This is a genomic window from Streptomyces sp. NPDC104307 (genome assembly GCF_055584045.1).
This window is the reverse complement of sequence record NZ_JBVJMU010000004.1, coordinates 1-45,690: the sequence shown is the minus strand read 5'-3', so window position 1 is coordinate 45,690 and position 45,690 is coordinate 1. Positions and strand designations below refer to the sequence as shown.

Here is a 45,690-nt window from a genome sequence, read left to right as displayed (position 1 = left end):
GATGGTGGAGAGGTCGGCGGGTCGGTCGTGGCCGGTGCCGGTGCGGTGTGGGGGGATGGGGGCGCTGGTGCTGCTGGACGAACTTGCGCCGATGGGCGGGACGTTGACGGTGGTGGGTTGGCCGTCGATGTCGATGCGGGCTGCGGGCGGGGTGCCGAGGGTGTTACCCGTGCCGGGGAAGGACTTGTTCGGCTGCCCGCCAGAGGAGGCGACCGGCGAAGTCCGTCCCGGGCTGGTGGTCCCGGCAGGGCCGGCGGAGGAGGGGCGTGCCGGGCCGGTGGTTCCGGAGGTGGATTGGGCCGGGCCTGCGGTTTCCGTGGAGGCGGTCGCCGTGGTGCGCCCCGGGCCGGGGGTTTCCGTAGAGCCGGTGGGGGTGGCCCGTGCCGGGCCGGCGGTTTCGGCGGGTGCTGCGGAAGTGGGCTGAGCCGGGCCCGCGGTTCCGGCAGGGCTGGCTGAGGTGGTGCGCCCCGGACCGGAGGTTCCGGCAGGGGCGGTCGACGTGGTCCGAATCAGGCCCGCCGATTCGGCAGGGGTGGCCGGGGCGGCCGGAGTGGCGCGTCCCGGGCCTGGGGTCCCGGCGGGGCCCGCGGAGGTGGGCCGGGCTGGACCCGCGGACTCGGCCGGGGCAGCCGGGCTGGTGCGGCCCGGGTCGGCGGTCCCCGTAGGGCCGGATGCCGTAGGTCGGGTCGGGCCTGCGGATTCGGCCGGGGCAGCCGGGGTCGCGCGTCCCGGGGCGCCCGTCCCCGTGGGCCCGGACGACGTAGGCCCCGCCGACTCGGCCGGAGCAGCCGGGGCAGCGCGTCCCGGCCCTGGCGTCGTCGAAGGACCCGTCGTCGAGGGCGCCGCTTCCGACGACGGGCCGGACAGGTGGGGCTGTGGGCCCCCGCCCGGGGTCACAGGCGTCGGGTTGGACGTGCCCGTTTCGGCCGGGCCGGCCGAGGTCGTCGTGACCGGGTCGGCGGGCGCGGGCCGGTTCTGCGTGCCCGTCAGGCCCGTCTCGGTTCCGGTCGACCGGGACGGAGGACCGTACGGCGGGAGCGTCAGGGCCTTGGTCAGGAAGTCCGGCAGCGGCACCTTCGTCCCGGAGAGGGGGAGCATCACCGTGGGCTTCGGGGTGCTGGCCGGGGTCGAACCGGTTGGCGTCCCCTTCGGCACCGGCGTAGGGGACGACTTCGCGGCGCCCGCCCGTTTCGGCTGAGGAATCCAGTGGTCGCCGACGACCGAGTCCTGGGCGCCGAGGACCATGCTGATGGCCTCGCTCTCCCAGTCCATCGTGAACTTCTCGTGCGCGGCCGCGTCGGCGAGCACCTGCGTGATGACGTCGAGGCCGAGGTTCGTGGCCGCACCGACCACGGCGTCCGTCACAAACTCGCCCACGGCCCCCGTCTTCGCCAGGGCGGCCGCGAGTCTGGCGAACCAGGGCGCCATGTTCGCCAGAATGTTGCGGACCGCGGAGAGCAGCGCGCCTATCAAGGGCCCCAGCTCGAACAGCAACCCGCCCAGGACCAGGCCGAAGATGTTGGCCAGGGCCGCGACCAGCCGCTGTTTGTTGATCTCGTGGATCGTCTTCTGCAGCTCCTCGGCGTAGACGTGCAGCGACTCGCCGATCTTCCACGCCGCGTCCGCCGAGGTGCTGAGCGACTTGAAGACACCCCGGTCCCCGTCGTGCCAGGCGGCGCGCGCCGCCGTACCCGCCGCGCCCGTCCACCCCACGGCGTTCATGGCGCCGTCCATCGCCTGGGCCCTCTCGTAGAGGGCGTCGCCGAGACGGATCCAGTTGTCACCCAGGTTCACGATGGGAGCCACGTTGAACTGGACCATGCGGGGACCGGCCTTTCAGGAGCGGTGCGCCGCCCGGCACTTCGGTGCCGGGCCGCGACGGCGGGAACGGGAGGGACAGGGGCGTCAGGCGGCCGGGTCGGGGTCCGCGTCCGCCGGATCGTGGACGGTCTGGACGACGACGGCGCCGCTCCTGCGGGAGACGAGCGTGCCGCGGCCGGGCGCCCGCCGTGCCGCCCGCTGGTCACCGAGCAGGACGCCCTCGCGGGGATCGCCGGACAGGATCAGCCCGCCGGCGCCCAGCTCCCGCAGCCGGCCCACGAACGGGTCGGACATCGCCAAGCGCGTCGACCCGCCGATCCGCCGGCCGAGCACCAGATGGAAGCCGATGTCCGCGGCCTGGGCGAGCGAGTCGACGAGCGGGGTGAGCGGGTTGCGGCCGCCGAGACCGGCCCCGGCCACCAGGTCGTAGTCGTCGACGACGAGATAGAGCTCCGGCCCCGACCACCAGCTGCGCTCGCGCAGTTCACGGACGCTGATCCCCGGCGGCGGCATCCGCTCCTGGAGCTTCTCGGCGAGTTGCTCCAGATAGAACGCCGCGGCCTGCGACTCCCCGGCCTGCGCCCCGAGATACTCCTCGGGCACCGCTTCGAGCAGCCCCCTACGGTAGTCGAGGACCATGAAGCGCACGTCCCACGACGAGCGGCGCCGCACCATCGCGCGCATCCACGTCCGCAGGAACTCCGTCTTCCCCGAGCCGGAGTCGCCGAGCACCAGGAAGTGCGGGCCGTCCGCCTCCAGGTTCAGCACGGCGGGCCCGAGATCGGTCTCGCGCAGGCCCACGGGCACGTCGGCGGCGGCCAGACCGGCGCCGTCCGGATAGGTCTGTGCGCAGGCGTGCGCCAGTTCCGCCGGTGTGACGAGTTCACCGAGGACCCGCAGCGGTTCGGCCTCCCGGCCCTTCCAGCCCGTCCACAGATCGTTGACGAGCCGCTGCTGCGCCTTGGCGAGCCCGTCGACGGACGCGAGCCCGTCGGCCCGGGGCAGCGCCGCGTGGAAGGTCAGGCCCGGGGCGATGAGTCCGCGGCCCGGCAGGACGGCCTTGAGCGCGCGGGCGGCGGGCCGGGAGATCTCCGACTCGCCGGGCTCGTTGAGCCGCAGCTCCAGGCGGCCGGTGATGTTGTCGCGCAGGTTGGCCCGGATCTCGTTCCAGCGGTTGGCGCTGAGGAGGAGGTGGATGCCCACGCCCAGGCCGCGGGTGGCGATCTCCAACAGCGTCTCGTCGGCCTCCTCCACGGCACCGCGCAGCGCGCCCCAGTTGTCGACGACCAGGACGATGTCCGCGCCGTTGACACCCTCGGGCAGGGCGCCCTCGGCCCGCATCCGGCGGAAGTCCTCGGCCGTGTCGGCCTTGAGCTCCCGGAACAGCCGCTCGCGCTCCTCCACGTGCCCGCGCACCAGCGACAGGGCCCGGCGCACGTGTGCCTCGTCGTGGCGGGACGCGACCCCGGACACGTGGGGCGCGCCCTCGACCCCCGACAGGCTGCCGCCGCCGAAGTCGACGCAGACGAACTGGAGTTCCTCGGGTGTGTGCACAAGTGTGGCGCTCAGCACGGCCGTACGCAGCAGAGTGCTCTTGCCGGACTGGGGCGCGCCCACCACCGCGATGTGCCCGTGGGCGCCGGCCAGGTCCAGGTGAAGGACCCGCTGTTCCTGCTGGGCGGGCAGGTCGACGACGCCGACCGGGACGGTGAGGCCGCCGCCGTCGGGCCACACCTCGGAGCGCAACCCGCGCCCGGCGTCGATGGCGAGCGGACCCAGGACCGAGTCCAGCTCCACCGCCGGCGGCAGCGGCGGCAGCCACACCTGGTGCACCGGATCGCCGTAGGACATCATCCGCTCCACGGCGACCTGCATCTCCGAGCGCCGGCCCGCCTCGGGCAGCGCGACGGTGGCGGGTGTCTCGATGCCGGTCTCGTCCTCCTCGGACCGGACGTCCTGGGCCGTACGGAAGCCGAAGGGGACGGGGGAGGCCTCCACCGGCCGCGCCGAGGGTGTCTCGGAGGCGTCGTGGTGGGTGCCCGACACATGGGCGACGCGGAAGCGTTCGTACACCGACTCGTCGACCTTGAGATAGGCGGAGCCAGGGATCGACGGCAGCCGGTAGGCGTCGGTCGTGCCGATCACCGCGCGGCTTTCCGCGGCGCTGAACGTCCGCAGGCAGATCCGGTACGACAGATGTGACTCCAGGCCGCGCAGCCGGCCCTCGTCCAGGCGCTGGGTGGCGAGCAGCAGATGCATGCCCAGGCTGCGTCCGACGCGGCCGATCTGGACGAATAGTTCGATGAAGTCCGGTCGCTGGGAGAGGAGTTCACCGAACTCGTCCACCATGATCATGAGGTAGGGCATGGGTTCCAGCGGGCGCCCGTCGGCGTCCGTCGCGCCCTGGGCCTGGAGGATCTGGTACTCGCGGACCGAGTCCACGTTGCCGGCGGCGCGCAGCATCTGCTGGCGGCGTGTCTGTTCACCCTGCAGGGCAGCGCGGACGCGGTCCACCAGGGCCAGGTCGTCGGAGAGGTTGGTGATGAGACCGGCGACGTGGGGCAGTTCGGTGATCCCGGCGAAGGTGGCGCCGCCCTTGAAGTCGACCAGGACGAAGGTGAGTTGCTCGGGGGAGTGGGTCAGCGTCAGCCCCGTCACCAGGGTGCGCAGGAGTTCGCTCTTGCCCGAGCCGGTCGCGCCGACCACCAGGCCGTGCGGGCCGACGCCGCCCAGCGCGGACTCCTTGAGGTCGAGCGTCAGCTGTTCGCCCTCGCCGGTTACGCCGATCGGCAGCCGCAGCAGCGTCTCGTCGTCCGGGGCCCGCCACAGCGAGGGCGGCTCCACCTCCTCCAGGCGTTGAAGACCCAGCATGTCGGGCAGCGAGACGGTGCGGGAGAGCACCTGCTCCCGCTCCCCGGCGAGGCGCAGCGGCGCCAGTGCGCGCGCCGTCTGCTCGCCCAGGCCGGGCGGGCAGACGTCCGCCGTCGCGTCGGTCACGGAGCTGGTCAGGGCCGGTGCGCGGCTCTCCAGCGCGAGCGAGCCGGCCGCGTCGATCCGGGCCCGGACGTCGACCCGGCCGGGCTCCTCGCTCTCCTTGGTGACCGTGACGACGACGTGCAGGCCCGTGGCCGGGCCGGCTTCCGTCAGCAGGTCGGTGACGAGGGGCAGGTTCGCCCAGGGCGCGTCGGGCCGGAAGCCGTCCAGGACGACGACGAGGTGCCGTTCGGCCGCCACCTCACGGCGCAGGATGCTGGAGGCGTGCTCGACGCGTTCGGCGCGGGCCCGTTCGATCCGGGCGGTCAGGACGTCCTCGATGCCCTCGATGTCCCGCGCGATGACCGGGCGGGCGGCGCGGGGGTCCGCGTGCCGGGTGTGCGGCAGCCACTTCACCCAGGACCACGGGGCGTCCTCGGCGGTCAGCGCGACGATCTCCACGTCGTCCGGCGCGTGCAGCACGCCGAGTTGCAGCAGCAGGGCGCCGACGAGCGGGCCGGCGCGCTCGGCGGGACCGTGCACGCTGAGCACCCCGGTCGCCGCGAGGTCGACCCACGCGGGTTCGTGGCCAACCTGGGCGTGGTCGCGCAGCAGCCGGTCCGCGGCGCGCTGCGACTGCGTCTCGAACTCCGCCGTCGGATCGCCCCGCTTGCCGGAGGCGAGCCGCAGCGCGGGCACGCCCTGGCCCTGGCCGAGCCGGAGCCGCAGGAAGTCCTCGTCGGCCGGCCGCCGTTCCCACACCCGGCGCCGCCCGGTGGCCAGCGCCCACAGTCGGCGTGGGCTCGGATGGAGGAAGGCGCTCACGGCCCGCTGCGCCGCGGCGGAGTCACGGGCCTGGGCGCGGATGTCGGTGAGGTACTCGACGTAGCGGTCGCGCTGGCGCAGCCGGGCGACCCGGGTCGACCTCCTGGACTGCGTCCGCACCAGGACGGTCACGGCGACCGACGTGATCACGAAGCCGATCCCGAGGATGATCATCCAGGGGCGGCCGAACGTGACCATGTACGCGGCCATGCTCACGCTGCTGAGCAGCGGCAGCAGCATATAGAGCCAGCTGGACGCCTGCGCCTCCTGGGGTTTCTGGGGCGGCGCGGGCAGGGCGACCTGTTGCTCGGGCACCGAGGGCGGGAAGGTCCGCGCCGGTCGGTGGAAGGCGATCTTGCTCATCAGTTGTAGAAGTCCTCCACGACGGCGGAATCTTGCGGGTCGAGGCCCTCCGGCACGTCCGGTGGCGCCGAGGTGGGCGTCGTCGGGGTGTCGCCCGACAGCGCCTGCGTGGCCTGGTGCTGCAGATCCTTGGCGCCGCCGGAGAGGTTGTCGGCGAAGTCCCGGAACGCCTTCTCCAGGCTGGCCTCGGTCTGGCTGAACGCGGCCGCCACCATGTGCACGGTCCCCGCCATGACGTTGAGGACGCCGTCCTCCGGGTGCTTCTTGCTGCCGAAAAGCTCACCCATCACGCCGTTCCAGCGGTCGATGAACTTCTTCGCCTCCTGCGCGGAGTTGCCCGCCCAGCTCAGCTCCAGGTGGAAGGCGGTGTCGGCGACGGCCTCGATGTGATCGCCCATCCGGTCCGCGAGCGACAGCAACGAGTTGCCGATCTCCTCGACCAGCCGGGGGTCGATCGACAGGACCGACGTGTCGTAGTCGAAGCTCTCAGGCATGGGGTCCTCCCGTCATGCGGTCCCGGAGGCCCGCCTCGGGGTGCGGGACCGTCTCGCCGGTCCGCAGCGAGGCCTCGGGCTGCGCGGCCGTCTGTCCGCCGTGCGGCGCCCCGTCGGTGTGGGTGGCGGGCGGGTGGTCGTTCTGGACGTACCGGGCCTGCGGCGGGTGCCCACCGTGCGAGCCGCCGCCGACGCTGCTGCCACCGCCGCTGTTGTGAAAGTTCTTCTTCTCGGCGTCCAGGTAGTTGTCGTGGGAGACCTGCATGCGGCGCGTCATCTCCTCCAGGAGTTCGTGCAGGTCGGCCGCGGCACGGTCGAACCACTGCATGACCGGTTCGCTGGTGGACTCCGCGGGGCTGCGCCACACACCGGACACCTTCGCGAACTGGGTGCGGATCTGCCCGAGGTCGCCCTCGATGTTCCGGGAGATCCCCCTGACCTTCCGGGTGGCTTCCCCGAGCCTGCCCAGCGCCACCTCGAACTCTCCCTGGCTCATCTTGTGCGAGCCGTCAGCCATTGCCGCCCACCCCATTTCCGTACCGGAGACAAACACGTGTGTTCGCGCTCGGTGTAGACACATGGTTACATGGATCGGAGGGTGTTCTATCGCGACATGTGTGAAGCTCGGCCCGAACACCGGGTGCACGAAGAGGAGCGAGACCGTGGCCATTGGCAAAGGTTCCAAGTACGACCCGCATCCGATGGACGGCGGGGACAATTCGGGGGGTGACAGCACACCGGACCCGGACGCCGGCAAGGATCTGAGCTATCTCATGCCGGACGTCACGGTCGCCTGGGACGCGCCGCCCTCCTTCAACCTGCCGCCCAAGACCGATCAGCCCGAGGGCGCCGCCTCCTCCGAAGTGGTGGACACCGGGCCGCTGTTCGTGGACGCGGGCAGTGTGCGCGCGGCCGAGTCGACCATGCTCGACCTGCTCCGCTCCGCGGCCTTCGACTACCAGATCCTGCGCATCGCGACGCTCGCCATACGCACGGAGGACTTCTTCGGCCCGGCGGAGCGGAAACAGCCGCTCGCCGCGATGAATTCGGGCACCCCCGGCAACAGCAGCGGGGCCAGTTCCATGGCGGACGGGGAGACCGACCCGGAGGGCACCGACGCGGTCGGCGAGATGGGCCGGAAGTTCGGCGAGACCATCAAGCCGGCGATGGAGAAGGCGCTGTGGCAGATGGCCAACTCCCTGACGCTGGCCGGCCAGTACCTCGCCGTCGTCAACCGGGCCGGCCAGATGTACGCGCAGGTCGACCGCAAGGCCACGTTCCCCGAACCGCCGACCGGCCCGGCCAGGGACTGATCCGCACGGCCGCCCGGGCCCGGCTGTGCGCCGGCTCATGAGCGCAGCACCTCCGCCGGCAGGTCCTCGGGCAGGACGAGGGTGAGGTCGTCGGCGTCGGGGGCGGCCAGCTCCGCCACCCGCTGGGCGTGCAGTTCGGTCATCCGCTGGAACACCTGGCGGGCCGTGCGGCCGTTGCCGAACCGCTCGGTCCGCTCCATCGTGTCGAAGCAGGCGGTCAGACCGGTGACGGTGTCCTCCCGCAGGCGGTACTCGTGCAGGTGTGCCTGGTGCTCGACGATGCGCACCAGGTCCGCCGACGCGTAGTCGTCGAAGCTCAGCGTCCGCGTGAAGCGGGACGCGAGGCCCGGGTTCGAGCCGAGAAAGCGGTCCATGTCGTCCGGATAGCCCGCGACGATGACGACGACGTCGTCCCGGTGGTCCTCCATCAGCTTGACCAGCGTGGCCACCGCTTCCTGCCCGAAGTCGGTCGACTGCCCCGGCGGCACCAGCGCGTAGGCCTCGTCGATGAAGAGCACGCCGCCCAGGGCGCGCCGGAAGACGGCCGTCGTGCGCGGCGCGGTGTGCCCGACGTACTCGCCCACGAGCGCCGCGCGGTCGGCCTCGACGAGGCGGCCGTGGGACAGCATGCCGAGCGCGGCCAGGATGCGGCCGTACAGACGGGCCACGGTCGTCTTGCCCGTGCCGGGGTTCCCCGCGAAGACGAGGTGGCGGCTGAGCGGCGGCGGCTGCAGGCCCGCCTCCTGGCGCTGCTTGACCATGCGCATCACCTTGGCGAGGGAGACGACCTCCTGCTTGACGCGCTCCAGGCCCACCAGCTGGTCCAGTTCGGCCAGCAGCTCCGCCAGCGACTCCGCGGCGCCAGGGGCCTCCTCCCGCGTCCGCTCGCCGCAGGGTGCCGCGCCGCTGCCGAGGACGGCGGGCTCCCGCCCGGCGGTGGCTCCGGCGTCCGTCGGCAGCGTCGTGACAGCGACGTTCTCGGTGCGGCAGCGCTCGAACACCGGCTCGCCGTCGGCGTGCGCGGAGAGGTCCTCCTGGGTGTCGCGCACCAGCAGGTCCCGGAAGACCGGTGTCGCCTGCGCCCCCACGTAAACGGCCGGGTACCGGGTGTCGGTGACCGTGCAGCGCTCGAACACCCCGGCCGCCCCGCCATGGGCGTAGACACCGTTCTTGGCGGTGCCGCCGACCTGCGTGGCGAACACCCGGGGCCGCGCCCCGGTCCACACCACCAGGCCACTGCCCTGTACGTCGCTGATCGCGGTGGAGTCGATCCAGCCCTCGCTGTCCTGCTCGAAGGAGATGCCCGAGGTCCCGCACTCCTCGACGACGCACCCCGTCAGGGTCGCGCCGGTGCCCGGGCCGATCTCCACCCCGGTGGTCCGGACCGACCGGATCTCGCAGGTGTCCAGGAGTGGGCGGTGCCGGGTCCGCAGCCGGACGCCGGTGGCGCACGCGGAGACGGTGCAGCGGCGCAGCACCGTGTCGCCGTCCTCGACGTCCACGCCGGACAGTCCGGCCCGCTCGATGCGGGTGTCAAGCGCCGTCAGATGTGCGCCGTGCTCCACCCGGATACCGTGCTGGTCGCTGTCGAGCACGGCACACGTGTGCAGCTCCGCGCGGCCGCCGCCCTGCAGGTGCACCGCGCTGTAGGCGGTGGCGGACAGCTCGCAGTCGATCAGCACGGTGGAGGAACTCGCGCTCCCGTACAGGCCGTTGGCGCCTGCCCGGGTGAAGACACAGCCGCTCGCGCGGACCTCCGCGCGGTCCGCGACGGCCAGCGCCGTGCCCGGCAGGTCGACGGCTCTCACTCGGTCGAGGACGAGGGTGGCACCGTCCGTGACGTGCAGCGCGGCCGCGCCGGTCGCCGTGAGGTGACAGTCGCTCAGCCGGGCCTCGGCCTCCCCGGCCAGGTACACGCCCTCGCGGCCGGTGCGAAGGATCTCGCACCGTTCGAGGCGGATGCGGTGGTCCGCGCGGCCGCCCGCCGATCCGGCCGCGTCGGCCCCGGCCACCGGATCGGCCGCCCGGGCGGGGGCGTCGCCGTGGAGGCCGTGGGTGCCCGCGCCGTGCAGCCGGCAGCCGCGCAGCAGCAACCGCGCCGGGCCGAGGACCCGCACCGCCTCCTCGGCGCACTCGCCCAGGAAACAGTCCTCGGCCGTGACCGCCGACGTCCCCGTCGCCGCCAGGGCGCAGCCGGCCGACCCGGTGACACGTGTGCCGCGCAGTGCGGCCCGGGCCCCGTCGTCGACGTGCACACCGTGCCGGCCGGCCGCTGTGAGCGTGCAGTCGGTGAGCGCGGCCACGGCGGTACCGGTGACCCGGACGCCGTCGCCGGGCACGTCCTGCACGACGCACTCGCGCAGGGCGGCATGCGCGTCGTGCCCGATCTCCACCGCCCCGGCCGTCACCGTGCACGCCTCGACCTGCGCGTCACCGCCCCGGACCAGCAGTGCGGGCCCGCCGCCACCGCCCACGAGGTCGAGGTGGCGCAGGGTCGGTGCCCCGCCGCCGACGGTCACCGCGGCCCCTCGCACAGGCGCGATCCGCACCGTGCCCGGCCCCTTGGCGGCGGTCAGCGTCACGTCGCGGTCAAGCACCAGGGACTCCTGGTAGACCCCGGGTTGCAGGGAGACCACGGCCCCGTCGGCGGCGGCCCGCACAGCGGCGGCAACCGTCCGATGGGTCCCCCATCCCCGCTCGGCGACCCGCACGACACTGTGCTTCACGCCGGACTCCGCCCCGCACCCGTCGCCGCCCCGCTCACAACCCCGCCCCCAGATCCAGCAGATCCCCGAAGAGGCCGAAGACGCCCAGGGCGAGGGGGACGCTGACGATGGACAGGAACAGGCCCAGCGTGCTCATCCAGCCCGGGCGCTCGGTGACGCGGTCGGGGCTGCCGAAGACGCGTGCCAGGCCCAGGCCCAGGGCCGCCAGGGCCGCCAGGACCAGGGCCGCGGGGCCGGACCAGTACGGGGCGCCGAAGGACGCGGGGGCGAGGGCCAGGCACGCGGCGAGGCCGCTCACCCCCGCGGCCACCTGCGGCAGCACGGCGCCCAGCGCGGTGAGCAGCCCGGCGCGCAGCAGCAGCGCCAGGCTCAGGCAGGCGCAGAGCGCCACCGGCCACGCGTCGTCCGCGGCGGCGAGCAGCACCAGCGCCGGGATCTGGACGACGGCGCACAGGACGGTCACCCCGGTCAGCAACCGGCGTGCCTGCCGGGCCAGTTCGGTCACGTCCGCGCTGCGCCCGGCCGCGTCGTCGCCGGCCGCGTCCGGTGTCCCGCCCGCCAGGGCGACGAGGTGGCCGGTGGCGGTGGGCGCCACGGCGAGGAGGCCGAGGAGCAGCACGGCGACGACGGCCGCGCTCTGCGTCAGGTCCGCGTCGGCCAGGCCGAGCCCCGCCGCCGCCGGGAGGAAGAGGCAGGACAGGGCGAGGACGGCCAGGGGCAGCAGGTGCGGCACCGCGAGGCGGGCGACGCCGGAGCCCAGGACGAGGCCCATGCCAGTCGCCACCAGCGCCGTGGACAGGTGCTCGCGCGCCGGCGGCACCGAGAGCGCGGCCGTCGCGTAGAGCGGCACCGCCGACAGCGCCATGGTCAGGCGGACGCCGGCCGGCAGGGTCCACTGCCGCCGGGTGGCGTGCGCGGCCAGCAGCGCCAGACAGGAGCCGGCCAGCAATGCCCCGATGCCACCGGCCGGTTGCGCCGGGCCGTGGGCGATCAGGACCGCGAAACCGGCCGCCAGCGCGGCGACCGCGCCCAGCAGCAGGGTGTGGGCCCGGGACGCGGCGTCCCAGGCCGGCCCCGACCGGCTGACCTCGTCGACCTGTTCCTCCAGGTCACTGACCTGGGCCTCGTCGAACTCCCCCGCGGCGGCGTCCTGGAGGTAGAGGGTCGCGCCGTCCACGACCCCCGCCTCGGCGAGCGTCGACTCCGGCGGGAAGGGCCGGGCCCCCGGCAGCGCGAGGGACCAGACGGGTGGGAACGTGTCGTCGGTGGTCTCCTGGCCGCACGCGCGCAACAACGTCGGGGTGTACTCGGCGATCGTCGCGTACACCGGCACCGACAGGTCGACTCTGCGCCGCGTCCCCACGATCGTGACGTGACAACGGTCGTCTTCCACAGGCGTTTCCTTCTGGTCGACTCGTAGTGGACCGTGCGTCCGGACGGCGGCGCGCGGCCGCCGTCCCTCACAGGTGTTCCGTCAGCCCGGCGAACCGGGCCTGCAGGGCGGCCGCGGCCGCCCCGTGCGCGTCCCGTACGGCGGCCAGGACGCTGTCCGCGAGGGCCTCGGTGTTCTCCGGGTCGGCGGCCACCGGGGAGATCCTCAGGGTGTGCAGCCGGCCGGTCGCGGTCACCGTCGCCCGGACCAGACCGCCGTCGGCGACCCCGGTGAACTTGGTTTCCTGAGGCGCCTGTTGCGCGGCGAGAATGCCTTCCGTCAGCTTTCCGGCCTGCTCCAGGAGCGCCTCGAGGTCCGGCATCCCGTGCTCGTTCTGTCCGTGTGCACCGGTCATGTCAGCCCATGCCCCACTTCTGGTTCGGCGTTCCCGCGCAGGTGTAGAGCTGCAGCCGGGCGCCGTCGGAGGTCCGCTTGTCGCGGACGTCCACGCACTTGCCCACGGGTGTGTTCACGAGGTCGTAGGACTTGTTGAGGGTGAACTTCTGTGCCGCGCTCCCCGTGCAGGAGGCCAGCACGATGGGCGTGCCGTCGGCCGTCGAACCGCCGGAGAGCTGCATGCACTTGCCCAGCGTCCGCACGGTGCCGTCGGAGTAGAACGTCCACTTCTGCCAGCTGTCGTTGGAGCAGTCCCAGATCTGCAGCGGCGTACCGCTCGCGCTGCTGCCGTCCAGGACGTCGATGCACCGGTGCGACTGGAAGCCCGCGATGCGGCCGCTCCTGACCACCTGGAGCTGCGACTTGGCCTTGGCCTTGGGGTGCGGTGCGGCGGTCGGCGCGCTCCCGCTGTGCCCCGAACCGGAGGTGGTCCTGCTGCCGCTGTCGGAGCTGCCCTTGCTCGCGCCGGAGCCGCTTTCGCCGCCGCCTGCGGGGGCGGCGACGGACCCGCCGCCTGGGATGTCCTGCCCTGCCGGGAGCGGGGCCGTGCCGCCGCCCGACGTCACCGACTTCGACCCGTGTTCCGGCGCCGCGGACCCGGGCGTCCTGGGGCGGACGGCATCGGCCTGGGTCTCCGTGTCGCCCTTGCTGGCCTGGGCCGACGCGGCGGTCTGCCGGGCGGCCCGGTGCTCGTCCTTGTCCCCCATCGTGGACATCATGCCGATGCCGACCGTGCCCGCCGCGATGAGCACGACCACGGCCACCACGACGAACAGCCGCGAGAACACGTGCGGTCTGTCCCGCTCACCCACCCTGCGGGCGCTCGCGGCGAAACTGCTCGCGAAACCGGGCAGACCGGGCCCGCGCACCTTCTTGGACTCTGGATCCCCCATGACCGATTCCCTTCGCGCCACCCACATGTGTCAACACGTATGTTTCAATCCTAGCCGCTCCAGCACACCTGTTTTCACCCATCGGGTGTGACAGTCAGGTATCTTTGCCGGGCAGTACCGTGCAAGACACCTAGTGTGTCCTGGGCGCACCTACGACGGAAGGTCTCTCACTGTGTCGGTATCCCGGGACGGAGTCGTCTACCAGCTTCTTCCGTCCGATCTCAACGACGCGGCCCGTTCGTGTTCCACCACCGCGCAGTCCGTCGCCGAACGGCTGGACGCGCTCAGGAAGTACGTGGTGAGCCTGGACGACTTCTGGAAGGGCCCGGCGGCGACGCAGTTCGGGCACCTGATGGCCGACTACGACGCGAACGCCGCCAAGCTCCACCAGGCGCTCACCGCGATCTCCGAAGGTCTGAGCGGTACGCACCACAACTACGTCGACGCGGAGACGGCGGCATCGCACAACGTCTCCAAGATCCAGCTCCCGCCGCCCCGGTGGTAGTGGGGCGCAACGAACGGGAGAGATGACATGCCTGACTTCGAGGGCTCGTCGCTGCTGGTCCACGGCGACCTGCAGGACGCCGGACGCGTGATCAACGAGACGGTGCGGCTGCTCGACGAGGAGCTGGAGGACCTGCGGACGAAGCTCCAGCCGCTGATCCAGACCTGGGCCGCGCAGTCGGCGGACGAGTACCAAACGCACATGCACCACTGGGACCAGGCCGCGGTCGCGCTGTACGGGGACGAGGCCCAGGGCGGGGTGCTCGGCACGATCGCCGCGATGATGCACATCAACTGGACCAACTACGCGGACGCGGAGGCGGCGAACCTGAAGACGTGGACCACGTCCCACTGAGCGTGTTCCACCCCGGCCCCCGCCCCCGCCCCCGCCCGCACCCGGGCGGGGGCATGGAGCGGTCGCCCTCATGTCGGGGAAGATCATGAGGGCGACCGCTCCTGCCTGCGGCCGGACCAGCCAGTGAACACTCCGGTCGCAGGAGGCCCTCTCCAGCACAACGGGATCGGCCCCGCCGCGGGTTCACGCTCCCGGCCGGATCAGCTCCGCGCTCGCGCGGTCCCAGTCGGCCGAGGCGAGTTCCGCACCGGCGGACACGAGCTCGTAGGTGTACTCCAGCCAGTGCGCCAGCGGCGGCACGGGCAGCTCGAACAGGGCGGCCATGTCCCCGGAGGCCAGCTGCAGCCGCGCGATGGCCGCGTCCCGCGCCGCGTACGCCGGCCAGATCTGTACATCGCCGAGACCGCTCGCCGAGTACAGCCCCTGCCGCAGCAGGTCGCGGCCGATCCGCCACGACACCCGGGGGCCGTCCTCGACGAGGAACTCCACGCGGATGGTCAGGGGCGACGCGGGATCGAACCCGAACTCCGCCCTGACCGCCTGCCGGGCCGTGACGCCCAGTACCCGCTCGATGTCCAGGACCAGCTCGGGGCTGCGGTCGTACGGCGCCGTCCTGGGAGCCTGGACACCGGGATGGTTGCCGCTCATGACGAGAGGCCCTTCTGTGGGGCGGAAGCTGACCCGACCCACTCTCGTCGCCGCGCGATCGTCGTACATAAGTAAGTTGACCGTCGTACTGCATCGGCTTCGACGGCGCGTGCGGTCGGCGGCGCCGCGAAACAGGGCTCCCGCCCGCCCCGGACCGCCCTGCGCGCCGGGCCGGCGCCCCTCGTGCGGGCCGGTCGGCCGCCGACATTAAGTCATTCGACTGTCGCCCCTGACCTGCGCCTCGACGATGCTGAGACGGTCGCCCGCGTGCCGGTGCCGAATGAAGGTCGTCATGCCCGGAGGAGCCAACCGTGAACCGTACGCCCGTCGTCTTCATCCATGGTGAGTGGCTGCACGCGCTCTCCTGGGAGTCATGGGCCGAGCGCTTCGCCGGCCGTGGGTTCCTCGTCCTCACCCCCGGCTGGCCGGGGGAGGCGCCCGGCGCCGCGGAGATGCGCCGCTCGCCCGCAGCCTTCGGCGACCTGGGTCTGGACGCGCTGACGGACCACTACGCGGGGATCGTGCGCTCTTTCGACACGGCGCCGGTCCTCGTCGGGCACGCGGTCGGCGGCCTCATCGCCCAGCATTTGATCGGCGTCGACCTCGGCCGGGCCGCCGTGGCCATCGCGCCCGCCCCCGTCAACGGCATCGTGCTCCCCGGCGACCGGCCCGGACCGTGGCCCGGGAAGGAGGACGGCGACGGCCCGAGGGTGCCGCTCTCCCCGGAGCGGTTCCGCGCGCTCTTCGCGAACACCCTCGACGCGGCGCAGGCCGAGCGGCTCTTCGACCGGTACGTGGTGCCCGCCCCTCGCCGTCTCCTCACGGAGCTGGGCGGCACGGGCGCGGGGCGCGGCCCGTCCGCCGAGGCGGACACGGCCAACACCGGCAGGGGACCGCTGCTGCTCGTCTCCGGCCAGGAGGACCTGATCGTCCCGGACTCCGTCACCCGGGCCGCGTACAAAGCCTACGGCGACTCCACGGCCACGACGGAGCTCAAGCAGTTCGCGGACCGCGCGCACTCCCTCGTCGTGGACAACGGCTGGCGCTACGTCGCCGATCATGTGCTCGGCTGGCTCGACGACCACGGCGTGCGGGCCCACCCGCGCGAAGGCTGACCGGCACGGTCACACGTTCTGCTCGCCCGGGACCTTGGCGAGGGCGTCGCGCAGTGCGGCGCGGGAGGTGATGCCGAGCTTGGGGAAGACCCGGTACAGGTGGGAGCTGACGGTGCGGGGCGAGAGGTGCATCCGCTGGCCGATCTCCTTGTTGGTCAGCCCGCCAGCCGCGAGATCGGCGATCCGGCGCTCCTGCCAGGTCAGGGCGGTGAGGTCGGCCGAGGGCGTGAGCGGGGAGGCGCCGGTGGCGAGTAGCTCGGCCCGGGCGCGCTCGGTCCAGGCGGGTGTCCCGAGCCGCTCGAAGGTCTCCGCGGCGAGGGTGAGCGGCAGCCGGGCGGCCTTGCGGCCCCGGGTGTGGCGGAGCCGGATGCCGTGCGCGAGATGGATGCGGGCGAGCTCGTAGGGGTGGTCGGCGGCGTGCGGATGGGTCTCGGCGCGGTGGTACAAGGTCTCGGCCTCGGCGGGGGCGGCGGTGGTCATGGCGAGGGCGCCGTAGGTGATCAGGGCGAGGCGGGGGGACAGGTCGGGGAGGCGGGCCGCATCGGCCGCGAGGGCGTGGGTGCGGGCCACCTCGGCCCGCCCGGTGTGCAGGGCCGCCTCGACGAGGTCGAGGAGGGTGCGCGGGGCCTGATGGGCGTAGGCCTTGAAGGTTCCAGGGGGTGTGATGCCGATCGCGTGCAGGTAGGCGGCCTCGAAGTCGCCCTCGGTGAGGGCCGCGGTGGTGCCGATGGAGTCGGTGATCTGGGTGAGGAAGCCGACGCCGCGCGGGCGGGCCCAGGCGTCGACCATGGCCTGCAGCTCCCGGGCCCGCTCGACGTCGCCCCGCAGCGCGGCGATCTGCCCCAGATAGGCGTGGGTGTGATGGGTGAACAGATCGTGCTGGTGGGCCGCCGTAAGCTTCAGACACCGCTCGCCGGTGCGCTGGGCCTCGTCCCATTCACCGGCCGCGATCTGGCCGAGCATGATCAGGTGCAACATGGTCATGCCGTTGGCCAGGGCACCTGTCTCCACCTCGCGGTCCACGGCGCGCTGTAGTTGAGGCCGGTACCGGCTGAGGGTGTCCACGTGGTAAGCGGCGGATCCCAGCCGGCTGAGCTCCCACGGTTTGCGGTCGGTGAGGCCGGCGAAGGCGCGCTCCACCCGCTCGTGCACACCGGCGCCGCGGAGCACCACGTCGCCCCAGGCGTCCTGGTAGATCCGCGACTGCGGGGGCACCAGGTCGCCCAGGCCATCGAGGAGTTCATGGGTGCGCTGCCAGGCGGCCTCGTCGCTCGCGTACTGGCTGATGGCCAGCAGCAGGTCGACGAGCCGGGTGAGGACGACGTCCGGCTCGCGCACCCCCGCCTCGCGCATGTTCTCGATCGCCGCGCGGACCTGGCGGTGCGAGGAGCGGACGTCGCCGTCCTCGAAGAGCGCGACGTACCCCGAGGTGACCACCGAGCTCGGTGACGCGCCGGGGCCGGAGCCACTGCCCGAGCGGATCAGCTGGCGGGCCTGGTCGAGGCGGCCGGAGTGGCCGGCGGTGTACGCCGCGCTGCCCAGGCGCCGGGAGCGTGCCTCGTGGCTCTCGCTCAGCTCCGCGGCCCGGGTCAGCCAGGCGACGGCGGCCTGCGCGCCGCCCCGCACCGTGGCGGAGTCGGCGGCCGCTTCGAGCACGGCGGCGACCTCCTCGTCGGGGTCGATCGTCGAGGCGGCCAGGTGGGTGGCGCGGCGTTCCAGATCGTCCCGGTGCACCTGCGCGAGCAGGGCGTGGGCCGCCCGCCGTTCGTTGGGCGTCGCCGCCTGGACGACGGTCGAGCGCACCAGGGGGTGCCGGAAGACGAAGTCGCCGGTGAGCGGATCGACGTCCAACAAGCCGCAGTCCGCGGCCTCGTCGGCCCCGGTCATGCGGTAGCGGGTGCCTCGTGCGCGGCCGGCGCTCGCACCGGCACCGTCCAGCGCGCCGCGCAGCAGCTCCGCGCGCACCCCCTTGTCGAGGGCCTGGATCCGGTCGCCGTACACGTGCTGCAGGCGCACGGGGAGCGGGATGCCGGTGTAGCCGAGCAGCTCCTCGGAGGTGTGTCCGGCCCGCCGTACATACGGCGGCAGTTCGAGCAGGGCGAGCGGGTTGCCCTGCGCCTCGTCGAGGACCAGGCGGCGGATGCGGGGGGCGAGGTCCGGGTGGCGGGCGTCGAGGAGCTGCTCGGAGGCCTTCTCCGACAGCGTGGTTACCGGCAGCGCCGGCAGCGCGGCGGTGTCGAAACCCGAGCGCAGGTCGGAGCGGAGCACGACGACGAGCTTCACCGAGCTGCCGGTGAGCCGGCGGCCCACGAAGCCGCACACCTCGGTGCTGGAGGCGTCCATCCACTGGCCGTCGTCGAGGACGAGCAGCAGCGGCTGGGCCGACGCCGCGAGGGAAAGCAGGTCGAGCACGGCGATGCCGAGGGTCATGACCGAGGGGGGCGTTCCCTGGCTCTGGCCGAAGACGACGTCGAAGACGGTGCGGTGCACGTCGTCGAGGCGGTCGATGGAGGACAGCAGCGGATACAGGAACTGGTGCAGTCCGGCGAACGGCAGCGCCGACTCGGCCTCGACCCCGGCGGCCCGGATGACCCGGTACTCCTGGGCCGTTGCGAGGCCTGCCACATGTTCCAGCAGGGCGCTCTTGCCCACACCTGTGTCACCGCGCAGGACGAGGGACCGGCCCCCGCTGTCGGCCACGAACGCCGACAGCACCTCCTGCTCGCTCTCGCGGCCGATCATTGTCCCCCCGAGCGACTCCACAATCCCCACTCCCTTCACCGCCGAAATCAGCCTCTGCCCAGGCGCTTTCGCGTCCGCGCCGAAGGGCCCACCGGGCGTCGAGGCGAGGGCCGTGTGTGCGGTGTGTTTCTTCGCCGGAGGACGGCCGTGCCCGTGACCTGCCCTGCGCGGCCCACCCCACCTCACGCAGCAGACTAAAGGGCGGGGGGTATTTCGTCACCTCGTATGGCCGAAAAAGTTCTGGTTGTGTGAATGGTCCGTGTCACACCTGTAGGTGTTGCGTCTCACATGAACCCCAGTCCCTTGTACACACGTAGATACAAGGACCAGAACCGGGTAACTCATCAAGGAGACACATATGCGCCTTGGCCTGGCCCTGCCGACCTTCGGACCCGACGCCCACCCCGGAGGGCATCCTGACTGTGTCCCGTACCGCCGAGGACATGGGATACGACTCGCTGTGGACGGGTGACCGCGTCCTGGCCCCGCGGGTCCCCTCCGCGCCGTACCCGAGTGCGGACGGCAAGATGCCGCGCACCTACGAGAACCACATGGACCCGCTGGTCGCCCTGACATTCGCCGCGTCCCACACGACCCGGGTCCACCTGGGCACCAGCACCCTGAACGGTGGGGCTGGAGCCGAGCCGGCGCTCCGGGCCGCCCGTGCTGCTCGCCACAGGTATGTCGCATCGATGAGACATGTATGTTGAGTCGAAACCTACTCGGTTCCTCACCTACACGGTTCTTCGCAGCCCGAGCAGAAGGTCTTGACTCACATGTCTCAGGAAACATCCGCTTCGCCCACCGCTTTCGAGGAGCGCACGCCGGCCGTGGAGCGGCGCACGGCGCTGACCCGCGCTCTCGCTGACGATCTGCGCCGGGGCGTCTGGGTACCGGGGCCGCTGGAGCGCACGGTCGCGGACCGGCTGCTCCTGGCCTGCGCCGGGGACGGGCAGTTCACCGCACCCCGCGTGCGCGAGGCGCTGCACGACGGCCACGTCGCGCTGACCTATGCCCAGGAGGGGCGGCTCGCCCGGCTCCTGGGAGAGGTGCTCGCGGTGGTCATGGGCCCCGCGCCGGACGCGGGACCCGCGCTGGCCGAGGCCACGGACCTGCTCGCGCGAGGGGTCACGCGGTCCGCGTAGCCGGCGGTTTCGCGCCGGTGCGGTCCGCGGTCCAGGCGGTGAGGATGCGCAGGGCGTCGTGCGAAGGGCCCCCGGTCTCGGCGGTCAGCACCATCAGGCGCTGACCGGACTCGTCGGAGGCGGCCCAGGTGTCGCAGTCAAGGGTGAGGTCGCCGACCAGCGGGTGGCGGTAGTGCTTGGTGCCGTACGTCGCGTTGATGACGGGGTGCTCGGCCCACCAGGTGCGGAAGTCGGCGTCGCGCAGGGTCAGATCACCGACGAGGCGGGCGAGTTCGGGGTCGTCGGGATCGGTCCCGGCCTCCCTGCTCACGGCGGCGACCGCGTCCCGGGCGTCGTGGGCCCATTCGCGGTGCAGGGCGCGGACCGCCGGGTCGGTGAACAGCAGGCGCAGATAGTTGCGGCGCTGCGCCGGGATCGCGGCGAAGTCCGTGTACAGCGCGACGGCGGAGCGGTTCCACGCCAGGACGTCCAGGCGTCTGCCGAGGACGAGTGCGGGTGTCTCGGTGAGTTGCGCCAGCAGCCGGCGCATGGCGGGCCGTACCTGCTGGGCGGCGCGGCGTGCGCGGCGCGGCCCGTCGTCCGTCCGCCCGGCCACCTCGTAGAGGTAGCTTTGCTGGTCCTCGTCGAGGCGCAGGGCGCGGGACAGGGTGTCCAGGACGGCCGCGGAGGCGCGGACGCGGCCCTGTTCGAGGCGGGTGTAGTAGTCCACGCTGATCGAGGCGAGCTGGGCGACCTCCTCGCGGCGCAGCCCGGCGACCCGGCGGGAGCCCGTCCGCGGCAGGCCGCACGCGTGCGGGTCGAGCTCCGCGCGGCGGGCCTTGAGGAACTCGCCGAGGGTACGGGCGTCGGAGGGTGGGTTCATGGCGTTGCGTCTCCCGCGTTCCGCACACGTGTGAGGTGTGCCGGATGATGTGCTGCGTGCCGCCCGAGGGCGGCGGGGCACCCGGCCCCGCCGCCCTTCGAGGGGGTCAGCGCACGGTGGCGTGCACCGCCCGCTCGATCACGTCGGCCACCAGGCGGGGGTGGGAGACGGCGACCGAGTGGGACGCGGCGACCTCGGTGGTGTGCGAGTGGGCGCGCTTGGTCATGAAGCGCTGCACGGCGACCGGGATGTTGAGGTCCTTGGTGGTGACGACGGCCCAGCTCGGCTTGGTCTTCCAGGCGGCCGTGGTGGCCTTCTCCTCCAGGGCGGCCTGGGAGACAGGGCGCTGCCCGGCGGCCATCAGCGCCGTCTGCTTCGCGGGCACGTCGGCGGCGAACTGGTGGCGGAACTTGTCCTGCTGGATGTAGAGATCGGTGGCCGTGGAGCCGTCGGCCTGCTGGTACGTGACTGGGTCGAGGGCGTCGGGGAGCGTGGAGCCCGGGAACTTGCCGGTGAGCTCAAGGGCGCTCTCGCCGGGCGCGGGCAGGAAGGCGGCGACGTAGACCAGGGCCTTGACGTCGGGATCGTCGGTCGCGGCCTCGCTGATGACGTTGCCGCCGTAGGAGTGGCCGACGACGATCTTCGGTCCCTTGACATGGTCGAGGACCGTGCGCAGGGCTGCCGCGTCGGAGGCGGGGCCGCGCAGCGGGTTGGCGGCGGCGACGACCGGGTAGCCGTCGGCCCGCAAGTCGGCGATGACCCCGTTCCAGCTGGAGCCGTCGGCGAAGGCGCCGTGCTCCAGGACGACGGTCGGTTTGGCGTGTTGGCCGCTGTCGGCGGCCTCGGTGGTCCCGGTCGCGCTGGCGGTGCCGCCGAGGGCGATCGCGCCGAGCGCGATGCCCGCCGCGGCCACCGCGACCGCACCCGTGGTCAGTCGCTTGCGGCGACCCTTGATGCTCACCATGACGAATTCCTTTCAAGCACTTCAGTACGGGGAAGGAGCCGGCCCCACCGACTCGTCACCGCCTTGACCGGTGATCAATGTGTCACGTGCTGCGTCACCCGTCAAGGGGGTGACTCATTGCTTCGCCCAGGGGTCCGCGACGATGATGCCGGCCAGCGCCGCCGCGCAGCCGGCGAGCATCCGCTCGCCCTTCTCCGCGCTCGCGCTCCGGGCGTCGCCCGCGACCCCGGACTCCGTGATCCGGTCGAAGGGCACGGCCATGTACACCGGCTCCGTCGACTCCGCGGGCAGGGTGATGCGGGGCCCGTGCGCCGCCGGCAGTTGGCCGGCGTGGATCAGGTCGGGGTGGGCGGCCATCATCATGGACGTCTCGCCCTCGCAGGCGTGCATGAGACCGTCCTGGGTCTCCAGGGTCCGGCGCACCACCTCCCGGCCGGCGCCGAAGTAGCTGGCGAACGCGATCGGCGTCGCCAGCTCCGTGGTCAGCTCGGTGGTCAGGGCGTTCAGCGCGGTCATGTTCCCGCGGTGCCCGTTGACGATCAGGATGCGGGAGAAACCCACCCGGATCACGGACCGGCAGATGTCGCGCAGCAGTGCGTGCAGCGTCGGCAGGCTGAGCGTGAGGGTGCCGCCGAAGGCCATGTGGTGCTCGGAGAGGCCCGTGGGGATCGAGGGGGTGACCACCACCCCGGTGCGCTCGGCGGCCAGCACCGCCGCCCGGTGGCAGACCTCCGTGGCGAGGAAGTCGTCGACGCCGGTGGGCAGATGGGGCCCGTGCTGCTCGGTGGCCCCGATGGGCACCACCACCACGGCGTCCCGCGCCGCGAGGGCGCGCAGTTCGGCGGCGGTCAGCCGGTTCCACTGGACTTCGCTCATCAGGGGCTCCTCCTGGACGGGCCGGCGCGGCGCGGGGTACCGGGCCGGTGGCGGTGACGGGATCTCAGAGGTGGTCGGCGTCGACCACGGCCTGGGCGAAGGCGGTCGGCGCCTCCTGCGGCAGGTTGTGCCCGATCTCCGTGATCGTGCGGTGCAGGTACGGGCCGGTGAAGTGGTTGCGGTAATTGGAACCGTCGCCGGGCGGCGGGGTGAAGGGGTCGAGCGCGGCGTCGAGGGTGACCGTCGGCACGCCGATGGAGGGCTGGGCCCACAGCCGCTTCTCGTAGCGGTCGTAGCGCGGCTGGCCCTCGACGAGGCCGATGCGCCAGCGGTAGTTGAAGAGCACGACGGCGGCGTAGTCGGGGTTCTTGAAGGCCTCGGCGGTGCGCTCGAAGACGGCGTCCGAGAAGTTCCAGTTCGGGGAGACCAGCGTCCACACGTAACGGCACAGCGCGATGCGCTTCTCCTCGTCCTCCATGGCCGTCTTGCCGCGCTCGCTCGCGAAGTACCACTGGTACCACCAGTTGTGCTCCGCGGCCGGGGCGAGGGGCTCGGCCTGCGCGTTGACGTCGGTGATCAGGTAACCGCTGGTGGAGACCATGGAGGTAACCCGCTCGGGCCACAGGGCGGCGATGATGTCCGCGGTGCGCGAGCCCCAGTCGAAGCCGGCCAGGAGCACCTTCGGGATCTTCAGGGCGTCCATGAAGGCGATGATGTCGAGCGCGACGGCGGACTGCTCGGCCGTGCGCGGGGTGCGGCGGGAGAGGAAAGTGGTGCTGCCGTGGCCGCGCAGGTAGGGGACGAGGACCCGGTAGCCCTGGTCGGCGAGGAGCGGGGCGACGTCCACGTAGGAGTGGATGTCGTACGGCCAGCCGTGCAGGAGCAGGACGACCGGGCCGTGGGCCGGGCCGAGTTCGGCGTAACCGACGTTCAGGACGCCCGCCCTGACGTGCTTGATCTTCGGAAAGCCGGTGTGGGTGCCGGGGGTGATCGTGGGCACGGTCGGGGCCGTGGCGGCAGCGTGGCCGGCCGGCCCGCGCGATGCGGTCGCCGCGGACGAGGAGCCCTGCAGGCCGGCCAGCGAGACGGCGGCCGCCCCGGTGCCCAGGCCGACGGCCTTGCTGAAGGTGCGCCTGTTGATCATGTCAAACCCTCTCGTGTGTGCACGGTGAGCGATGGGCCGTGTCCGAGAGGCGGGCTGCAGGTGTGCGAACTGCCGTTTTCCGGGACCGGGACCAGCGACACATACTCTCGTCTGTCATGAATCCGACTACATCAGTCATCTGACGGTACGAGGGGACGACGATGCCGAACACACCGCGGAACCGTCGCTAAGTCATGCGACTGACGTGTGGGGCGCCGATGCCGTGTAGAAACGTATCGACCGCGAGATCGGCCGCTTCAGCAGGGCTCAGGTGTGCCTGTTGGTGCGACGCGAGGATCAGCAGGTGGGGCAGGAGCACCCGTGCCCAGCCCTCCGCGGGGCCCGGCCACAGCAGGCCTTCGTCACGGGCGCGGGCCAGGAAGGTGTCGACCTCGAAGAGGCAGGCGTCCCGGCGGCGGCGCACGGCGTCGTCGGTGAGCATGAGGGACAGATCGACCGGCCAGGTGCGATTGACGGCGATGATGTTCTCGACGTAGCGGTGCAGGGCGACGACGACGGGCGCTTCGCGCAGCCGGGCGTCCTCGATGGCCGCCTCGATGGCCTCCAGCCGGGCCGTGTGGATGGCGGCGAGGAGTTCCTCGCGGGAGGCGAAACGCCGGTAAACGGTCCGCCGGTCCACGCCTGCCTCGGCGGCGATGCTCGCGATGGTGGCGCCCGGCTCGACGGCGAGTATGCGCGCCCCGGTGGTCAGGACCGCTTCCAGATTGCGTGCTGCGTCGGCTCTCATCTTTCAAAAGTAGCGTGATTGGAAAAATTCTAGAACGTAGAGCCATCTCCACGAGCACTTCACTACATCAAGTGCTACATTAAAGTGACACTTATGGATCTCGTCCCCCACGGACCGACAGCACGGGAAGAGAGAAAGTTCATGATCACCTACGACAAGCTCTACATCGGCGGCTCCTGGGTCGAGCCGAGCGCGAGCGAGCTGCTCGACATCGCCTCGCCGCACGACCAGTCGCTGATCGGCCGCGCGGCCCAGGCGCGCCCCGCGGACATCGACCGCGCGGTGGCCGCGGCCCGCACCTCGTTCGACACGGGGGAGTGGCGGCTGACCCCGCCGGCCGAGCGGATCGCGCTGCTGCGCCGCTTCAACGCACTGCGCGAGGAGAACACGGAGCAGGTCGCCCGCCTGATCACCCTGGAGAACGGCTCGGCGGCCTGGTTCACCAGGGCCGGGCAGCCCGGCCTGACCCGGCAGGCGAACGCCTACCTCAAGGCGGCCGAGGAGTTCGGCTGGGAGGAGACGCTCGTCCCCTCGGACCCGTCCTCCCCGGTGCGCAGCGTGGTGCGCCGCGAGCCGATCGGCGTCGTGGCCGCGGTGATCCCGTGGAACTCCCCCTTCTCCTCGGCCACTTCGAAGATCATCCCCGCGCTGCTCGCGGGCAACTCCGTGGTGCTCAAGGTGTCGCCGGAGAACTCGCTCAGCATGGGCTTCCTGGCCGAGTTGCTGGAGCGGACGGGGCTGCCCGAGGGCGTCGTCAGCGTGCTGCCCGCGGACCGGGAGACCAGCGAGTACCTGGTGTCGCACGCGGACGTGGACAAGATCGCCTTCACCGGCTCGACGCGGGCCGGCCGCCGGATCGCCTCGATCGCCGGTGAGCAGCTCAAGCGGGTCAGCCTGGAGCTGGGCGGCAAGTCGGCGGCCGTCATCCTCCCCGACGCCGACATCGACAAGGCCGTCGCGGGCCTGAAGTTCGCCTCCCTGCTCAACAACGGCGAGTCGTGCATCGCCCAGACCCGCATCCTTGCCCCGCGCGAGAAGTACGAGGAGGTCGTGGCGGCCCTGAAGGAGCTGGTCGGCTCACTGAAGGTCGGCGACCCGAACGACCCCGACACGTTCATCGGCCCGATGATCCGCCCCGACCAGCAACAGCGGGTACGCGACTACATCCAGCTCGGCATCGAGGAGGGCGCCCGCCTGGTCGTCGGCGGACCGGACGTCCCCGAGGGCCTGGAGAAGGGCAACTACGTGACGCCCACCGTCTTCGCCGACGCCGACAACTCCATGCGCATCGCGCAGGAGGAGATCTTCGGCCCGGTCCTGGTCGTCATCGCCTACGAGGACGAGGACGATGCCGTCCGGATCGCCAACGACTGCGAGTACGGCCTGTCCGGCGGCGTCTGGTCCGCCGACGAGGAGCACGCCCTCGCGCTCGCCCGCCGCATCCGCACCGGCACCGTCACCGTCAACGGCGCCTCCGTCGGCTTCGACGGCCCGTTCGGCGGCTTCAAGGCCAGCGGCACCGGCCGCGAGTACGGCGCGGTCGGCCTCGGCACATACACCGAGTACAAGACCATCACCGTCTGACCACAGCGAACCCGCCGAGGACACGTATCTGATACGTACTATCGTGGATTCGCACATGTGTGAGGTGGGGCGGCGCATCCGCTCCACGACACACCTGTGACAGAGAAACTCTGAAGGAGCCGTGCGCCATGGATCTTCTACTCAAGGGACTGCGAGCCGTCGTCACCGGAGGCAGCCGCGGTATCGGCCTCGCCGCCGGGCGCACCCTCGCGCAGGAGGGGGCGTCCGTCGCCCTGGTCTCCAGGACCGCCGCGTCCGTCGAGGAACAGGCGGCGGCGCTCAGCGCGGAGACCGGCGCCGAGGTCATCGGCGTCGCGGCCGACACCGGGGACGACGCCTCGGTGGCGGAGATGGCCCGAATGGTGCGCGAGCGGCTCGACGGCGTGGACATCCTGGTGAACAACGCCGCCGCCACCAACCCCGGCTCCATCTCCGAGGACGACCTGGAGGCCGAGATCAATGTGAAGGTCCGCGGCTATCTGCGGTGTGCCCGCGCCTTCGCCCCGGACATGACGGAGCGCGGCTGGGGCCGGATCATCAACATCGGCGGACTGGCGGCCCGCCAGAGCGGCTCGGTGGTCGGCTCGATCCGCAACGTCGCGGTGACCGCCCTGTCGAAGAACCTGGCCGACGAACTCGGCCCGAGCGGCGTCAACGTCGTCTCCGTGCACCCCGCGGGCACCCGGACCGACACCTTCACCGGCATCCTCGGCCGCCGGGCCGAGGCTCTGGGGACCAGCCCGCACGAGCTGAAGCGGCAGTTCGCCGCGTCCGTCTCCATCGGCCGGATCGTGGAACCCCACGAGGTGGCCGCGGTCGTCGCCTTCCTGGCGAGCCCGCTCAGTGTGGCGCTCAACGGCGACCCCGTCTTCGCGAGCGGCGGCGCGAAGGGCCCGATCCACTACTGAGACCGCGGACCGGAAGCAGATATGACACACCATCACCTTTGCTTGCGGCCAGTGGGGTTGGCCGTGATCGTCCTGCTCCTCGTGGCTGGGGTGCTGGGCGCCCCGCCCCTGCTGCGGCTCTTCGGCGGCGGGCCCGGGGCCCCGCCGTCCGACGGCTCCGGTGCGTCCGGTGACAAGGACACGGACGGGTTCGTCACGGGGAAGATGTCCGCCCCGTCCGTCGGCTCCGGCACGATCCGGCGCTTCAAGGTCCGGGTCGAGGGCGGCATCGGGCTCTCCGCCGACGGGGCCGCACGCGAGGTGTACGAGGTGCTGGCGGACCCCAGATCCTGGACGGCGGACGGCCACGACGGTTTCCGGCTGGTGTCGGAGGGCGCGCGGGATTTCGTGGTCGTCATCGCCTCTCCGGCCACCGTGGACCGGATCTGCGGGGCCGCGGGGCTGAAGACGCACGGCGAGGTGAACTGCGACGTGGGCTCCCGGGTCATCGTCAACCTGAAGCGCTGGAACACCGGATCGCCGCAGTTCTCCGGCTCGTTGGCCGACTACCGGGCCCTGATCATCAACCACGAGGTCGGACACCGCCTCGGGCACGGCCACGAGGCCTGCCCCGGCCCCGGCAGGCCGGCCCCGGCCATGATGCAGCAGATCGACGGACTGCACGGCTGTGAGCCCAACGCGTGGCCGTACGACACCCACGGGACATACCTCGGCGGCCCCGAGGTGCCGTGACCCATCCCCAAAGAGTGACTGTCTTGACGGGTGATGAACGCATGGGTCAATCTTGTGTCACCGCCCCGACCGGTGACCCGAAACACGTCCGGTGCGGGGACAGACGATCTCTTTGACCCAGATGGGGAGCATCAGCCATGGCAGTCAGCTACACCGCCGTTGTCGACGTCGACGGAGAAGGCCGCAACGGCGGTCACGTCCGCTCCTCCGACGGCCTGCTGGAGACCAGCCTCGCCCTCCCCAAGGAGCTCGGCGGCGCCGGTGACGCGACCAACCCGGAGCAGCTGCTCGCCGCCGGCTGGGCCGCCTGCTTCCTCGGCGCCCTGCGCCGCGCCGCCGCCGCCCGCAAGATCCGGCTGACCAGCACCGCCATCACCGCCGAGATCACCCTCACGCACGGCGACGACGGCGAGTTCTCCCTCTCCGCAGTCCTGCGCCCGGTCCTCGGCGGTGTCGACCGGGCCACGGCCCAGGAACTCGCCCAGGCCGCTCACCAGATCTGCCCGTACTCCAAGGCCCTGCGCGGCAACATCCCCGTCACCATCGACGCCGACGCCGACGCCGACGCCGACGCCGCCGCCTGACCCGCCCCCTGACCCCGGGCCCCGTGTCCCTCCCCCCCAGCACCCCCGCACGGGGCCCGGTCCTCACTCCAGGACACGCCCCAGACCTGACCCCGTGACGGGGCCGCCGAAAGCGAGACCCCAGCCATGGCCATGAAGCTCGAAGTCGTCATCCTGCCCGTCTCCGACGTGGACCGTGCCAAGGACTTCTACGTGGAGGACCTCGGCTGGCGCCTCGACGCCGACTTCCCGATCGAGGCCGGCTACCGGATCGTGCAGGTCACCCCGCCCGGCTCCGAGGCCTCGGTCATCTTCGGCAACGGCCTCACCCGGAAGGAAACGAGTGGTTCCGCCAAGAGGTCACCGAGCGGGCCCCCGGCCGCTGACCCGGTCCCGGCGCGGCTGACCCCTCGCCGCGCCGGGACCGCCATGCCCCCCGCACCACTCGACCGGCCTCAAGGAGGTGCGGCCCTGGACGAGCCGGGAGGCGACCAGTGCGAAGCGGGCGCCGGGCCGGCTGGTGGTCGTCGGCGCCGGAGTGGTGGGCGTCGAGATGGCCACCGCCTGGCAGGCACTGGGTAGCCAGGTCACGTTGCTCGCCCGAGGGGACGGGCTGCTCCCCAGGATGGAGCCGTTCGCGGGGGAGCTGGTCACCGAGCGCCTGCGGGAGACCGGAGCGGACGTCCGCTTCGACACCTCCGTCGAGGGTGTGCGCCGGGTGGCCGGCGAGGTCCACGTCACGCTGCCGCACGGCACTGACGTCGTCGCCGACGAGATCCTCTTCGCCACCGGCCGCGCCCCGCGCACCGAGGACATCGGCCTTGACACGCTGGGGCTGGCCCCGGGGGAGTGGCTCACCGCGGACGACAGCCTGACCGTCACGGCCGTCCCCGGAAGCTGGCTGTACGCCGTCGGCGACGTCAACCGCCGGGCCCTCTTCACCCACCAGGGCAAGTACCAGGCACGTATCGCAGGAGCGGGCATCACCGCGCGGGCGCGCGGCGAGCGGCTCGACTCTCGCCGTTGGGGCGCGCACAGCAGCACCGCCGACATCGAGGCCGTCCCGGGCGTCGTCTTCACCGATCCCGAGGTCGCCACCGTGGGCCTGACCGTCGCGGACGCCGAGCGCACCGGCCGCGACGTCGAGGTCGTCGACCACGAGATCGGCCACCTCGCGGGCGCCCTGCAGTACCGGCCCGACTACAAGGGCCGGGCCCGCATCCTGATCGACCGGGACCGGCAGGTCGTCGTCGGCGCGACCTTCGTCGGCCCGGGCGTCGCCGAACTGCTGTACTCCGCGACCGTCGCCATCACGGGCGAGATACCCGTCGAACGCCTCTGGCACGCCGTGCCCGCCTTCCCCACCATCAGCGAGGTGTGGCTGCGCCTGCTGGAGGCGAGGCGGAACGCGTGACCGGCGTACGCAAGCGCGCGCTCCCGGCGGGCGGGACCGCGCTCAGGTGACACATGTGGCGGATGTGGTCCTGTCGGGGCCCGCACCGTCCGGAGAGGTGTCAGGCGGTGCTCTACGCGCCGTCCTTCTTCACCAGGGTGTACATCACGGAGCGCTGCTGCTTGTGCCGCTGGATACGTCCCTTGGCCACGAGCGACTCGAGGGTGTTGCGCACCACCTGCGGTGTGGGGTTGCGGTCCGGGTATTTCTTCAGGAGCTCGTCCCGCAGCTCCTTCGCAAGGCGCGGCTCGTCGTACTTGGCGAGCAGCTTGCTGAGCAGGTCACCGAGCAGGGCCTGACGCGGCTTCCCCTCCGCGCCGGCCTTCGCCGGGGTGTCCGCCGACGCGGTCCTCGCCGGTGCCGTGCGCCGTGAACCGGCCGACGCCCGCTTCGGCTTCGTGACGACCTGTTCGTCCTGCAACTGCTCGGGCAGCCGGGACGCGTCGGCGAAACCCTCGTACCGCTCGGCGAGGCTGATGATGTCTCCCAGGAGGGCTTCCTCCTGTTTCAACATCGAGATCCTCTCCTTCAGCTCCTGCTGCAGGCGGCGGTTCTCCTCCAGATCCGATGCGGCTTGATCGACGTACCGCGATCGGAGCGCGGCGGCTGACTGGCTGGTCACAACCGTTCACTCCCTCGATATGAATGACGTGTGCATGGTACCCACGTCAAGGGGGCCCATGCGGATAAGTGTCGACGCCTGACAGTACGCCCGGCATGTTCGCTCCTCACGATAAGCGCTGATGTGCCCGCGCACGCAGGAAGGGACGGCTCTTCTTCGACAACCTGGGTGCGATGTCCTAGCCGTCGGCATGCCCGCGCCCCCGTGAGCGGGACGACGGTCCGGCTGCGGCCACTGATCATACGTATGTGGTGGCAGAGCGGCATGTGCGAGAAGGATGTGTGCGAACCCCGGGCCGGACCAGGCGGGACCCGGCCCAGCGGCCTGCTGTCAGGCTTGCCCCGCGGTCACGTCCGTACCGGGCGACGCCGCGGCGCAGGGTTCGCCTACGGTGTGGCAGACAGAGCCCCTGAGCGCCCGGACCGCCTCGCGCAGCTCCGCCGGCAGGACTGTGTGCGGCAAGGCCGAGCACGCCTCGCGCCGATGTGCCGGTGTACCACGTTGACGGCGCTGGTCGGCGGCGCGTCGTCCCAGAGGATGTCGACCGCCTCGCTTAGCGTGAGCGGGCCGGGGGCGCGGAGTAGCAGCAGGGCGAGCAGGGCCAGTCGCTTGGGAGGACCCAGGTCGATCTCGGTGCCGGCGCGCGTCGCCCGTACGGTGCCGAGGACCGAGTAGCGCACTGTCGCGTCCATCACGCGGGTGGTCTCGTTCCTTCTCGTCTCGTGCGGTGGGTCGTTCGTCCGGCAGGCCCGCTGCGGGTGCCTCGACATATGTCCGTCCCGTGTGTCTCACTGGCCAGAGGTGGCGCTATCGTCGACACTCCCACGCCAATGAGTCACCTGTCAAGGGGGTGACTGTCGAAGTGTGAGTGTGTTGGGCGGGCGGCAGCGGCCAGGCGCGTCAGCGGTATGTCCGTAGGTACGCCGCGCAGCCGTGGACGGGACGCGAAATCGGGCTGAACCTTTCCGGTCCGCCGCCGCGTTGTGCCATCGAGAGGCTCTGCCGCGGGGACACGCGTGCGGCGGAGCCGGGACGGGATCTGCGTGACCCAGGGCCGCCTGGGAACCGAGGAACCCGTTCACGCACTGGCGGCCCCGAGTCCCCGCTCAGGGCCGCCAGTGCGTGCGTATCGGTCACGCCGCCGGGGCACCCGTCTCCTTCAGCCCGCCCTCGGCACCCGCCGCAGCCAGCGGTTCACCCCGATCTCGCCCAGGAACCGCTCGTCGTGGCTGACCACCAGGAACGCTCCCCGGACCGGCGCACAGCACACACGCCAGGGTGGCGCGCAGCCGCTCGCCGCCGGAGAGCACCCTGACCGGCAGGTGGGCCCGCGCGCCGCGGAAGAGGAACCGGGCGAGCAGGTTCGTCCGGTCCGACTCGGGCCGCTCCGGGGCGAACGAGGCGAAGTTCTCTGCGACGGTGCGGTCCAGGTCCAGCAGGTCAAGACGCTGCGAGAGAGAGGCGATCCGGCCGTCGTTGCGCTTGATCTCCCCGCTCTCCGGGTCGAGATCGCCGGTGATCAGACGCATGAGGGTGGTCTTCCCGGCGCCGTTCGGCGCGATGCGCTCGGGACCGCGGACGCTCAGGTCGACTCCGCCCGCCGCGAACACGTCCTTCTCCCCGAGGCGCACCTGCATGCCCTCGCCGAGGAAGAGGTTGCGCCCGGCGGGCACCTGGGTGTCGGGCAGCTCCAGGGTGAGCCGCTGCTCGTCCCGCAGGGCACGGCCGGCCTCGTCGAGGCGGGCCGTGGCCTCCGTTCTTCTCGGCGACCTCCTGCTCGGCGCGCACGGCCTCCTCCTACTCGGTGAAGTTGCTGTCGTACAGGCGCAGTTCACCGGAACCCAGCTCGGTGATGCGTTCCATCCGGTCGAGCAGCGCGCGGTCGTGGCTGACCAGCAGCAGGCAGCCCGAGAAGTCGGAGAGCACGTCTTAGAGCCGGTGCCGGGCCTCGAGGTCGAGGTTGTTGGTGGGCCCGTCGAGCAGCAGGACGTCGGGGCGGCGCAGCAACTGGGCGGCGAGACCGAGGGAGACGACCTGGCCGCCGCTGAGCGTGCCGAGGCTGCGGTCCAGTGTCAGGTCGGCCAGGCCCACCGGGATCGACCGGGAGCCAGGGCCGGGTGTCGTGGGAACATCGAGGTCCGGGCCGGCCATAAACACGTGTGCAAGTTACATAGTTGAGTGTGCATACGTCGCCCGGACACTTCGGCCGCACCGGTCAGCTCTGACCACTCCGGCAGACATGTCGTTGACAGTCACGGAGAGCCATGCCACGATCGTAACCACTTAAGTGGGTGACGACGAGTGACGCCGCCCCTCGAAGGAGCACTGACCATGGCAGAGAACCCGAAACGGGAGGCCGCCGAAGGCGCGCCGGTGGGGCGGCGCGCGATGCTGGGCGTGCTCGCCGCCGGGGCCGCGGGGCTCGCCGCCGCCCCTTACCTCCAGCGCGGCTGGGAAGGCTTCCTCGGCGCCGCCTCCCAGCTCGACCCCACCGGCGCGACCGGCCTGCTGCCCAACCCGGGCGGCTTCCGGTACTACAGCATCGTCGGCTCGGTCCCGCACAAGGACAAGACCAACTACCAGCTGCGGGTCACCGGCCTCGTCGACCGGCCCAAGAGCTACACCCTCGATCAGTTGCGCGCGCTGCCGCAGCGCCGGGTCGTGCACGACGTCGTCTGCACCGACGGATGGCGGGTGGAGAAGACGCCCTTCGACGGGGTGCGGTTGGCGGACATCCTGGAGGACGCCGGCGTGCGGTCCCCGGGCGCGGCGATCCGGTTCACCTGCTTCGACGGCGCCTACAGCGAGAGCCTCACCCTGGAACAGGCCCGCCGCTCCGACGTCCTGGTCGCGCTGAACATGCAGGACAAGCCGATCAGCCACGAGCACGGCGGCCCCGTCCGCCTCTACGTGGCACCCATGTACTTCTACAAGTCGGCCAAGTGGCTGTCCAGCATCTCGGTCACCGACAAGGTCGTGCCCGGCTACTGGGAGGAGCGCGGTTATGCGGTCGACGGCTGGCTCGACGGCGCGGACCGGGACAGCGATGCGGTCTGACCCGGGCTCCGCACCGGCGCGACCCGACGCGGCCGGCAGGGTCCGGCGGTTCAGCACCGCCGAGCGCTGGATCCACCGGACCACCGGTTATCTGATGCTGGTGTGCCTGGTCACCGCCGCCTGCCTGTACCTCGGCCCGCTGGCCCAACTCGTCGGCCGGCGCCACCTGATGGTCACCCTCCACGAGTGGTCCGGCATCTCCCTGCCCCTGCCCTTCCTCCTCGGGCTCCTCTCTCCCGCCTTCCGCGCCGACCTGCGCCGGATCAACCGCTTCGCGGTGTACGACCGACAGTGGCTGCGCGCGGTGCGCCAACGCCGCACCTCGCACCGGGCACGCCCGGCCGGCAAGTTCAACGCGGGGCAGAAGCTCTATGCGGGCTGGATCGCCGGCGCGGTGCTGGTGATGATGTTCACGGGCCTGCTGATGTGGTTCATGGGGCTGCTGCCCTTCATCTCCCGCACCAGCGCGATCTTCGTCCATGACCTGCTGGCTTGGGCGATCACCCTCGTCGTCCTCGGACACCTGCGCAAGGCCCGCCAGGACCCGGAGGCGCTGCTCGGCATGCGGACCGGATACGTCAGCAGGGCCTGGGCGCAGCGGCACCATGCGAAGTGGCTGCCCGAGGAGCGGGTGGGGGCGTCGGCCGACGCCGGACAGCGCTCACATGTGTCGACGAGAACCGACACACACTGACGACCGTCGAATGACGTAGGCACTCCTTTCCGGGCGTGGACCGTCAGATGACTGTGGCTCCGCTGTGGGCATCCAGGCAGAGTGATGCCGGACGGGGGCGGTGAGTCCGGCCCCCGGCGCCTGATATTTCGCTCGATCCTATAGTCACCGCTCTAAACGGTGATACAGTCCGGATCGGTTCTCCGCGTGCCGCGTGAAGTGCACATGTATTGCTCATGTGGACGCACACCTACCTCTTGGATGGGAAACGATGAAGAAGGCTCTGACGGTACTTGCGGCAGGTGTGCCGCTGGTTGCGGCGGCAATGTGGCTGCCGACCGCCACGGCGGAGGAGACCCGCAACACCGCCACCACCGCCGCCTGCGCGGCGCCGTCCGTGAAGGCCCCGGCCGGTACCGAAGTGGAGTCCGTGACGGCGGTCCGCCAAGCCGGGGGCACCATCAAGGGAACCGGGCTGCTCGGCGGCGAGGTCTCCGGCGTCCCGGCCTTCTGCCAGGTGACGGTCACCCTCACCCACCCCGGCGAGGGCGACCACGCCACGGTGCAGACCTGGCTGCCCGAGCAGAAGTGGAACGGCCGCTTCCAGGCGATCGGCGGCAGCGCCTACAGTGCCGGGAACAACGGTGTCGGCCTGGGCGCCGCGGTCAAGGACGGTTACGCGGTGACCACCACGGACGCCGGCGTCGGTGACGTCGTGGACACCAGCTGGGTCCTGGACGCGAAGGGCAAGGTCAACCGCACGGCGCTGAAGAACTTCGCCTTCCGCTCCCAGCACGAGGCGGCGGCCGTCGGCAAGGCGGTCGTGGGCGGCGTCTACGGCAAGCGTGCCGCCTACTCCTACTTCACCGGCTGCTCCACCGGCGGCCGCCAAGGCTACATGGAGGCCCAAGCCTACCCCGACGACTACGACGGCATCCTCGCGGACGCGCCCGCCATCAACTGGGACGAGTTCGAGGTCGCCACCCTGTGGCCGCAGGTGGTCCTCAACAACGAGAAGACGTACCCCAGCGACTGCGAACTGAAGGTGTTCACCGACGCCGCCGTCAAGGCCTGCGACAAGCTCGACGGTGTACAGGACGGCCTGGTCAACGAGTCGTCCCGCTGCGACTTCGACCCGCGCCGGCTGATCGGCACGAAGGTCGACTGCGACGGCAAGGAACTGACCATCACGGCGGCCGACGCGGCCGTGGTCCGCAAGATCTGGGACGGCCCCCGCACCACCTCCGGCCAGAAGCTGTGGGCCGGTGTCCCGGTCGGCGCCGACCTCGCGGGTCTCGCGCACTCCGAGCCCGACAAGACCGACGGCGTCGTGAAGGGTGTGCCCTTCCAGGTGCCCGCCGCCTGGGTCCAGCTCTTCCTGAGGAAGGACTCGTCCTTCGACCTCACGAAGATCACCTACAGCGACTTCACGAGGCTGTTCAAGCAGTCGCAGGCCGAGTACGACAAGGTCATCGGCACCGACGACCCGGACCTCTCGGACTACCGCCGCTCCGGCGGCAAGCTCATCACCTGGCAGGGCGACACCGACCAGTTCATCCCCGCCCAGGGCACCGTGCGCTACCACCAGCAGGTCGAGCGTGAACTGGGCGGCGCCAAGCGGGTCGACGACTTCTACCGCGTCTTCCTCGCCCCGAACACCGCCCACTGCGGCCTCGACGGCCAGGACGGCTCGGCCGACGGCCTCGCCGCGCTGACCGCCTGGGTCGAGCACGGCAAGGCGCCCAAGACCCTGCCCGCCACCCTCATCAACACCAACGGCCAGCAGGTCCAGCGCGACCTGTGCGTCTACCCCGAGGTGTCCCGCTACAAGGGCCACGGCGACCCCGCCCTCGGCTCCAGCTTCCGCTGCGTCTTCCCCCGGCACTGACCGGGCCGGCGACGCCCTCCTGAACTGAGAAAGGCCGAACACCCATGAGCACCCAGACGGCGACCGCAACCACCCGGTCATTGTCCGCGACCACCCAGGCCGCCACGGACGAACGTTCCTCCCTGCTGAAGCTGTACCTCGGCCGCGGCATCCTCGCCGTGGCGTGGGCCCTGGCGTTCACCGGAGCCCACGAGGACATCGACGCGGTGGCCATCACGCTGCTGGTCGTCTACCCGCTGATCGACGCCGTGTCCTCGCTGCTCGACTATCGCGCCACCCCCGAGGGGGGCGAGCGCCGGGTCACCGCGTTCAACGGGGTGCTCAGCGCGCTGGCCGCCATCGCCATCGGCGTCGCCGGCGTCGGCGGTGGGGCACCGGTGCTCCATGTGTTCGGCGCCTGGGCCGTCATCTCCGGTCTCGCGCAGGTGATCGTCGGAGTGCGGCGCCGCGGTCCCGAGTTCGGCAAGCAGTGGCCGACCCTGATCTCGGGCGGCCTCTCCTTCCTCGTCGGCATCACCTACAACATCCAGGCCGCGGGCGACAACCCATCGCTCGACGTGCTCTCGGTGTACGCCACCGGCGGCGGGGTGTGGTTCATCCTCCAGGCGTTGCTGCTGGGCTGGAAGTCCCGCCAGCTGCGCACCCGGACCGCCGTCTGACGGCCGAACCGCTCCCGGAAAACACTGCGGCCCGCGCCTTAAAGGCGCGGGCCGCAGTGTTTTGTGTACGGACGCATGACACACGCCAGTGTTACTCGGAGGGCGGCCGCCGGCCGTCGAGCAACGCCGCCAGAAAACCGTCCCAGTCCAGACCGGCCACCTCCGCGTCGGACGGAACGACCCGGTAAGTGGAGTCGAGCCAGACGGCCAGCGACTCCGTGGGTAACTCGAACAGAGCCTCCATCTCGTACGAGGCGAGCATGAGCCACGACGCGGACTGTTCGCCGGGCAGCGTCGGCCACATCCGCACGTCACCGGCGCCGCTCATCGCGGACAGGCCCCGGTGGAGGAGCCCGCGGCCGAGGTGCCAGATCAGGCTCGGGCCGCGTTCAGCCAGGAGCTCGAACGTGATCACAGCGGGCGTCCCCGGATCGAACCGGAACGTCGCCCGGACCGGCACCCGCGTGAACTCGTCCAGCATCTGGTCGAGTTCGAGGTGGAGCGGCGGCACGAGCCAGGCCGCCGAACGCGCGCTCAGGGGCGACTGATCACGGTGCATGACAGAGTTCCCCTCCATCGGACGACGTCTGTGCCTCCCACTCTTCGCCGTGAACGCGCCTGGCACATCGGTCACATGACGGTCGAAGCCCGCCCCGCCCCGCCGCCCCGGCTCAGGTCACCGGCGCCAGATTCGGCCCCGTCGTGCCCAGCTGCTCCTGTGCCACCACCTGGGGCACCGGCCAGGTCACCCCCTTTGGGGGCCAGCTCTGCCCGGTTGCCTTCAGGAAGTCGGCCGGGGGCTCGTACATCGGTGACTGGTTGCCGTCCGGGATCATCGAGGTCCACTCGAGACCCTCGGTGCGGTCCCGGAACTCCTGCTTTATCGCGTCCAGCAGGGCCGGCTGCTCGATCAGGTCGATCGCGCCCGCGGCCAGGTAGCGGGCCGCGGAGAGCGTCGCCTGGTGGCCGACGTTGGTGGCCGCCGTCGCGGTGGCGCCCCAGTTGTGGTTCGGGATGCCGGGCGGGTAGGCCGCGGAGAGCAGGACGGCGGTGGGGGCCTGCCAGCTGATGTCCGCGGTGTCGGTGGCAAGGCCGCCCGTGTAGGCGGCCGCCGGAGGCACGAGCGGGGTCAGCTCGGTCGGCATGCCCACCTCGGGCTTGCCCAGCGACTTCTGCACCGCCTTGGCCAGGGCGTGGTCGGCGTCGGTGAACTTCGGCGCGCCGATCTGCCGCATGTTGTCGTTGAGCAGTTCCGCGCCGGCCTTGTTCGCCAGCAGGTTCCACGTCCCGGCGTGGAACTTGTGCACCAGGCGGGTCTGGCTAGCCTGCGCGGCCGCCTTGCCGCACTCCACGATCTTGTCGTACAGCACCTTGGCACGGGCCGGGCTGCCCTCGCGGACGAAGAACCAGATGGAGCACATGTCCGGGGTCACGTTCGGAGCGCCGCCGCCGTTGATGATCGCGTAGTGGAAGCGGCCGGAGGGGGCGACGTTCTTCTCCCGCAGGTACTCCGACATCGTCGCCATCAGCAGGGCGCCGTCCAGGCCGCTCTTGTTGCCCAGCGGGGTGCCGCCGTGGCCGGAGGCACCGAGGAAGGTAAAGGTCGCGGATATCAGTGCGCTGGTGGTGTTCCAGAACGGCACGGTGATGTTGAAGGGGTGCCAGTCCAGGAAGGCGTCGAGGCCGTCGTAGACGCCCTCCTTGACCGCGTAGGCCTTGCCGACGAGCTGTTCCTCGCCCGCGCTGCCGAACAGCTTGACGGTCGCCTTCAGCCCGTTCGCCCTGATCGCCCGCGCGACTGCGATGGCGGCCGCGGTGCCGCCCGCGCCGAGGCAGTTGTGAGCGTCGCCGTGACCGGCACCGTAGGTGGGGCCGTAGGCGTCGTAGTGGTAGACGAGCGGATCGTGCGTGCCCACGCCCTTCTTCTGCGACAGGCCCGGCAGCGCGTCGTACTCGGCGTTGAAGCCGATGACGGGGCCCTCGGTGCCGTAGGTGGCGACGAACGCGGTCGGGAAGCCCGCCGAGCCCCAGGTGACCTTGAAGCCGTTGTCCGCCAGCAGTTTGGCGTGCGCGAGGGAGGACTTCCACTCGCGCAGCGACAACTCCGCGTGCTGCCACACGTCGTCGCCGAGCTTGGTGATCGCGCGCTGTTCGGCCGTGATCCAGTCGAGCGCCGTCTGCTTGGCCGCGGAGTTCTTCGCCAGCCCTCGGGGAGCCCGGTACGTCGCGGGGGAGACCCCGGTCCTCTCGTCGTACCCGAGCGTCGCCGCCAGCACGGGGTCGGCCTTCAGGATAGCCGCCGTGGTCGCGGTGGCTCCCAGTCCGAACATCTTCAGCAGGCGTCTGCGGCCGGGGTGAAAGTCGTTCACGTCCATCTCGTCCTCGTCAGGTGTGAGTTAAGAGCCGGACAACCGGCTCCAGAACATGTGTTTCTGTCATACTGCGGAGCAGCATATGTCTCCTGTCGGTGTGTCAGTCCACCGTTCGGGACCGACTGGTGACCCTCCTCAGGTGTGAGCTCCACGCGATCCGTTCCGTCGTCAGTACGCACCGGGACCCCCTCTTCTCTCCCTCAGAAAGGCACCCTCATGAGTACCCCGGCCGGCCGCCTTCGGGGTGCGCCCGCACCTGAAGGCCATGGCCGGACCCCCGAGCACACGAAGCGCGACGCCGGGGCCTACCTGGAGTGGTTCGTGCGGTCGCCGCTGGTCACGGACGGGCCGGTGGGCATCACGGGCTACTGCATAGGCGCGGGGCTCGCCCTCTACACGGCGGGCGCCCACCCGGGCCGGGTCGCCGCGGCGGCCGGCTTCCACGGCGGCGACCTGGCGAGCGAGGCACCGGACAGCTCGCACCTGCTGGCCGAACACATCACCGCCGACCTCTACTTCGCGCACGCCGACGAGGACGACTCGATGCCCGAGGAGCAGATTCAGCGCCTGGAGCGGGCGCTGGGCGACGCGGGCGTCAAGCACCGCTGCGAGGTGTACGCGGGCGCCCACCACGGCTGCACCCAGACCGACACCGCGGCCTGGGACCCCGCGGCGGCCGAGCGGCACTGGACGGAGCTGCTGGCCCTCTTCGACCGCACCCTGCAAGCCCGTCGCGGCCCGCGTGACGGACGGTCGGGGCGGCAGTCAAACGACTGATTCGCCGGGGATCGGCGCGTTCGAGACTGGCGCTGTCAGTGACAGAACCAGAAAGGACCGCATACCATGACCGTCATCAACGGCCCCCTCCAGGACACCGAACGCGCCATTGTGGGCGGCGCGTTGCAGGCCACGCTCGTCGACCTGCTCGACCTCTCCCTGGTGGCCAAGCAGGCGCACTGGAACCTCTACGGGCCGCGCTTCCGCTCCGTCCACCTCCAGCTCGACGAGGTGGTGACGGCCGCGCGCGACTTCGCCGACACGGTGGCCGAACGCGCCGCGGCGCTGGGCGTCAGCCCGGACGGGCGGGCCGCCACCATCGCCGCCACCAGCGGTGTTCCCGGCTTCCCGGCGGGCTGGACGAAGGATACCGACGTGATCGAGGCCCTGGTGCGGACGTTCTCCGCCGTCATCGGGCGGGTGCGCGGGCGCATCGACGAGACCGGCCCCGCGGACGCCGTGACCCAGGACCTCCTGATCGGCCTGACCGCCGCCCTGGAGAAGCACAGCTGGATGTTCCAGGCCGAGAACGCCGCCGACAGGGGCTGAGGACGGGCTCAGCGAATGATTCACCTCGAAGTAACCGACTTGACGGGTGATTATTCTGCGTGAGAGTCTTACGTCACCAGTCAGGATAGTTATTTGTCGAATGAGGGAAAACCATGGCAGTCGTCCGTTTCCAGCTCGTCTCCCAGCTCGCCCCCAAGGACGTGCTGGGGGTGCTGACTGACTTCGGCCCCTCCCGCGCGCAGTCCTGGCCGACCATCGACGCCGAGCACTTTGAGGTCCACGACCTCGGCGACACCTGGGCCGAGGTCACCGAAGGCACCGCCGCGGCCTGGGAGCGGGCGCGCTACGAGTGGCAGCCGGCCGGCGACACCGTCACCGTCACCACGCTGGACTCCAAGCTCTTCGGGGCCGGCGGCGGCTGGGTCTTCACCACGACCCCCGAGGGCGAGGGCACCCGCGTCGACGTCGAACTGACGCGGCAGCCGACCTCGTTCAAGGGCAAGATGCTCGCCTCACTGCTCCCGCTGGTCGCCCCGAGTTCCCTGCGCAAGTCGTTCGCGGGGCCTCTGCAGGCCAAGTGACCTCTCAGATCAGCCCGCGCGCCGCTGCCCTGATCCCGGCCTGGAACCGGGTGTGCGCCCCCAGCTTGGTCAGGACGGCGGCCACGCGCCGGGTCACCGTGCGGGTGCTGCACCCCAACTGGCGCCCGATGGCCTGGTCCTTCAACCCCGCCTTCAGCATGCCGAGGAGCACGATGTCGTCCTCGCCGAAGGTGTCGTCCGCGGCGGGCGCGGCCCCGGTGACCGGCTCGGCGCGGGCCCAGTAGGCCTCGTAGAGCTCCATGAGGGCGTCGAGCATGCCGGACGGATGGATGACGGCGAGGTCGTCGTAGACCGGTCCCGAGAGCGGGACCAGGGCGATCCGCCGGTCGATGATGTGCAGTTTGAACGGCAGGTGCGGCAGCATCCTGGACCGCTCTCCCAGGGCGGCCAGCCGGACCAGCGTGGCGAATCGGCCAGGGCGCTCCAGGGACTGCGTACAGTAGATCGACCGGACGTCGATGCCCTGGCGCAGCCAGCCCTGCGTGATGGCGAACTCCTCGTCTTTGCTGTGGAGTTCACCGTCCGGGCGGCCCAGATACGGCGGCCGATCCAGGGCCCACATCCGACTGGTCGCGGAGTTGCTCAACTCCGCGACCCGTTCCAGGATCAGCTCGCGGTCCGAGAGGACCTCCACCAGGTTGCGCGGGTCGGAGCGCAGCCGCCCCGCCCGGTGGCGCTCGGCGATCCGGTCGATCTCGCCCCGCACCACGGCCAGGGAACTCTCCATCTGCCACTGCCGCCTGGCCAGCAGGCGCTCCAGCGCGGCCTGCGGATTCCCCGGCGTACCTCCGTGGATCAACGTGTGACATCCGTGGCGCGGTTGGTCGTCCGTCCAAACCCGCCAGCAGAGTATGGATACCGCCCGGCCACCGGATCCAGGCCACCATGGCCAACCTGAAGCCGGGCCGGTACATCGCCCTGGTGCTCGGCGCGTCCTACCGCCCCGGCACCACGGCCACGCCGTTCGCGCTCCAGACCAACATCGTGGGCCCCGACGCACCGACGACAGGGACCTTCACCGTGTCGCCGACGCGGCCCTCGACGAAGCCGCTCGAACCCTTCACGGTCACCGGCCGCTGGTCCGGGGTGACCAGGACCCCGGCCACCGCGTACGTCGAGTACCCGGACGGCACCGTCGTCGGCATCGGCGACTGACCGGCCCCCGACTCTTCGGCGGGCCGCCTGTGCGGCCCGCCGGAGACACCCACACGCTCTGAACCTTCGGTGTGTGTGTTCCGTCGTTCTTCACGACGGGCACTGCCTGCCCGCGCGAGCCCCGAGTGGGGCTCGCCGCACCTCAGCGCGAGGACACACTGTTGGACACCCACCCCCGGACCCGGCCTGCCGGTGAGACGGACGACCTGGTCGTCATGGACGCCGCGTTCAAGGCGGACGCCCCCCGCCGATACGCGGCGCTGCGCGCGAAGGACCCCGTCCACCCGGCGCAGTTCTTCCCCAGCATCACCGGCTGGATCGTCGTCGACCACGACCTGGCCCGCGAGGCGCTGACCCACCCGGCGCTGCTGAAGGACCCCGAGCCGGCCGCGGCGATGCTGGAGGCGGCCGGCTTCCTCGGGCACAAGCGCGGCACCGGACTCGGCGGCCAGATGCTGGAGGCCGATCCGCCAGTCCACACCCGGCTGCGCCGGCTGGTGTCGGGCGCCTTCTCCCCGAGGCGCTCCGCCGAGCTGGAACCGCGTATCACCCAGCTCGCCCACGGTCCCGTCGACGCCCTGCCGCCCTGCGGCGAGACGGACCTGGTGGAGGCCTTCACCGCGCCGCTGCCCGTCGCGGTCATCGCGGAGCTGCTCGGCATCCCCGAGGAGTGTCGCCAGGACTTCCGCCGCTGGACCACCCTCGCCTTCCAGGTGAACCACCCGGAGTACGCCGCGTCGGTGGCCGCGATGCACACGTTCCTGCGCGAACTGGTCAAGGACAAGAGGCGCCGGCCCGGCGACGACCTGATGTCCGCCCTGGTCGCCGCTCGTGACGAGGACGACGGCCGGCTCTCCGAGGAGGAACTGGCCGGAACCGCGGCCCTGCTCGTCATCGCCGGCCACGAGACCACGGTCAACCTCCTGGGCAACGCCATGCTGGCCCTGCTCACCCACCCCGACCAACTGCGGCTGCTGCGCGAGGACCCCGCGCTGCTGCCCACCGCGATCGAGAAGTTCCTGCGCTACGACACGTCCGTCGAGCGCACGACCAACCGCTACGCCGCCGAGGACCTCGAACTCGGCGGGGCGAAGATCCCCCGGGGCAGCGTCGTCGCCGTGGCCCTCACCTCCGCGAGCCGCGGGGCCCCGCTCGCCGGGGGCGGCGACCCGGAGACGCTCGACGTCCACCGCCCCGTCGCCCGCCACCTCTCCTTCGGCCACGGCATCCACCACTGCCTGGGCGCCCCGCTGGCCCACCTGGAGGCCCGGATCGCCCTGCACACCCTCCTCACACGTGTCCCGCACATGGAACTGGCGGTGCCCGCCGAGTCCCTGAACTGGTTCCCCGCCGGCATGGTGCGCGGGGTGCTGTCACTGCCGGTTCGCTACCGCCTCGGCTGACGGGCCCCGCCGGGTGTGAGCCGGGGCGCGGACCCGGGCGGCCCAGTCGTGCGACCGAGCAACGGAAAACACCCTGAGGTCCGTTACGCAGTCATTCGACGGATGTGTGCGCGATGACGGCCCGACAAGACTGGCCGGGGGCGTCGACGGGGACGAGTCCCTGTCGACGCCCCCGGCCCGTGCGGTCCTCCCCTCCGCACCGGCCGCGCTCGCGCCCACACCGACGAAAGGGTCTGCCGTATGCCCACCTACGCCGAACACGTCATCGCCTCCCTCAAGGCCTCCGGCATCCACCGTCTGTACGGCCTGCCCGGTGATTGGCTCAACGGCCTGACCGACGCCATCCGCCGCGACGACGACGTCGACTGGGTCCATGTGCGGCACGAGGAAAGCGCCGCCCTCGCCGCGGCGGCCGAGGCCGGACTGACCGGCGAGCTCACCGTGTGCGTCGGCAGCTGCGACCCGGGCAACCTGCACCTGATCAACGGCCTCTTCGACGCCCAGCGCAGCCGTGTCCCGGTGCTCGCCATCGCCGCCCAGATCCCCGGCAGCGAGATCGGCAGCGGATACTTCCAGGAAACCCGCCCCCAAGAGCTGTTCGCCGACTGCAGTGTCTACGCGGAGGTCGTCACCAGCGTCGAACACGGGCCGCGCATCCTGGAAACGGCGATGCGCGCCGCCGTCGAACGCAGGGGAGTGGCCGTCGTCGTCGTAGCCGGCGAGATCTTCCTCGGCAAGACCCCCCGCGACCTGGCCCCCACGGTGGTGCGCCCGGCCCGCACCGTCGTCCGCCCCGACGACGCGAGCCTGCGCGAGGCCGCCGCGCTGCCGAACGACGCGAAGTGGGTGACGATCCTGGCGGGCGCCGGAGCGGCCGGGGCCCACGACGATCTGGTCCGGCTCGCCGAGACGCTCAAGGCACCCGTCGTGCACGCCCTGCGCGGCAACGAGTACCTCGAGTACGACAACCCCTACGACGTCGGCATGACCGGACTGCTTGGGTCCGCCTCCGGCTACAAGGCGGTCGAGGAGGCCGACACGCTGCTGATGCCGGGCACCGACTTCCCCTACCGGCAGTTCTATCCCCAGGACGCCAAGGTCATCCAGCTCGACATCCGCGGCGAACAGATCGGCCGCCGCACCCACGTCGACCTGCCCTTGGTCGGCAGCGTCCGCGACACCCTGCCCGCGCTGTTGCCGCTCCTGACCGTCAAGAGCGCGCGGGGACACCTCGACGACGCCCTCGCCCACTACGCCCGTACGCGCAGGTCGCTGGACTCGCTCGCTGTCAACGACCTCGAACGTACCCCGATCCACCCGCAGTTCGTGGCACGCACCCTCGACCGCCTCGCCGACGAGGACGCCGTCTTCACCGTGGACGTCGGCTCCCCGGTGGTGTGGGCGGCCCACTATCTGACGTTCAACGGCAAGCGCCGCCTGATCGGTTCGTTCAACCACGGCACGATGGCCAACGCCCTTCCGCACGCCGTCGGCACACCCGGGCCGCCAGGTGGTCTCGCTGTCCGGCGACGGCGGCCTCACCATGCTGCTCGGCAAACTGTTCACGCTGCGCCAGAACCGCCTGCCCGCCAAGATCGTGTTCTTCGACAACGGCTCCCTGAACTTCGTCGAGCTAGAGATGAAGGCGGCGGGCATCGTCAACTACGCCACCGAGCTGGACAATCCGCGGCTCGCCGAGGTCGCCGCCGCGATTGGCCTGTTCTCGCGCCGGGTCGAGCGGCCCGGCGACCTGGAGGACGCGCTGAAGGGCGCCTTCGCGCACGAGGGACCGGCCCTGGTGGAGGTGATGACCGCCCGTCAGGAGCTGTCCGTGCCGCCCGCCGTCACGGTCGAGCAGGCCAAGGGCTTCACCCTCTACGCGATCCGCACGATCCTGTCCGGCCGGGGCGAGGAACTCTTGGATCTGGTCACGACCAACGTGTCCCGCCGCCTCCTGCACTGGCCGGCCCGCCGGAGCGTCCCCGCACCCCGCCAGGGGCGATCCAGCGGCGGTGTAGTTGCCTCAGGCGATGTTTGCCGCGTGCCGCTGTCACCCCGTACCACCCCCGATCCCGCCCACGCCCGCTGTCACCCCGTACAGCCGTCTCAGTCACCGAAGGAACCATACCCATGACCACCACCCCCAGCGCAGGTGTGCGCCCGCACACCCCTCCCGCCGGAGGGGACACACCGGCACCGATGACACACGCGCGGATCATGCGCGCCCTGTCGGGGCTGCTGCTCGGCCTGTTCTGCGCGATCCTCTCCTCGACCGTCGTCACCAACGCGCTGCCCCGCACTCGCTCGGCACCTTCCCGCTGCGCTTCCCGCACCAGGAGGAGCCCGACGACGCGGGCTGGCACATCGAGGGCAGCTATGCGGTGGAGGGCGAG

The 45,690-nt window shown here is 71.5% G+C and carries 38 protein-coding genes and 5 pseudogenes; 23 read left to right on the top strand and 20 right to left on the bottom strand.

Annotation, left to right across the window (positions count from 1 at the left end):
• From ACZ601_RS13035 to ACZ601_RS13020, 4 genes and pseudogenes are all read right to left on the bottom strand, one after another.
• A pseudogene (locus ACZ601_RS13035) lies at window positions 1-1,821 on the bottom strand (hypothetical protein); the annotation flags it as partial.
• Window positions 1,822-1,905: 84 nt separating this feature from the next.
• A complete protein-coding gene (gene eccCa, locus ACZ601_RS13030; protein ID WP_469536607.1) occupies window positions 1,906-5,982 on the bottom strand; it encodes a type VII secretion protein EccCa in 4,077 nt (1,358 codons plus the stop codon).
• A complete protein-coding gene (locus tag ACZ601_RS13025) occupies window positions 5,982-6,476 on the bottom strand; it encodes a hypothetical protein (RefSeq protein WP_469536604.1) in 495 nt (164 codons plus the stop codon). Before ACZ601_RS13025 ends, eccCa begins: the two co-directional genes overlap by 1 nt.
• Window positions 6,469-6,993 carry a WXG100 family type VII secretion target gene (locus tag ACZ601_RS13020; RefSeq protein WP_469536602.1) on the bottom strand — a complete coding sequence of 175 codons (525 nt, stop codon included), beginning with the start codon at window positions 6,991-6,993 and terminating at the stop codon, window positions 6,469-6,471. The genes ACZ601_RS13025 and ACZ601_RS13020 overlap by 8 nt, the downstream gene beginning before the upstream one ends.
• A gap of 145 nt (window positions 6,994-7,138) precedes the next feature.
• Between ACZ601_RS13020 and ACZ601_RS13015 the strand changes: the two genes are divergently transcribed.
• Window positions 7,139-7,789 (top strand): hypothetical protein, encoded by a 651-nt coding sequence (locus ACZ601_RS13015; protein WP_469536599.1) that lies wholly within the window; start codon window positions 7,139-7,141, stop codon window positions 7,787-7,789.
• Window positions 7,790-7,824: 35 nt separating this feature from the next.
• On the opposite strand, the gene ACZ601_RS13010 is transcribed toward ACZ601_RS13015, so the two are convergent.
• The 4 genes from ACZ601_RS13010 to ACZ601_RS12995 form a co-directional block, all read right to left on the bottom strand.
• A complete protein-coding gene (locus ACZ601_RS13010; RefSeq protein ID WP_469536597.1) occupies window positions 7,825-10,515 on the bottom strand; it encodes a right-handed parallel beta-helix repeat-containing protein in 2,691 nt (896 codons plus the stop codon).
• 34 nt (window positions 10,516-10,549) lie between these two features.
• On the bottom strand, window positions 10,550-11,908 hold the full coding sequence (gene eccD, locus ACZ601_RS13005) for a type VII secretion integral membrane protein EccD (protein ID WP_469536595.1): 1,359 nt from the start codon (window positions 11,906-11,908) through the stop codon (window positions 10,550-10,552).
• 67 nt (window positions 11,909-11,975) lie between these two features.
• Window positions 11,976-12,269 carry a YbaB/EbfC family nucleoid-associated protein gene (locus ACZ601_RS13000; RefSeq protein ID WP_469536593.1) on the bottom strand — a complete coding sequence of 98 codons (294 nt, stop codon included), beginning with the start codon at window positions 12,267-12,269 and terminating at the stop codon, window positions 11,976-11,978.
• Between the two features lie 34 nt (window positions 12,270-12,303).
• Entirely contained in the window at window positions 12,304-13,236 is a 933-nt protein-coding gene (locus ACZ601_RS12995; protein ID WP_469536591.1) for a ricin-type beta-trefoil lectin domain protein, read from the bottom strand.
• Window positions 13,237-13,408: 172 nt separating this feature from the next.
• Between ACZ601_RS12995 and ACZ601_RS12990 the strand changes: the two genes are divergently transcribed.
• Entirely contained in the window at window positions 13,409-13,741 is a 333-nt protein-coding gene (locus ACZ601_RS12990) for a WXG100 family type VII secretion target (RefSeq protein ID WP_469536588.1), read from the top strand.
• 27 nt (window positions 13,742-13,768) lie between these two features.
• The gene (locus ACZ601_RS12985) at window positions 13,769-14,095 is read left to right on the top strand and encodes a WXG100 family type VII secretion target (RefSeq protein ID WP_469536586.1); all 327 of its coding nucleotides are present in this window, start codon (window positions 13,769-13,771) and stop codon (window positions 14,093-14,095) included.
• Between the two features lie 183 nt (window positions 14,096-14,278).
• Here the strand turns inward: ACZ601_RS12985 and ACZ601_RS12980 are convergent, their stop codons facing one another.
• Window positions 14,279-14,743 carry an SsgA family sporulation/cell division regulator gene (locus ACZ601_RS12980; RefSeq protein ID WP_469536584.1) on the bottom strand — a complete coding sequence of 155 codons (465 nt, stop codon included), beginning with the start codon at window positions 14,741-14,743 and terminating at the stop codon, window positions 14,279-14,281.
• A 311-nt stretch (window positions 14,744-15,054) separates the two neighbouring features.
• On the opposite strand from ACZ601_RS12980, the gene ACZ601_RS12975 reads away from it, so the two are divergent.
• Entirely contained in the window at window positions 15,055-15,858 is an 804-nt protein-coding gene (locus tag ACZ601_RS12975) for an alpha/beta hydrolase (RefSeq protein ID WP_469536582.1), read from the top strand.
• Between the two features lie 9 nt (window positions 15,859-15,867).
• Here ACZ601_RS12975 and ACZ601_RS12970 read toward each other — a convergent pair whose 3' ends face one another.
• Entirely contained in the window at window positions 15,868-18,600 is a 2,733-nt protein-coding gene (locus ACZ601_RS12970) for a helix-turn-helix transcriptional regulator (protein WP_469537583.1), read from the bottom strand.
• 443 nt (window positions 18,601-19,043) lie between these two features.
• On the opposite strand from ACZ601_RS12970, the gene ACZ601_RS12965 reads away from it, so the two are divergent.
• Together ACZ601_RS12965 and ACZ601_RS12960 are read left to right on the top strand one after the other, a co-directional pair.
• The gene (locus ACZ601_RS12965; RefSeq protein ID WP_469537580.1) at window positions 19,044-19,310 is read left to right on the top strand and encodes a hypothetical protein; all 267 of its coding nucleotides are present in this window, start codon (window positions 19,044-19,046) and stop codon (window positions 19,308-19,310) included.
• 66 nt (window positions 19,311-19,376) lie between these two features.
• Complete coding sequence (locus tag ACZ601_RS12960; protein ID WP_469536580.1) at window positions 19,377-19,745, top strand: hypothetical protein; 369 nt, start codon at window positions 19,377-19,379, stop codon at window positions 19,743-19,745.
• On the opposite strand, the gene ACZ601_RS12955 is transcribed toward ACZ601_RS12960, so the two are convergent.
• The 5 genes from ACZ601_RS12955 to ACZ601_RS12935 form a co-directional block, all read right to left on the bottom strand.
• The gene (locus tag ACZ601_RS12955; RefSeq protein WP_469536579.1) at window positions 19,729-20,607 is read right to left on the bottom strand and encodes a helix-turn-helix domain-containing protein; all 879 of its coding nucleotides are present in this window, start codon (window positions 20,605-20,607) and stop codon (window positions 19,729-19,731) included. The two genes, ACZ601_RS12960 and ACZ601_RS12955, sit on opposite strands and share 17 nt — an antisense overlap.
• A 106-nt stretch (window positions 20,608-20,713) precedes the next feature.
• Complete coding sequence (locus ACZ601_RS12950; RefSeq protein ID WP_469536577.1) at window positions 20,714-21,571, bottom strand: alpha/beta fold hydrolase; 858 nt, start codon at window positions 21,569-21,571, stop codon at window positions 20,714-20,716.
• Window positions 21,572-21,685: 114 nt separating this feature from the next.
• Window positions 21,686-22,447, bottom strand: a complete 762-nt coding sequence (locus tag ACZ601_RS12945; protein WP_469536574.1) for a creatininase family protein — start codon at window positions 22,445-22,447, stop codon at window positions 21,686-21,688.
• Between the two features lie 64 nt (window positions 22,448-22,511).
• Window positions 22,512-23,591, bottom strand: coding sequence for an alpha/beta fold hydrolase (locus ACZ601_RS12940; RefSeq protein ID WP_469536572.1), 1,080 nt, complete (start codon window positions 23,589-23,591; stop codon window positions 22,512-22,514).
• Between the two features lie 187 nt (window positions 23,592-23,778).
• Window positions 23,779-24,339 carry a TetR/AcrR family transcriptional regulator gene (locus ACZ601_RS12935; protein ID WP_469536570.1) on the bottom strand — a complete coding sequence of 187 codons (561 nt, stop codon included), beginning with the start codon at window positions 24,337-24,339 and terminating at the stop codon, window positions 23,779-23,781.
• Between the two features lie 141 nt (window positions 24,340-24,480).
• Between ACZ601_RS12935 and ACZ601_RS12930 the strand changes: the two genes are divergently transcribed.
• The 6 genes from ACZ601_RS12930 to ACZ601_RS12905 all read left to right on the top strand — a co-directional run bounded on the left by ACZ601_RS12930 (window position 24,481) and on the right by ACZ601_RS12905 (window position 29,540).
• Complete coding sequence (locus tag ACZ601_RS12930) at window positions 24,481-25,923, top strand: aldehyde dehydrogenase (RefSeq protein WP_469536567.1); 1,443 nt, start codon at window positions 24,481-24,483, stop codon at window positions 25,921-25,923.
• A gap of 128 nt (window positions 25,924-26,051) precedes the next feature.
• Complete coding sequence (locus tag ACZ601_RS12925) at window positions 26,052-26,831, top strand: SDR family NAD(P)-dependent oxidoreductase (RefSeq protein WP_469536565.1); 780 nt, start codon at window positions 26,052-26,054, stop codon at window positions 26,829-26,831.
• 63 nt (window positions 26,832-26,894) lie between these two features.
• Window positions 26,895-27,563 (top strand): DUF3152 domain-containing protein, encoded by a 669-nt coding sequence (locus tag ACZ601_RS12920; protein WP_469536562.1) that lies wholly within the window; start codon window positions 26,895-26,897, stop codon window positions 27,561-27,563.
• A gap of 137 nt (window positions 27,564-27,700) precedes the next feature.
• Entirely contained in the window at window positions 27,701-28,147 is a 447-nt protein-coding gene (locus ACZ601_RS12915) for an Ohr family peroxiredoxin (RefSeq protein ID WP_469536561.1), read from the top strand.
• Between the two features lie 126 nt (window positions 28,148-28,273).
• Window positions 28,274-28,708, top strand: coding sequence for a VOC family protein (locus tag ACZ601_RS12910; RefSeq protein WP_469536558.1), 435 nt, complete (start codon window positions 28,274-28,276; stop codon window positions 28,706-28,708).
• Window positions 28,590-29,540 (top strand): FAD-dependent oxidoreductase, encoded by a 951-nt coding sequence (locus ACZ601_RS12905; protein WP_469536555.1) that lies wholly within the window; start codon window positions 28,590-28,592, stop codon window positions 29,538-29,540. Before ACZ601_RS12910 ends, ACZ601_RS12905 begins: the two co-directional genes overlap by 119 nt.
• 112 nt (window positions 29,541-29,652) lie before the next feature.
• Here the strand turns inward: ACZ601_RS12905 and ACZ601_RS12900 are convergent, their stop codons facing one another.
• Both ACZ601_RS12900 and ACZ601_RS12895 read right to left on the bottom strand, forming a co-directional pair.
• Window positions 29,653-30,201 carry a hypothetical protein gene (locus tag ACZ601_RS12900; protein WP_469536553.1) on the bottom strand — a complete coding sequence of 183 codons (549 nt, stop codon included), beginning with the start codon at window positions 30,199-30,201 and terminating at the stop codon, window positions 29,653-29,655.
• A 1,133-nt stretch (window positions 30,202-31,334) separates the two neighbouring features.
• Window positions 31,335-32,292: pseudogene (locus ACZ601_RS12895) on the bottom strand (ATP-binding cassette domain-containing protein); the annotation flags it as partial.
• Window positions 32,293-32,532: 240 nt separating this feature from the next.
• Here ACZ601_RS12895 and ACZ601_RS12890 point away from each other — a divergent pair.
• The 4 genes from ACZ601_RS12890 to ACZ601_RS12875 all read left to right on the top strand — a co-directional run bounded on the left by ACZ601_RS12890 (window position 32,533) and on the right by ACZ601_RS12875 (window position 36,478).
• Window positions 32,533-33,258, top strand: a complete 726-nt coding sequence (locus ACZ601_RS12890; protein WP_469536550.1) for a molybdopterin-dependent oxidoreductase — start codon at window positions 32,533-32,535, stop codon at window positions 33,256-33,258.
• Entirely contained in the window at window positions 33,206-33,952 is a 747-nt protein-coding gene (locus ACZ601_RS12885; protein ID WP_469536548.1) for a cytochrome b/b6 domain-containing protein, read from the top strand. Before ACZ601_RS12890 ends, ACZ601_RS12885 begins: the two co-directional genes overlap by 53 nt.
• A gap of 250 nt (window positions 33,953-34,202) precedes the next feature.
• On the top strand, window positions 34,203-35,819 hold the full coding sequence (locus ACZ601_RS12880; RefSeq protein WP_469536546.1) for a tannase/feruloyl esterase family alpha/beta hydrolase: 1,617 nt from the start codon (window positions 34,203-34,205) through the stop codon (window positions 35,817-35,819).
• Between the two features lie 44 nt (window positions 35,820-35,863).
• The gene (locus ACZ601_RS12875) at window positions 35,864-36,478 is read left to right on the top strand and encodes a DUF308 domain-containing protein (protein WP_469536544.1); all 615 of its coding nucleotides are present in this window, start codon (window positions 35,864-35,866) and stop codon (window positions 36,476-36,478) included.
• 91 nt (window positions 36,479-36,569) lie between these two features.
• Here the strand turns inward: ACZ601_RS12875 and ACZ601_RS12870 are convergent, their stop codons facing one another.
• Window positions 36,570-37,037 (bottom strand): SsgA family sporulation/cell division regulator, encoded by a 468-nt coding sequence (locus tag ACZ601_RS12870; protein WP_469536542.1) that lies wholly within the window; start codon window positions 37,035-37,037, stop codon window positions 36,570-36,572.
• Between the two features lie 112 nt (window positions 37,038-37,149).
• Entirely contained in the window at window positions 37,150-38,853 is a 1,704-nt protein-coding gene (locus ACZ601_RS12865; RefSeq protein WP_469536539.1) for a peptidase dimerization domain-containing protein, read from the bottom strand.
• A 270-nt stretch (window positions 38,854-39,123) separates the two neighbouring features.
• Here ACZ601_RS12865 and ACZ601_RS12860 point away from each other — a divergent pair.
• From ACZ601_RS12860 to ACZ601_RS12850, 3 genes and pseudogenes are all read left to right on the top strand, one after another.
• Window positions 39,124-39,627 (top strand): annotated as a pseudogene (locus tag ACZ601_RS12860) (dienelactone hydrolase family protein); the annotation flags it as partial.
• Between the two features lie 66 nt (window positions 39,628-39,693).
• Window positions 39,694-40,176 (top strand): Dps family protein, encoded by a 483-nt coding sequence (locus tag ACZ601_RS12855; protein ID WP_469536537.1) that lies wholly within the window; start codon window positions 39,694-39,696, stop codon window positions 40,174-40,176.
• 113 nt (window positions 40,177-40,289) lie between these two features.
• Window positions 40,290-40,718, top strand: coding sequence for an SRPBCC family protein (locus ACZ601_RS12850; RefSeq protein WP_469536534.1), 429 nt, complete (start codon window positions 40,290-40,292; stop codon window positions 40,716-40,718).
• A 4-nt stretch (window positions 40,719-40,722) separates the two neighbouring features.
• On the opposite strand, the gene ACZ601_RS12845 is transcribed toward ACZ601_RS12850, so the two are convergent.
• Entirely contained in the window at window positions 40,723-41,538 is an 816-nt protein-coding gene (locus tag ACZ601_RS12845; protein WP_469536532.1) for a helix-turn-helix transcriptional regulator, read from the bottom strand.
• Window positions 41,539-41,624: 86 nt separating this feature from the next.
• On the opposite strand from ACZ601_RS12845, the gene ACZ601_RS12840 reads away from it, so the two are divergent.
• The 4 genes and pseudogenes from ACZ601_RS12840 to ACZ601_RS12825 form a co-directional block, all read left to right on the top strand.
• Entirely contained in the window at window positions 41,625-41,894 is a 270-nt protein-coding gene (locus ACZ601_RS12840) for a hypothetical protein (RefSeq protein WP_469536530.1), read from the top strand.
• Window positions 41,895-42,055: 161 nt separating this feature from the next.
• The gene (locus ACZ601_RS12835; RefSeq protein ID WP_469536527.1) at window positions 42,056-43,297 is read left to right on the top strand and encodes a cytochrome P450 family protein; all 1,242 of its coding nucleotides are present in this window, start codon (window positions 42,056-42,058) and stop codon (window positions 43,295-43,297) included.
• Window positions 43,298-43,537: 240 nt separating this feature from the next.
• A pseudogene (gene poxB / locus ACZ601_RS12830) lies at window positions 43,538-45,257 on the top strand (ubiquinone-dependent pyruvate dehydrogenase); the annotation flags it as partial.
• Between the two features lie 337 nt (window positions 45,258-45,594).
• Window positions 45,595-45,690: pseudogene (locus tag ACZ601_RS12825) on the top strand (phytanoyl-CoA dioxygenase); the annotation flags it as partial.

What these genes read in the sequence shown, in the direction of transcription:
- eccCa (WP_469536607.1), bottom strand. Translation starts at nt 5,982, where the DNA reads ATGAGCAAGATCGCCTTCCACCGACCGGCGCGGACCTTCCCGCCCTCG.
- ACZ601_RS13025 (WP_469536604.1), bottom strand. Translation starts at nt 6,476, where the DNA reads ATGCCTGAGAGCTTCGACTACGACACGTCGGTCCTGTCGATCGACCCC.
- ACZ601_RS13020 (WP_469536602.1), bottom strand. Translation starts at nt 6,993, where the DNA reads ATGGCTGACGGCTCGCACAAGATGAGCCAGGGAGAGTTCGAGGTGGCG.
- ACZ601_RS13000 (WP_469536593.1), bottom strand. Translation starts at nt 12,269, where the DNA reads ATGCCGGACCTCGAGGCGCTCCTGGAGCAGGCCGGAAAGCTGACGGAA.
- ACZ601_RS12995 (WP_469536591.1), bottom strand. Translation starts at nt 13,236, where the DNA reads ATGGGGGATCCAGAGTCCAAGAAGGTGCGCGGGCCCGGTCTGCCCGGT.
- ACZ601_RS12985 (WP_469536586.1), top strand. Translation starts at nt 13,769, where the DNA reads ATGCCTGACTTCGAGGGCTCGTCGCTGCTGGTCCACGGCGACCTGCAG.
- ACZ601_RS12980 (WP_469536584.1), bottom strand. Translation starts at nt 14,743, where the DNA reads ATGAGCGGCAACCATCCCGGTGTCCAGGCTCCCAGGACGGCGCCGTAC.
- ACZ601_RS12970 (WP_469537583.1), bottom strand. Translation starts at nt 18,600, where the DNA reads ATGATCGGCCGCGAGAGCGAGCAGGAGGTGCTGTCGGCGTTCGTGGCC.
- ACZ601_RS12965 (WP_469537580.1), top strand. Translation starts at nt 19,044, where the DNA reads ATGGGATACGACTCGCTGTGGACGGGTGACCGCGTCCTGGCCCCGCGG.
- ACZ601_RS12960 (WP_469536580.1), top strand. Translation starts at nt 19,377, where the DNA reads ATGTCTCAGGAAACATCCGCTTCGCCCACCGCTTTCGAGGAGCGCACG.
- ACZ601_RS12955 (WP_469536579.1), bottom strand. Translation starts at nt 20,607, where the DNA reads ATGAACCCACCCTCCGACGCCCGTACCCTCGGCGAGTTCCTCAAGGCC.
- ACZ601_RS12950 (WP_469536577.1), bottom strand. Translation starts at nt 21,571, where the DNA reads ATGGTGAGCATCAAGGGTCGCCGCAAGCGACTGACCACGGGTGCGGTC.
- ACZ601_RS12945 (WP_469536574.1), bottom strand. Translation starts at nt 22,447, where the DNA reads ATGAGCGAAGTCCAGTGGAACCGGCTGACCGCCGCCGAACTGCGCGCC.
- ACZ601_RS12940 (WP_469536572.1), bottom strand. Translation starts at nt 23,591, where the DNA reads ATGATCAACAGGCGCACCTTCAGCAAGGCCGTCGGCCTGGGCACCGGG.
- ACZ601_RS12935 (WP_469536570.1), bottom strand. Translation starts at nt 24,339, where the DNA reads ATGAGAGCCGACGCAGCACGCAATCTGGAAGCGGTCCTGACCACCGGG.
- ACZ601_RS12930 (WP_469536567.1), top strand. Translation starts at nt 24,481, where the DNA reads ATGATCACCTACGACAAGCTCTACATCGGCGGCTCCTGGGTCGAGCCG.
- ACZ601_RS12925 (WP_469536565.1), top strand. Translation starts at nt 26,052, where the DNA reads ATGGATCTTCTACTCAAGGGACTGCGAGCCGTCGTCACCGGAGGCAGC.
- ACZ601_RS12915 (WP_469536561.1), top strand. Translation starts at nt 27,701, where the DNA reads ATGGCAGTCAGCTACACCGCCGTTGTCGACGTCGACGGAGAAGGCCGC.
- ACZ601_RS12910 (WP_469536558.1), top strand. Translation starts at nt 28,274, where the DNA reads ATGGCCATGAAGCTCGAAGTCGTCATCCTGCCCGTCTCCGACGTGGAC.
- ACZ601_RS12890 (WP_469536550.1), top strand. Translation starts at nt 32,533, where the DNA reads ATGGCAGAGAACCCGAAACGGGAGGCCGCCGAAGGCGCGCCGGTGGGG.
- ACZ601_RS12885 (WP_469536548.1), top strand. Translation starts at nt 33,206, where the DNA reads ATGCGGTCGACGGCTGGCTCGACGGCGCGGACCGGGACAGCGATGCGG.
- ACZ601_RS12880 (WP_469536546.1), top strand. Translation starts at nt 34,203, where the DNA reads ATGAAGAAGGCTCTGACGGTACTTGCGGCAGGTGTGCCGCTGGTTGCG.
- ACZ601_RS12875 (WP_469536544.1), top strand. Translation starts at nt 35,864, where the DNA reads ATGAGCACCCAGACGGCGACCGCAACCACCCGGTCATTGTCCGCGACC.
- ACZ601_RS12870 (WP_469536542.1), bottom strand. Translation starts at nt 37,037, where the DNA reads ATGCACCGTGATCAGTCGCCCCTGAGCGCGCGTTCGGCGGCCTGGCTC.
- ACZ601_RS12865 (WP_469536539.1), bottom strand. Translation starts at nt 38,853, where the DNA reads ATGGACGTGAACGACTTTCACCCCGGCCGCAGACGCCTGCTGAAGATG.
- ACZ601_RS12855 (WP_469536537.1), top strand. Translation starts at nt 39,694, where the DNA reads ATGACCGTCATCAACGGCCCCCTCCAGGACACCGAACGCGCCATTGTG.
- ACZ601_RS12850 (WP_469536534.1), top strand. Translation starts at nt 40,290, where the DNA reads ATGGCAGTCGTCCGTTTCCAGCTCGTCTCCCAGCTCGCCCCCAAGGAC.
- ACZ601_RS12840 (WP_469536530.1), top strand. Translation starts at nt 41,625, where the DNA reads ATGGCCAACCTGAAGCCGGGCCGGTACATCGCCCTGGTGCTCGGCGCG.